Source organism: Bradyrhizobium sp. CCBAU 53338 (genome assembly GCF_015291665.1).
Classification (GTDB): domain Bacteria; phylum Pseudomonadota; class Alphaproteobacteria; order Rhizobiales; family Xanthobacteraceae; genus Bradyrhizobium.
Genome location: NZ_CP030048.1, coordinates 3,114,844 through 3,170,435 on the forward strand (window position 1 = coordinate 3,114,844; position 55,592 = coordinate 3,170,435).

Sequence of the window (55,592 nt, forward strand, 5' to 3'; positions counted from 1 at the left end):
GCATCGCGCTACTGATCGGCCGAGAGCGACCAGATCCAGCACAAAGATCTGACGAAAGGCCGGCTCCGCCGGCCTTTCGTTGGTCGGCTTCCTGCCTGCCGCCCCGATGTTTGTATTGCGTGAACCATCTGGCGCGTCATTTGCAAGCAAACAGTTCGGTGCGCGCTTTCTCACGCGCGTCACGGGGATCGCGTAAAGCAAAAATAATTTTTGCGACTTACGGAACTCGCGCTCCGGAATGCGTTATTAGAGAGTTGCCGGGTAGGTTGGGACAACGAACATGCGTATCTTGGCGTCGGCGGTGGTGATCTCGTGCTTCGTTGCCCTGCCGTGTTCTGCCCAAACAATCCTCAAATCCGAGCCTCTGATGTTGGCACCCTATGAGGTCGCCTTCGTGAAGGACGCCTCCTGTCCTTCCGGTAAAGTGTTGAAGGTGACAGGAGCAATCCGCGGGCTGCACCGTCGCAAGGCGTGCGTGTCGCTGGCCGGCGAGCAGGCTTCGCTGGCGACCGCCATGCCCTAAGCCTGCCGGCGTTCAGGCAGATCTCACGAGTTGAGCTGAAGCTCCATCCTGGATTCCCGCTCGGCGTCCGCCTTGTTCTTGGCGGGGTCCTCGCCTTGGGCGGCGCGGCAGGGTTTGATCTCGTAGTCATTGTCGAGCACCCGGCGCGGACCGTGCCGCTCGTCGTCGGTGCCGACATCCACGACCAGTCCGCTGCGTTGCGCGAGTTTCCAGACGTCGGCTTCGTCAGGATAGGCCTTGCTGATCTGGCCGTCGTTGCAGAACAGGGCGTAGGGCATGCTTCCCGCTCCCGGAAAGCGCGTTAACGACTTCGCGCTGCGAGGGGTTCCCAGCTGATCACGGGGGCGTGATCCAGGCTGGCGAATAGCCGGGGCTTGAGTCCTTAACGAGTCCTGAATCCCCCAAAAAAGAAACCTTGGGACTCGTTTGGCGGAATCAGCGGATGTTTCCGGCCATGACGACCGACCTGAAAACCTGCTGCGGGCACATGCTCCTGCCACTGACGCTGGCACTGTTCGGTGCCTGCGCAGCCAATCTCTGGCTGGTGTGGTCCTGGTTGTAGGCGGTCCGGTCTATTTTTGAACCGGCGGCGGGCGCACCTCGCGAATGGCGGCGCGCAGCTTTGTCAGCGTCGCCGCACAATACTCCTCGCGTTCGCGCTCGAACCGCTCCTGATGCATTCGAAAATTGGCGATACGGGCCTGCATTTCGCTGCGGAAGTCGCTCGCCCGTGGCGGGGCGACCGGCAAGGGCTGCTGGGGCGGCGGGGCGGGCTGAGGTGGATCGGCGTACTGTGGCTCGAACGCAACCGTCACCGTCTCGGCGGAGACGATCTCCGCAACCGGGACCGGCGCAGCCACAGCGGTATCCGGTTGACGAAAGTCGTCCTTCCGGCCGGAGACCGACTGCACGAAGGCCAGTGTCTGCGCGATCAGTGCGTCGCGCTCCCTGATCCACTTCATGATCCATCACCCCTGTTGCAAACATTCCACCAAAGTCGTGGCGCCGAATCAAGCAGGCGGTCTCCGCGGGATTGCATATTTTTCCCGGACGCCTGACATTAGGTATATGGACGCCAAGGCCAACCCGTCGGACGAAGCGCAGGGCCTGCGGCTCGTGCGCGCCTTTTTGACACTGCCGCCCGAGAAGCGGGCGGAGGTGATTGCGTTCGTCGAGGATTTGGTCCGCACCCATGTTCGACCGGATGACCGCCGGGAGGTTTCCCCGGATCGCTAACGCTGGCGCGGATTGACGTTTGGCACGAAGGGGGCGCCAACCACCCGGATCGATGCCGGGCTTGCGCTCTCGATCGGCCTGCCGTCGGCGACCTGCTTCTCGCGCGCCCGCCCAAGCACCGGCTCGAGTACCGCGAGCGCACCGGCCACGACGGCGCAGCACAGCGTGACTGTCGTCAACAGGACCATGTTTCGATTGTCTTCCCGGATCCGCACGGGACGAGAACAAGCCAGCCCCCGCCTTGGTTCCGGCATGGCATCGTCGCGCCGGCAGATCCACGAATGATCTGCCTCGTGCCGCAGGCGGCCTCGTGCCGCCGCAGATTTCTATTGCAGCAAGAGCGCCATCGCGATCGCGAAAAGGAAGAGCGTCGCGACGACGGCTGCGACGGCTCCGGCGATGATCTTGACGCTTTCTCGGCTGGTATCGAACTGCATGCGGCGTGCACTCTACCTCATGTTGCACTCTGACCCAATCTGGTCGGTAGCGGTCGCCGCACCGCCAGCGGCCAATCAATTCTCGAAGGTTGCGCCTTGAGCGATGACGTCAGTGCGGCCGGGCCGCGCACCGCGTGCGGCGATGGCGGCCAGAGCCGCGCGTCGGTTGATCTTTGTCGTGGCGATCGGAGCGTGATTTCGGACGCGATGCGCCGCGTGTATATTGCGCTTGCGACGGAATCTTGACGCGAGTCCCGCCCGATGATCTCCAATCGTCCCACCGTGCTCGCCCATGAGCGGTTCGTGGCCGACCGCCGGAATTTTACCGGCCTCGATCTCGCCACGCGCTTCGAGCGGATCGAGCGGACGAATCTGTGGGGAGCTGCGACGTCGGTCTCGGGCCTCGGGTCGGAAGATCTCGCCACCGCCGCGATCCGCGAAGCGCTGCCCGGCCTGTTGCGGCGCCTTGGGGCGCGCTCGCTGCTCGATGCACCCTGCGGCGATGCCGGTTGGATCGGCAGCATGAAGTTGGAGGTGGACTATACCGGCATCGACATCGTGCCGTCGCTGATCGCGGCCAACAGCGCGCGCGTAGCGCGCGGCGATCTGAGTGGCCGCTTTCTCGTCGCCGATATCACGCGCGACCCGCTGCCGTCTGCCGACGCGATCCTGTGCCGCGACTGTCTCGTGCATCTGAGCGTCCAGAACATCGCGCGCGCCACCGCCCGATTCCGTGCGAGCGGAGCGCAATTCCTGTTGGCCACGACGTTCCCGGAATGGGACGACAATCGCGATTGCGAGGACGGCGACTGGCGCGCGCTCAACATGACCAAGGCACCGTTCAACTGGCCGCGCCAGCGCGAGTTGATCAACGAGCGCTGCGACGAAGGCGATGGCGGCTGGCGCGACAAGAGCCTCGGGCTCTGGCGGCTGGATGAACTGCCTGATGGCAGCGCGGACGCGGCCTGACGGATCGCCGCGCCATCATCGCCCCGATGTGGGAGATGCCAGGATCAGTCCGCCCGCCGCGGCTTGTCGGACAATACGGTCACTTGCGGACTAGAACCTCCGGAGACCGGCGGAGTAGACTTGAGGAGCACGGCCAATGATCGATGCCAGATGCAGTTGTGGCGCCATTGTGCTGTCGCTTCCGGGGCCGACCAACCTGGTCGCGGCCTGTCATTGTCTCGAATGCCAGCGGCGGAGCGGCGCGCCATTTGGCGTTGGTGCTTTCTATCCGATGGAGGCCGTCAAGATCTCAGGGACGCCGAAGGAATATGTTCGCTCCGGCGAGAGCGGGGGCAAGGTTCGCTCATATTTCTGCCCGGATTGCGGCTCGACGGTTTTTTGGACGCCGGAAAAGTTCCCGGGGATGATCGGCGTTGCTCTCGGCGCGATGGCGGACCCGAATTTTCCGGCGCCGATCAAATCGGTGTTCGAGCAATCGAAACATGCGTGGGTCGAGATAACAGGCCTCGGCGTCGAGCATTTGCAACGAGGTACGGCGCAGAAGACTTCAAGCTGAGGAGGACGCATTGAGCGCTGGTGCCGGCTGAGGGGATTGAACCCCCGACCTTCGGTTTACAAAACCGCTGCTCTACCGCTGAGCTAAGCCGGCGACGCCCTTGAGGAAGCGGGCAGGGGCCGGCATGCGCCGAGCTGCCCGCCCGCGCGTCGCAATATCAGACTTGGTCGGAAAGTGCCAGAACCCGGGCCGGGCTTGCGGGCACGAAACAGGCGGCCGTGCGGACGCCTGTTTCGCGGTGTGCGGTCTAAATCGGCTTACTGGCAAATATGCCGGCGGCCGTCTTCGCCCTTGAACCAGGTGCCGGGCGTGCAGACGAAGCCGTTGCGCTGGGCATAGGTGCGAGTGTCCCAACCACGATTGTCCCAGCCTCGATTGTCCCAGGAATTGTCATAGGCGTAGCTGTCGCCCACCGCGCGGAACGGGGCGGTGGCAATCGCGCCCGCGGTGCCGATCGCGGCGCCGGCGACATCGCCCGCAACGTCGGTCGGCCAGAACCCGGTGTGGGTCCTGTTCCAATCGTTATTCCAGTCGCCATTGGTCTGGCGGTAGCTCACCCGGTGATGGCGATATCCGCTGTGTCCCGGACTCCTGCAGTAACCGTTGGGGGATTGCACCGCGCAGCGCTCGGGATTGGTGACGACCGATTGCGCCATCGCGGAGCCGGTCACCATGGTCGCCGCAATCGCCGCCGCGCCGAGGAGTTTCATTGTCGTCATGAGTCGTCTCCCTTCGAATTGACGGGGAGCTAAATGTCGTGAGCGGCGGCTCGTTCCGAAGGAACAGGCTGATTTCCCGCACGCTTCGGTCAAACGGATGTGAGCGGATGGGAACAAGGGCGCGGCCGTTAACACTTCGCTAGTCCGCGAAGCCGCATTTGAGCGGCGCGTGATCCCTACGCGTTAGGCTTACCGGAATTTGGTCAGCGCTCCTTAACCCTCTCTACGCGGCGATCCGATAGTTTGCGGTCGGACAACCGGGATCACTCCATGCGCGCTTTCGCGCTCGCAGCCTTTCTGATCGGACTGCCCGCGACGGCCTTTGCCGGCGGCGGTTTCGATATCGTCGTGCCCGTCCGTCCCGGCGCGCCCATCATCATCGACAACATCGATGCGTCCTACGCCGTCGTCGAAGGTGTCTGGGGCCTCGGCAAGAACATCCAGGTGCAGCCCACGATCTATGGCGGACGCTACGTGGCCGAGCGGCAGCCCTCCGATGTCGGGCATTATTATCCGAGCATGGGCTTGCAGCCCGGCTATGGCCGCCTCGAGGTCGAGCCGCCAGCGAACCGCAAATTGCCGAAGCCGGCCGAGAGCTACCATGAGAGCTGGGGCGCCTCGTCCGCGCCGTTGCCGCCGCAAATGGACGTGCCGGTCGACCCGCCGCCGGTGATCCTCGCGCCCGAGATCAACGACCATCCGCGCCGTCCTCGACCACGGCCGCATGCAGGAATGCCCGGCAAACCGCCGGGTTGAGAAACGTCGGAATCCAACAAGACGGAAATCAACAGGAGAGAGTAATGCGTCAGATGATTTCGGGACTGGTCGCGGCCGCTGCCGTGATGTTCGTGGGCAGCGCGCCGGCCATGGCCTGCGGCTTCAATCCGTGCCAACCGGTTGCGCCGGTGTTCTCCGGCTGCAACACCGGTTGCGGCGGTTACGGCTACGGAGCCGGCTATGGCTATGAGCGCTTGGCCGAGCCGACCTCGCAGTACTACTACGTCAACCAGGGCCCGACCTACACCGGCCCGGGTGCCTTCGCGCCGACCCCGACCTATCAGGAAGACGCGGTCGTCGCACCCGCCAATTATGGCTATGGCTATCGCGCTGCCGCCGTTGCGCCGTACGCCTATCATCACCGCCCGTACTACCGTCCGTATCGCTACGGCTACGGCCCGCGCTACGGCTACCTGCCGCGCACGCATTACGGCTACGGTCCGCGCTACGGTTACGCCCATCGCTACCAGCCGTATTACGGCGGCCACCGCGTGCTGCGCCGCTATTACTGATCTCTGATCGGTTGATCCAAACGAGCGCCCGTCCGCGTGATGCGGACGGGCGTTTTGTTTTGTCTCCAAAACAACCCCATGCACAGTAGCCGGGCTCAGCGAAATCAAGGACTTGAAGCGCAATGAGAGCGAGATGAGGGATCATCGCGCATTGGCTCGTTTTCGTGTCTGATTTTTCCGTAAAACCGAAACTCGCTTGACCCGTCGGGCAAAACAGGCGCAAGATGGCATCGTCGGAATGTGCGCGGCGACGCCTAACGTTTCATGAGTCCGAGCCGGCTCGCGCCGACATAGAGCGAGAGCACGGCGGCGTTCGAGACGTTGAGGCTCTTGATCTCGCCGGGCATGTCGAGCCGCGCCACGACGCTGCAGGTCTCGCGTGTCAACTGACGCAGGCCCTTGCCTTCCGCGCCCAGCACCAGCGCGAGCGGCTCACGCAGCGTGACATCCGCGATATCCTCGCTGCCTTCGCTGTCGAGGCCGACGGTCTGGAAGCCGCGATCGTTCAGTTCATTCAGCGAGCGGGCGAGGTTCTGCACGGTGATCATTGGCACCAGCTCCAGCGCGCCGGAGGCGGCCTTGGCGAGCACGCCGGTCGCCTCGGGGCTGTGACGCGCGGTGGTGACGATCGCCTTCACCGCGAACGCCGCGGCGGAGCGCAGGATGGCGCCGACATTGTGCGGATCGGTGATCTGGTCCAGCACCAGCACCATGCCTTCCTGCTTCAAGGTCTCGATGTCCGGCGAGGGCAGGGGATCGGCCTCGGCGAGCAGGCCCTGGTGCACGGCGTCGGGCGAGAGCAGGCGGTCGATCTCCTGGGGGCGGACGATCTCGGGCGCGATCCGGGTCTCGATGTTTTCGTCCGCAAGCCGCCTCGCGGCGTTCTCGGTCAGCGTCAGCTTGCGGATGCGCCGGGCAGGATTGGCCAGCGCCATGGTGACCGTGTGCCAGCCATAGAGGATGACCGGCCCGTCGGCATGCGAATCGCGTTCGCGCCAGGCCGGTCGGCCGGCCGATTTCCTTGTTTTGTTGAAGGGCTTAGCCCCGCCGCGGGGGCCCCTCGGGGCGAATTTTTTGTCCTTCATGGGCTCGCTTGTGTCACGGGTCCCGGAATATGGCAATTTGGGTGGCTTCCAGGTCGATTTTAGCTGTTCGCCTCGGTTGACTTTGCCCCACCGCTTCGCCCATAAACGCGCCCGGTCGCGCCCCCATCCGGGCTGTCGCGGCCTTCACGTTCCATGGCCGTCTTCGGTCCGCCGGCAAGGTCCGGCCCGATTGTGCTGCCGTCGAGCGGGGGAGTGTCCCGAGTGGCAAAGGGAGCTGACTGTAAATCAGCCGCCTCATGGCTTCGCAGGTTCGAGTCCTGCCTCCCCCACCAGCCTTCGCTCGCTTCGCGAGCTTCGGCTGGGCAAGCCAGCCCAATTCAAGCGCGCCCCGATCACCGTCGTGCGAGGCCAAGATAGGCGGACCGCTACTACAGCGTAGCGCCTGTTGGACGCGCCGTCTGTCAGCCGTTCCGGTCCTATCGCGCTTGCTCTTCGCGTTCGTGGATGACGTTGGCGCGCCCGACCAGGAGATCGTCGACCATGCCGATGCGCTTGGTGTCCTTGCCGGCGTAGGGCATCGCATGCAGCACGTAGCGCATCGCATTGAGCCGCGCGCGCTTCTTGTCGTCGGACTTGATGACGATCCAGGGACAGTCCGCCGTGTCGGTGTGGAAGAACATGCCCTCCTTGGCGCGGGTATAGTCGTCCCATTTGTCGAGCGAGGCGAGATCGATCGGTGACAGCTTCCACTGCTTCAGCGGATGTCCTTCACGCTCCTTGAAGCGGCGCCGCTGCTCCTCGCGGCTGACCGAGAACCAGAACTTGATGAGGTGGAGTCCGCTGCGGGCGAGGTTGCGCTCGAATTCAGGGACCTGGCGCAGGAACTCGTCGTACTCTGCCGGCGTGCAGAAGCTCATGACGCGTTCGACACCGGCGCGGTTGTACCAGCTCCGGTCGAACAGCACGATCTCGCCAGCAGTCGGCAGATGCTGCACATAACGCTGAAAATACCATTGCCCGCGCTCGACGTCGCTCGGCTTTTCCAGGGCGACGACCCGGGCGCCGCGCGGGTTCAGATGTTCCATGAAGCGCTTGATCGCGCCGCCCTTGCCGGCCGCGTCGCGTCCCTCGAACAGCAGTACGAGGCGCTGTCGGGTTTCTTTCATCCAGTTTTGAAGCTTCAACAATTCGGTTTGAAGAACGAATTTCTGCTCCTCGTAGTCGCGGCGATACATCCGGGACTTGTAGGGATAACCACCGAACCGCCAGTCGTCCGCCAGTTCGTCGCTGGTGGTCCGCTTGATGCGCTTGGGCTCCTTGCCAACCAGCAGCGCCTGCAATCGTTTGGCGTCGTCTGGAGCGGCCCCGGTGAGGATAGCCTGAATCGGCTCGCTGTCGGGTGCGAGTGCCGGCGGGCCCGTCAGGGCACTGTCAAGCGCCGCCATCTCGGCCTGCAAGGCGCCCGCGGTGGATTGTTCGGCGAACGAGCGTTCGACCGGAGTGAGCTTGATCGCGCGCGCTCGCGCCGCCGCCGATTTGGGCCGCCGGAGCGGCTTGGCCCCGTTCTTTCGTGGTCGAACCTGCCTGGACTTCCGGGGAAGAGGTGCCATTCGCCTGCTTGTCCTAGATGCGCGGGAATCCGCTTCTACCCGCGAATCCCATCCGCACGGCTTGACGTGGATCAAACGGCAGCGGTGAACGATCTAGGAGAGTAAATCTTTCACCACCGGCACTACCTTCCGCCCGTAGAGCTCGATGCTCTTCATCAGCTTTTCGTGGGGCAACGGTCCCGCCGAATATTTCAGCTGGAAGCGCGCAATGCCGAGCGCCTTCGCCGTCTTGGCGATCTTGCGCGCGACGGTCTCGGGCGAGCCGACATAGAGCGAGCCGTGCTCGGCCTCGCTGACGAACTCGTCGCGGCCCATCGGCGGCCAGCCGCGCTCACGGCCGATGCGGTCGCGCATCGCCTTGTAGTCGGGCCATAGCTCTTCGCGCGCCTGCTCGTCGGTCTCGGCGACATAGCCTGGCGAGTGCACCCCGATCGGCTGCGCGGGGCGGCCGAACTCCTTGAAGGCGCGGTGATAGAGATCGACGTAAGGGGCGAAGCGCGCGGGATCGCCGCCGATAATGGCGAGCATCAGGGGTAGATCGTAATGCGCGGCGCGCACCACGGATTGCGGGCTGCCGCCGACGCCGATCCAGGTTTTGAGCTGACCGTTCTCGACCGGCGGATAGACCAGTTGCTCCTTCAGCGGCGGACGCAACTTGCCCTGCCACGTCACCGGCTTCTGCGAGAGTAGTGCGGCAAACAGGTCGAGCTTCTCCTCGAACAGCTCTTCATATTTGCGCAGGTCGAAGCCGAACAGCGGAAAGGACTCCGTGAACGAGCCGCGCCCGAGGATCACCTCGGCGCGTCCATTGGAGAGCGCATCGAGCGTCGCAAAGCGCTGGAACACGCGGATGGGATCGTCGGAAGAGAGCACCGTCACGGCCGAGCCGAGATGGATGCGCTTGGTCCGCGAGGCGATCGCCGCGAGCACGGTCTCAGGCGAGGAGATCGCAAAATCAGAACGGTGGTGCTCGCCGAGGCCGATGAAGTCGAGGCCGAGCTCGTCGGCCAGCACCGCCTCGTCGACGACATTGCGGATCACCTGCGCATGCGGCAGCATGTCGCCCGCGGCGTCCTTGGTGACGTCGCCAAAGGTATCCAGTCCGAATTCGAGCGGTGCGGTCATCGATCAGGTCTCTGTGGGGAGGATCGACCAGACTTAGTGGATGCCCGCTACGTCACAAGGCACCTTCCGGAAATGCTCGGTTTCCGTTTGTGCGTTCTATCTCGCGATCCGCACCACCATCTTGCCGAGCGCGGCGCGCGTCTGCATCGTCTTGAAGGCCTCGCGGAAGTCCTCAAGCGCGAAGACGCGACCCACCGCGGGCTTCAGCTTGCCTTCCGCGAGCCAGCCAATCAGCTTCGACATCAGGCTCTTCTGCACGTCTGGCTCGCGCGTGGGGATCTGCGCGAGGTCGACGCCGAGCAAGGCGCCGCCTTTGAGCAACGGCAGATTGAACGGCAGGGCGGGGATCGCGCCTCCGGCAAAGCCAACCACCAGGTGGCGCCCGCGCCAGGCGATCGAGCGAAAGGCCTGCACCGAGACGTCGCCACCGACAGGATCGAAGATCACGTCTGGGCCTTGTCCTCCGGTCAATTCCTTCAACGTGTCGCGCCAGCCGGCCTGCGTATAGTCGATGACAGCGTCGGCGCCATGCTCTCGCGCGAACTCGCGCTTCTCCGGCGTTGACGCTGCCGCGATCACGCGCGCGCCGAGCAGCTTGCCGATTTGCACCGCTGCGGTCCCCGTGCCGCCGGCAGCGCCCAGCACGAGAAGCTGCTCGCCAGCGACGATCGTGGCACGGGCGCTCAGCGCATAGAGTGCAGTCAGATAATTGGCACGAAACGAGGCGGCGACTTCGGCCGCGACGCCATCCGGCAGGGGATAGACCGTTTCGGGCCTGACCACGATCTCCTCGGCCAGCGCGCCCGACCGCGTCATGCCCATCACGCGCATGCCGGACTGATAACCCCCCGGAGCGCCGGGAGCCTCCTCGACGACACCAGCAAATTCCGTCCCAGGAATGAAGGGCAGGGGATCCTTGGTCTGGTAGCGTCCCTCGATCTTCAGGCCGTCGACAAAGCCGATGCCCGCCGCCTCCACCCGGACGCGTAAATGTCCGGGCTCCATTTGTGGCGACGGAACGTCCTTCAGCTCGATCTGATCGAAGGGGGCGTATTGCTCGACGACGACGGCTTTCATCTCAGGCCTCTGCTGTTCCTGATATCCTGACAGGTTCGAAGATGAGGCTCTTGCGTCTACCGCCACATCCCCCGCATCCGCGCGCCGATGTCGATCTTCGGTCCCTGCGATGCAGCGCGCGCGCCAGCCGAGGCAGCCTTCGGCCACGCGGTGCGCTCGAACAGATAGACCAGCGGCTCAGGGATGAAGCGGGTGCGGGAGGCGTAGACGTGGCGGTCGCCCTTGGCGGCCTGGCCGTGGACGAAGAAACGCTGCGGCACGACGAGATGCAGAACGTCCTTGGCGCGTGTCATCGCGACATAGAGCAGGCGGCGCTCCTCCTCGAGCTCGGCGCTGGTGCCGGCGCCGAGATCGGACGGCATGCAGCCGTCGACGACGTTGAGCACGAACACCGATTTCCACTCCTGGCCCTTGGCGGAATGGATGGTGGAGAGGATCAGGTAATCCTCGTCGCGGAGCGGCGGGCCTGATTTGTCGCTGGTCGCGTCAGGTGGATCGAGCGTGAGCTCGGTCAGGAATTTTTCGCGCGAGGAATAGCCGCTCGCGATCTGCTCGAGCTGCATCAGGTCGGCGCGGCGCGTCTCGGAATCCTCGTGGAGGCGATCGAGGTGCGGTTCGTACCAGAGCCGCACGCGTTCGAGCTCCACAGGCCATTCCGAATGGCGCAAATTCTCGATAGTGCGGACGAAGTCGGTCCAGTCCGCGCCGGTGCGCGCTGGCACCGGGAGCTGAGCGAGTGCGTTCAGCGGATCGGCGCTCTCGGCCATCTGATCGAGCACGCGCTGCGCGGTCGCGGGACCGATGCCCGGCAACAGATGCAGGATACGAAAGCCGGCGACGCGGTCGCGCGGGTTCTCGGCAAAGCGCAGCAAGGCCAGCACGTCCTTGACGTGGGCGGCGTCGAGGAATTTCAGCCCGCCGAATTTGACGAAGGGGATGTTGCGGCGGGTCAGCTCGATCTCCAGCGGGCCGGAATGCGAGGAGGTCCGGAACAGCACCGCCTGGTGCTTGAGCAGCGCGCCTTGTTCGCGATTGGCCAGCACCTGTTCGACGATGTAGCGGGCCTGGTCGGCCTCGTCGTGAACGGTGACGAGCTGCGGCTTCTGCGTCGAGGCGCGGTCGGTCCAGAGATTCTTGGTGAAGCGCTCGCGCGCGAGGCCGATGACGCCGTTGGCGGCTGCCAGCACCGCTTGCGTCGAGCGATAGTTGCGATCGAGCGTGATCGTCTCCGCGCGCGGCGAAAAACTCTGCGGAAAGTCCAGGATGTTGCGCACGGTGGCGGCGCGGAACGAATAGATCGACTGCGCGTCGTCGCCCACGACGGTGAGCCCGCGTCCGTCGGGCTTGAGTGCCAGCAGGATCGAGGATTGCAGGCGATTGGTGTCCTGATATTCGTCGACCAGCACGTGATCGAAGCGGCCGCCGATCTCTTCCGCAATCAATGCATCGCTCATCATCTGCGACCAGTAGAGCAGGAGGTCGTCGTAATCGAGCACGTGCTGGGCCTGCTTGGCCTCGACATAGGCCGCGAACAGACCCTTCAATTCGGCCGCCCAACCGGCGCACCAAGGATAATGCTGGCCGAGCACCTTCTCGATCTCCATCTCGGCGTTGACGCAGCGCGAGTAGATCGACAGGCAGGTGCCCTTGGCCGGAAAGCGGCCGTCGGTCCTCGACAGGCCGCGTTCGTGCCGAACCAGGTTCATCAGGTCGGCGGAATCCTCGCGGTCGTGGATGGTGAAGGCGGGATCGATACCGATCCGCTCGGCATATTCGCGCAGCAGCCGCGCGCCGATGCCGTGGAAGGTTCCGGCCCAGGTCAGCGCATCGCGCATGATCGCGGCGTTGTTTTCGCCGAGCACCTTTCGGGCGATGCGTTCGACCCGGCCCGCCATCTCGGCCGCGGCGCGGCGGGAGAACGTCATCAAGAGGATGCGGCGGGGATCGGCGCCGGCGACGATCAGATGCGCGACGCGATGGGCGAGCGTATTGGTCTTGCCGGACCCGGCGCCGGCAATGACGAGCAGGGGGGCGCCCACGGTCGCGCCATCGGCCACGCCATGCTCCACGGCGCGGCGCTGCTCCGCATTGAGCGTGTCCAGATATGAAGTCACGAATCGCCCCGATGAAGCCGCCAGAATCGACGATCCTCCGGCGAATCGCAATGCGGCTGGGCGCGGGGCCCCGAGGATTCAGGGGAGAGGAACAGCCGAAGGTTCCAGCCCGAAAGGGTGATCCTCTTCCCAACCGCTGCCGCATGGACAAGGCGGCGGCCGGCAGGACCCGACGGCGCCTTGATCGGTCATCCCCTGGTCGCTGTCGCGCCGAACCCATCGGCCGGCACGTAAAGCTTGACCGGGCGGATCTCGTAGACCGCGCTCGGATTGACCTCGCGCAGCTTCCGCGCCGCCGCGATCGCCTCCTCGTCCGTGTCGTAGTTGACGAGGTGGAATCCCAGAAGCTGCTCCTTGGTCTCGGCAAACGGGCCGTCCAGCACGATGCCCGCGCCCGGGCCACGCAAGGTGTGGGCCTTTCTCGTATCATCCAGACGGGCGGCCGGTCCAAGGTGTCCGCTCGCCCGCAAGGGGGCCTGAACCTCGATGACCTTGGCCAGGACAGCGGCGTCCTCCTGCGGCGTCCATGCCAACAGCTCGTCTTCCACGTGGTAGGCCAGGATTGCGTAGAGCATTTTCACCTCGCTTGTTTTTGGGCGCGCAGCCCGAAGGACGTATCACCGCCATCGATACCGACAATGGCCCGATACGAAATATTGCGTCATGGCGATGCTGACGAAACCGTCATGAAACCCGATTGCGGGCCGGCGGTGTGAACGCCGGCCAAAGTCGAGGCGACTGATGGCCACCAAGAGCAATCAAGGGCTATCGGAGGCGGCAATGTCGGGTCGGATCATCAAGATCATCTGCGATGCGCGGCGGGCAGGGACGTCGGAGCCTGCCGATCTGCACGATCAGGCCGGTCATCACCGCTACTACGGCAGCTCCGTCGCGAATGGCGGCGAGCGAATCGTCGAGACCCGCCGCGGCAAGCGTCCGTCCATGTTCGCCATCTTCGGCTTCTGAGCCTCGCCGGGCGAAACGACGCGCGAATGAGCGCCCTGCAAATCACGATCGCTGCACTGCCTTTCCTGCTCTCGCTCGTGAGCCGGAACTGCAACGTGATTGCGCCCTGCCTGCTGGTGAGCATCCTCACCGTGCTTTTGAGTGCCGAGCCCCACCGTGCGGTCATGGCCTGGTGCGCAGGTACGCTGATCGCCGCCGTGGCGGTGCGCGAGCGGCTCCGCGTGCTCTGAGCCGGAATTGATCAGGGCGCGCTCAAGACCTGCTTGACGAGAGCCTCGCGCAGCGCCGCGAGCTCGCCGCTCGCCTGCATCTGCGCGATCACCTGTCCGACCTTCGGCACGAGGTCGCGATGCCGCTCATGCAGGTAATGATAGATGCTGATGCGCTCGAGCGGCGGGGAGAGCGGATATATCCTGGCCTGGAGATTGAGCTTGCGGACTGCGACCAGGCCGCTGAAGAGGTCGGTGACCATCACGTCGAAGCGATCGGCATCGAGCATCCTGATCATGTTCTCGATGCCGGTGGTCGCCGTGACGCGGTCCATGCCGCGCGTGCCGGCTTCCGACGAGCCGACGCCGCGGACGATGCCGATGCTGTAGTTCCTGATCGAATTCCAGCCGTCGACGTCGAAATGGAGCTTGGTCGTGAACGCCGCGGGCTCGATGTAGTTGATCGCGGGCGTCACCTGCAGCAGTGTCGGGTAGTCGCGGGACAGCGTTCCGATCCGCTGGATTTCACCGTCGAGCTCGCCGGAGCTCGACAGCGCCAGCGCCCGCTTGCCGGGGACGTCCTCGAATTCGAGCTTGATGTTCAGCTTGGCGTAGACGGCCCGCAGCATCTCGCCGCCGACATATTGATCCGGGATGTCTGCGATCCGTGCCAGGCGGATCACGGACTGCGCGGAGGACGTTCCGGCCGTGAGCAGGGACAGGCAGACGACGACTATCCGCCACATGGGGCGCCTCTCTGGTCAGCTCTTGCTACCATTGGGTTGGGGGCCCCGCGCGATCTACCGCAGATGGCCCATGCCGCAGAACCATGGCGCCCAACGTTCGCCCGCCACGCGCGCGTCTCCCGGATTTCACCGGTGTCATTCTAGCACGCGGAGTGATATTTTACGCGGGAATCCTGCTGCTGGGCGCAAGATATGACCCCACCGACCTCAGATCGCCCAAGGGCCGACAGGATTGCCGCACACGTCGTGTGCTGAGGAGAATCAAAACCGTCGAGTTGTGCGCGGCCGCGGCCGGCAGGCCGGACAGGAGTGTCGCCATTTTCTGGGACGGGGTGCATGGCCAACGCAGGTGACGAGAATCCCGACCGTGGCCGCGCTGTTGCGCCGGCGGCCGCGAAGCAGGATTTGAGCGGCATCGGAACGCCGTTCACGTCCCCGCTGCTCGCCGCGTTGCCGTCGCGGATCTTCAACTGGTCGCGGAGCGGCGTCGGGCCCCGCCTGCTTGCCGCCGTGCTGCTGTTTTCCTCCGTCGTGACGCTGACACTGACCGTGCTCCAGCTCTATCTCGACTATGACCGCGAAGTCGGCATGATCGAGACGCGGCTCGAGGAGGTCGGCCGCAGCACCACGGCCAGCCTCGGCGAAAGCCTGTGGAATCTCGACCAGAACCAGCTCAAGCTTCAGCTCGACGGTATCCTGCGGCTGCCGGGCATGCGCGCCGCCGAGGTCCGCGAGATCGCCGATCGCCCCGATCCCATCCGCGTCGCCGTCGGCGCGCGAAGCACCCGCTCGGTCGTGGCGCGCGACTATCCGCTGACCACCAATGTGCAGGGGACGGTGCACAACATCGGCGTGTTGCATGTCGAGGCGACGCTGAATGACGTCTATCGGCAATTGCTGAACCGGGCCCTCGTCATCCTGGCAAGCCAGGCGGCAAAGACGTTCCTGGTCTCATTGTTCATCATCTACATGTTCCACGTTCTGGTGACGCGGCATCTGGTTGCGATCGCAGACTTCGTCAGCAAATACAGCGTGGCGCGGCCGCCGCCGCCTTTGCAACTGGAGCGACGGCCGCCCTACGATCCCGATGAGCTGGACAAGGTGACCGACGCGTTCAACGTCATGTGCGCCAACCTCGGTCGTGCCTATGGCGAGCTGCGCGAGGCCAACGCGAATCTCGAACGCGATCTGAAGATCCGCCGTCGCGCCGAAGAGGACGCGCGCGCGAGCGAGCAGCGCTTTCGCGACTATGCCGAGACTGCATCGGACTGGTTCTGGGAAACCGGGCCCGATCACGTCTTCACCTACATATCGGACCGCGCCGGTGCTTTCGGCATGGATCCCGAAGCCCTGATCGGCAGGCGGCGCCCGGATGCCGCCCTCGACCAGAATGCCGAAGCGGAGAAATGGCGCGAGCACATGGCGACGCTCGACCGCCACGAGCCGTTCCGGAAATTCGAGTATCGCGGCCGCGATGCGGCCGGGCGGCTGCACTATTTCAGCGTCAACGGTCAGCCTGTTTTCGCCGACGACGGGCGTTTCATGGGCTATCGCGGCTCGTCCACCGACCTCACCGCGCAGCATGAGACCGAAGAGCGGCTTCGCCAGTCCCAGAAGATGGATGCGATGGGCCAGCTCACCGGCGGCGTCGCGCACGACTTCAACAACGTGCTGACCGTCATCATCGGGACCATCGAGATCATCCAGGAGGGGCTCGCGGACAAGCCGGAGCTTGCCGCAATCGCCCAGCTCATCGACGATGCGGCCTCGCGCGGCGCGGAGATCACCTCGCAGCTCCTGACCTTTGCGAGGCGCCAGCCGCTGGAGCCGCGCGAGATCGACGTCAACGCTCTCGTGGTCGAGACGGCGAAGCTGTTGCGGCCGATCCTCGGCGAGCATGTCGAGATCGTGATCCGGCTCGCCGACGATGCGTGGCCGGCCATGGCCGATCCGTCCCAGCTTTCGTCGGCGATCGTCAATCTTGCCGTCAATGCGCGCGATGCGATGCCCGACGGCGGCAGCCTCACGCTCGAGACCGCCAACCGGGAGCTCGACGGCAGCGACGATGGCGATGCCGGCTCCTACGTCATGATCGCGGTGGCCGATACCGGCCACGGCATTCCGGCCGAGATTCGCGACCGCGTGTTCGAGCCGTTCTTCACCACAAAGGGCGTCGGCCGCGGCACCGGGCTCGGCCTCAGCATGGTCTATGGTTTCGCCAAGCAGACCGGCGGCACCGTCGCGATCGAGAGTGAGGAGGGGCATGGCACGGTGATACGGCTGTTCCTGCCGCGATCGGCAGGCGGGGCGGCGGGAAGGACCGGGCCGGGGCCGACGCCCACGCCGGCGCGCGGGCACGAGACCATTCTCGTGGTCGAGGACGACCCGCTCGTGCAGGGCTATGTCATCGCCCAGCTCGGCAGCCTCGGCTATCGCACGCTGACGGCCAGCGATGGCGCAGCCGCGCTTGCGCTGGTCGACCAGGGCGCGGGCTTCGATCTGCTGTTTACCGACATCATCATGCCCGGCGGCATGAACGGGCGGGAATTGGCCGAAGCGGTCCGGCTCCGCCGGCCGGGCGTGCGGGTGCTCTACACGTCAGGCTATACCGACAACACCATCGTCCACGAGGGACATCTCGATCCCGGTGTGGCGCTGCTCCGCAAGCCCTACCGGAAGGCCGAGCTGTCGCAAAAGATCCGCGAGGTGCTCGCGGGCGAGGGACCGCTTTGAGCGGCGCGCGACGCCGGCGAGTTTCGCCTGGCCAAGCAAAAGGCGCGGCGGGGAGAACCCGTCGCGCCCGATTTCTTGCTCGCTGGTCCAGGGCTGAGAGCGCCCCGATGCCAAGCCTCTTTCAAAGCCTAGCGGGCGATCCCAGCGAGGTGACAGCGCTTGAGACAAGACACTGGATCACCTCCTTTCGTTGATTGCGGGAGATCACAATATAGGCCGGATGGCCGCCGCTGTTAAGGGGCGGCGGAGCGGGGCGGAACCTGGCCTGTGCGCAAGGGCCCGAAAGCCGGCGAAAGCAGCGCCACGGGCAGTTGAGACCGCCGCCCGGCCGTGTTAGGCAGCGACTTGCGCGGGTGTAGCTCAATGGTAGAGCAGCAGCCTTCCAAGCTGAATACGAGGGTTCGATTCCCTTCACCCGCTCCAATGATTTCAATAACTTAGCGCGTCAAGACCTTTCCATTCTGACAAGCCGCGCATTCTCATTCTGACAAACGTTCACTTTTCTTTCGCTTGCTTTGCACGGCGCTTGATGCGTTTCATTTGCGCATCTTGCTTGGCCTCGTCGTCGTCGTGCAGATAGTGCGCCATAGCTGCGGTCGACGACCACTGACCCTTCTTCATCAGCTGAGTTTCCGTTAGCCCCGATGTGCTTGCTTCGGTCGTGCCGCCGTGGCGACCGAATGAGGTAAAGGTCAGCTCAGGCCGTAAACCTGCAGCCAAGATAATCTTCTTCGTAATGCGCTGGACTTGAGTCAGCATCTCACCTTTGCCGAACCAGGGTAGACTGCTGCCATCACGCCGCAACATCAGGCCGCCCGTCGGGCGCAACTCCTTGATTGCGTCAAGCTCGGCCATGAGCAGCGGGTACAGTGCCTTGCCCTTGGCATTGAATAGTGGCTCCCAAGATCCCGTGCTGGTCTTGTAGTTGATGACGTACACATGGCTCGGCCGGCTCGGCGGCCGGTAGTGATCGGCCACAAAACGAATGAAAATGTGAGCCTCGCGTTGAAGCAGCTCCCAGCCGATCAGCGCACCGGTAGCAAGCGAAGGATAGCCCATCTCGATCGCCTTAGCGCGGAAAGCTGCAAGCTCCGCAAAGGTCGCATGCGGTGTCTCGCGCGAGCTGGATTGCAGACCCATCTTTTCGAAGGGATTGCGGGGCGGAAACAAGCCTGGATGTGCTCGGGAGATGGCGTTCCAGGCGCCACGTGCGGTCTTCATCGCGTGATTGACCGTCGTACGGCGTTCGATCTTCTCGCCCTTAACCTCTTTGAAGAGCAGTTTTTCGAAGAGCTGATCGACGAAAGCCGTATCGATGCTTGCGACCCGGCGCGTCCCCAGTCGTCGGCCATCTTGCAAGATGTACTCGCAGATCATCTTGATGCCAGTCTCATGAACGCGGCACTGGCCGGGGCTCAAAGGCTGAAGTCGCTTGGCTGTTTTCTGGGACCAGGTTTGACGGTAGACGTGAAACATCCAATCCAGCGTGCCGACGACCACGCCAATGCCGATTGGATTCGCATCCTCGCCGCCGGAGCGCCAACTATCAAAAGCGGGGAGCAAAATTTGCTCTGCGCGTGTGACTGCGCGCTTGTAGTCGGTGCCAAGGGCTTCGTTCGCGATCGAACATCCCCGCTTGCGCGCCCACGTCGGGATATTGAAAAAATACCCGAAGCTGCCGCCTCCGAGACGCTTGCGTAAAGTGTACCGAGGCAACGGTAACGCAGATCGCCCCAATCTTTTCACAGCAGTCTCCTGGACTCCTCCGGGTCGTCTTCAGGATTAATTGGAATCGATCCTTCTTCCAGAATCAACACAGAAATGCGTCCGTCAGGCCAAATCTCGACGCGCGCGACCCTGCCACCGGCGTCGAGTACGCCTCGAACCGCGCGCTTAATATCTGCCTCGGTAAATCTGGCGCGGGACATCCAAGTTTGGAAGCATGAGATCGGTGGCCCATTAAATCATGATGCTCGGTTAAGACTCTACTGAAGCGAGAGAAAGCGTGGAGCACTATGGCGAAATTAGATGTGCCAGAAGGTCGTCTTGCGGCAGGTACATCGAGTGAGAAGGTACGGATCATCTTCGCTTGATGTTATGCGGGGCCATCAAATCGGAGGGACGTAATTTGCTGATGTCTGACCTAGTCGCCGTCGGATCGATGGAGCTAGCTCAAGCTTGCCCATAATGGCTGGAACGAGAGTTCAAGTTTTTCAACCGCTTAAAAGGCGGCGTGTGCACGACGTGTGCACCGGTAGACCAAGAAAAATCTCATCACCGCCAGTGTGAGCAGGGATGTGGCGCCTGTGCTGGACCTGAATTTTCCGAGGGCAGGCGGCGGACTCGTGCTCACGCCGCGTCAATCGCTCGAAATCGAAAGATCGCGAGTTGTGGGTTTCGCTCCGCACTCCCTCCGCCAGGTTCCGGCACTCGTCAGGTCAGCGAGATACCGCGCACAGACCCAATGGTACAGCTCGACCACGCGAGCGTCCTAGATTTGGAGGTTGGGGTGAGCAAATCGGACCGCGGAACGACGAAAATGCCATCATGTTCCGTTCAGTTCGCGCAACGAGTCTCCAGCGCATCGACGAAGGCGCGATCCCATCGGCCCTCACGGATCGCGTGGATGGTGTCTTGTTCTTTTTGCTCCTGCGCCAATGCCTTTTTGATGATGGTTGCGGCCAGTGACGGCGGGAATGCCAGGAGTCCGTCCTGGTCCCCCACAATGATGTCGCCCGCGTTCACGGGCATGCCGCCGACGGTGATCGAGACATTGATCGCTCCGGGACCATCCTTGTAGGGACCACGATGGGTCACGCCGCGCGCGTAGACAGGAAAAGTGCGCTGACGGATTTCCGCAACGTCGCGAATGGCGCCGTCGAGCACCATGCCGGCAAGCCCAAGCGAGGCCGCGCCGAGTGTCATGATGCCGCCGACCAGTGCGTTGGAGATATCACCACCGGCATCGACAACCATCACGTCGCCGGGACGACAGAAGTCGTAGGCACGCAGGATGGCGAGGTTGTCGCCGCCGCGGGTCTTCACGGTCACCGCAGTGCCCACCATCGGCGCCGGTGAATGATAGGGGATTAGGCCAACGCTGCCGCAATTGCGGTGCAATTGGTCGCTGAGCAGGGCGACTGCGATGGTCCGTAGTTTTGCGATCACCGCGGGATCGACTTGCGGAGCCGAGGGATTCTTTTCGATGCCGGTGTTTGACATGAGGTGCTTCCGATCAGGAGACTAGCGAAGTTCGGAGACGGCGCGAGCGATGCGGTTGATGCCGTCGTCGAGCACATCGAGCGATGCGGCGATCGAGATGCGGAAGTACGGCGACAAGCCGTAGGCGCTACCTTGGACCACGGCGACGCCGACGCTTTCGAGCAGATACATCGCGACGTCGCCATCAGTCTCGAGGTGCGCACCCGCAGGAGTTTTTCGACCGATCAGCTCGGCGCAATTGACGTAGAGATAAAACGCGCCTTCGGGCGGCAGGCAGCTCAAGCCCTCGATCTGGTTGATGCGCGTCAGCGTGCGATCGCGGCGGCTACGGTAGATCGCGACGCTTTCGGTAACGAAGCTCTGGTCGCCGTTGAGCGCTTCGACGGCGGCGGCCTGACTGATCGAGCAGGCGTTGCCGGCGGCCTGCGACAGTAGCGTGTTCAACGCACCGATCAGATCGGAGGGACCGGCGATCCAGCCGATCCGCCAGCCGGTCATTGCGTAGGTCTTCGACACGCCATTCACCGCAAGCACGCGGTCCGCCAGTTCGGGGGCAGCGTTCAGCAGGTGCGGCGTTGCGCGGCCATCGAAGCGGATGTGTTCGTAGATGTCGTCCGTCATGACCAGCACGTGAGGATGCCGTGCGAGAATGTCGGCCAGCTCGCGGTATTCCGCCGCCGAGTAGCTTGCGCCCGTCGGATTCGACGGCGAGTTGATGATCAGCCATCGCGTCTTGTTCGTGATGGCAGCTTCGAGTTGCTCTGGCGAGATCTTGAAGCCTTGGCTTTCCGGGCAGGCGACGATTTTCGGAACGCCCTCGCAGGCGATCACCATGTCGGGGTACGACACCCAGTAGGGAGCCGGGATGATCACCTCGTCGCCGGCCTCGATCGTCGCCTCGAGCGCGCTATAGATGCCGCTCTTGCAACCGTTGGTGACGATGATGTCGGAGGGGGAGTAGACGAGATTGTTCTCGCGCTTCAGTTTGGCTGCAATCGCCTCGCGCAGATCGACGGATCCCGGCAGCATCGTGTAACGGGTAGCACCCTTGTCCATCGCCTTTGAGGCCGCGGCGCGAATGTTCGCAGGCGTATCGAAGTCCGGCTCGCCGACGACAAGGCTGACAATGTTCCGGCCCTCTCGCTTCAGCGCCGTTGCCCGATCGGCTGCCGCCGAGCTCGGCGAAGGCTTGATGCGCCTCACCCGTGCGGAAATACGAGGATGGTTCATAATGATTGACCCTGGCTAAGCGAGGTGCGACGCTAGTGATTGAGCCCGGCCCTGGCCAACACGAGTTCAATCTGGCCTGATAGGCATATCTTATGGATGCTCTGCTCCGGTCTGGAGCGGGAGGCAGTCTGAGGAGAGGACGTGAATCTCAGGCGACTGCAGTACTTCGTGAAGATCGTCGACGTCGGCAGCCTGACGCAAGCCGCCGATGTGCTTCACGTGGCGCAGCCAGCGCTCAGTCAACAGCTCGCAACCCTCGAAGGCGAGGTGCGTCAGCAGCTTCTCGTGCGCACCAAGAGCGGCGTGGTGCCGACCGAGGCCGGCAAGGTGCTGTATCGCCACGCCCAGCTCATCCTCCGGCAATGCGACCAGGCGCGCGCCGACATGAATGCGGCTGCGAAAAACATCTCCGGCGCCGTGGCCGTGGGGCTTGCGCCGGGGACTGCCGCGGCAGGACTGGCTCTGCCGCTCCTGCGCACCGTGCGGGCGCGGCACCCCGGTATTTTGCTGTATTTGAACGAGACCTATGGCACCACGCTTTCCGAGCTCGTGATGAATGGCCGCATGGATCTGGCGGTTCTCTACGGCGGTAAGACCGCCGTCCACGGCCTCGCATTCCAGCCGCTGTTGAGAGAGCCGCTTTACCTCGTCGGCCGCGGCAGCATGGTGGCGCCCCCGGCCGAGGTGCCGCTCGCGATGATCGTTGACACCGAGCTCTACCTTGCACGCCCCTACAATGTCGTCCGCAAGATGGTGAACGACGCTTTCGCGGCCATCGGCAAGGTGCCGAAGGTCGTCGCGGAAATCGAATCGGCCAGCACGCTGACCGCCGTGATCTCCGATGGCCTTGGCGCCACCATCCTACCGGAATCGATGGCGCGGCAGGTCGCGTCCTCCTGCGATGCCTGGCAATCCTGCATCATTGAACCGGTGATCGAGGCGCCGCTGGCGCTGTGCCAGTCCGATCATTTGCCGCTCTCCGAACCGGCGCAGGCGATCAAGGAAATCCTGCTGGAGCTTGTGGCCGGTCTGCCGGGCAATCTGATTGCGCATGATGAGCGGTCTCAGAAAGCGTCATAGCGCTCTCTTATAGGGGCAAAGCCAATCCGTCTTGGTCGGCAGAAATCGATGGCGCTAGCGTCGAGGCCGGCGTTGCGCATGCAGCGCCACGATCCCGTATGGGTGGCGGAACATGGATTTGGACCAGATCAAGATCCTGATCGATGCGATGGCTGCGTCTGATCTGAACGAAATGGAATTCAGCGAAGACGGCTGGTCGCTCAGGTTGGTTCGTCGGGCGCAGCTGGACGATATGGCTCGGGTACTGATCAAGACGGCCGCATCCACGCCGGCCAAGCAGTTGCCAAATCGCGCCAAACCCGAAGCGGCGCCGAACAGAGAGGCCAAGATCGCAGCGCCCTTGTTCGGAATTGTGCATCTGCAACCGGCGCCGGATGCGCCGGTCTTCATTTCGGTCGGTCAGGCCGTGACGGCAGGAACGCCACTCTGTGTCATCGAGGCGATGAAGATGTTTCACGAGGTTCGGGCCGAACGGGACGGTACTGTGTCGGCGATTTTGGTTGCTTCGGGTCAGGAAGTCGAGGCCGGCCAGGAACTGATAAGGTTCGCGTGACCTCATGTTTGGATCGGTTCTCATAGCCAACCGGGGAGAGATTGCCCTCCGCATCCAGCGGACCTGTCGGCGTCTCGGCCTGCGAACGATCGTGGTCCATTCCGAGCCCGATCGAGAGGCGCCGTATGTGCTTCAGGCTGACCTCGCTCTGTGCATCGGGCCCGCCGCGGCAGCGCAGAGCTACCTGTGCCAGAAGGCAATTCTGTTTGCCGCTGAAGTCAGCGGAGCCGAAGCGATCCACCCCGGCTACGGATTTTTGTCAGAAAATGCCGGCTTTGCGGAGCGAGTCGAGGCCGCCGGACTGACATTCATCGGTCCGAGTGCCGCGAGCATGCGCGTGATGGGTGACAAGATCGCAGCCAAGCGGTCCATGAGGGCGGCGGGCGTTCCGTGCGTCCCCGGTCCCGATGCGGCTCTGACTGACGATCTTGATGTCGTGCGCGCGGCGGCAGGCGAGATTGGCTATCCCGTGATTCTAAAGGCCGCGTGCGGCGGGGGCGGTCGCGGCATGCGGATGGTCGAGAGCGAGAGCGCCTTGGCCGACGCGCTGCTCGTGACCCGGGAAGAAGCGCGGCTCGCATTCGGGAACAGCGCCATCTATGTCGAGAAATTCCTCGGTCGGCCGCGTCACGTCGAAATCCAGGTGATCGCCGATACCTACGGTGATGCGGTCTGGCTTGGTAGCCGCGATTGCTCGCTGCAGCGGCGACATCAGAAGGTCATCGAGGAAGCGCCAGCCCCGCAGATCGAAGATGCGCTGGTCCGTGAAATCGGCGAGCGCTGTGCCGAGGCTTGCCGACAAATCGGCTATCGCAGCGTCGGGACTTTCGAATTCCTGGTCGAAGATAACGCGTTCTACTTTATCGAGATGAATACGCGCCTCCAGGTCGAACATCCCGTTACCGAGATGACCACCGGGATCGATCTCGTCGAGGCTCAGATTCGTGTGGCGCAGGGTGAAAGGCTGCCGTTCAGGCAGGACGGCATCGCCTGTCACGGTCATGCTTTCGAGTGCCGCATCAATGCCGAAGACCCGGACAGCTTCGCGCCCTCGCCTGGTATGATTGATACCTGGCAGATGCCGGGCGGACCTGGCGTACGGATCGACAGTCACGCGAGTTCCGGTTACCGCGTATCGTCGTATTACGACTCGCTGCTCGGCAAGCTTATCGTCCATGGCACGACACGCGATGAAGCGTTGGCCCGTTTGCGCGTGGCGCTCGACGAGGCGCGGATCGGGGGAATTGCAACAAACCTGCCGCTGCACCGGCGCCTCGTCACTGATCCAGATTTTATCCGCGGTGGCGTCAGTATCCACCATCTCGAGACGAGACTTCGCCGGAGTGGGCAGCCGTGACGACGGACGGGCCTCGCACAAGCCTGCTTGGGACGACAGCCCTGCTGTTTGAGGCGCCCGGCGAGACCACGCTTGAAACACAGCGGCGGATCTGGGCCATGGCGCACGAGGCTGCCGAATTTTCCGGTGTGCGCGAGGCCGTGCCAGGCATGAACAACCTCATGTTGGTCTTTGGCGAGCCGCCGCGACGACCGGAAGAGATGGAACAAAGGCTTGTCGAACTCTGGAGTTCCGTCGCGCCGCTTCCGATCGCCGGGCGCTGCATCGATCTGCCCGTCGCCTATGGCGGAGAAGCCGGGCCGCATATGGCCGATGTCGTCGAACACACCGGCATGAGCGTCGATGAGATCGTCGAGCGCCACACCTCGCCAACCTACACCGTGTTCGCGCTCGGAAGTCACCCCGGCTACTGCTATCTCGGCGGCATGGATACGCGTATCGCGACGCCGCGCCGCAAGGTGCCGGTGCTGAAGATTCCGGGCGGAGCCGTGTCGATCGGTGGCAGTCAGACCGGCGTGTCTGCCTCCGACGGGCCGAGCGGATGGAATACGATCGGCAGCACACAGGTCGCATTCTTCGATGTGAATCGCAGCCCGCCCGCACTGCTTCAGCCGGGCGACAGCATCCGCTTCAAAGTTATCCGAGTGCTGCGATGATCAAGGTTCTGTCGGCAGGCGCGCTTGCGACGGTCCAGGATCTCGGCCGTACAGGTAGGCTCAACCTTGGCGTCGGGATATCGGGCGCCATGGATCCTCTCGCGCTTGCCGGAGGCAATATCCTGCTGGGCAACGAGAAGAACGCCGCAGCCATTGAGGTCCCGGTTCTTCCTTTCAAGGTTCGTTTCGAGCGCTCGACTGTTTTTGCCGTCACCGGCGCCGATTGCGCGGCAAGGATTGATGAGACGCCGGTGTTGCCGTGGTGGGCGCATCGCGCCGAAGCGGGGCAGGTGCTGTCGCTGTCGCTTCCCAAGCAGACGACATGGCGCGCGACCCGCGCCTATCTGTGTGTCGCTGGTGGCATTGACGTGCCGGCCGTGCTCGGCTCGCGGAGCACGCAGTTGAGAGGCGCATTTGGTGGACACGAGGGGCGGCCGCTCCGCGATGGCGACGAGCTGCCGACCGCCGGTTCGAAGGGCCGCGCCGCTCCCGGATTCGGTCTGGTCCCGCCAGGGCTAACGCTCCCGCTTGAGGTCGACGGTGTGCCCGCCGTTCGCGTGCTACCGGCTGCCGAGTACGACTGCTTCACCAAGTCATCGCACGATGCATTGTGGTCGACCGCCTGGAAAATCACCCCGCAGAGCGACCGCTATGGCTACAGGCTTGCCGGCCCTGAGCTCAACCCGCTGCGTCCGCTGGAATTGCGCTCGCACGGCATCGTGCCCGGCGTCATTCAGGTGCCCCATGGCGGCCAGCCCATTATCCAGATGCGGGATGCGCAGCCCTCCGGCGGCTATCCCAAAATCGGCACGGTGATCGAGGCAGATCTCTGGCGTCTCGGCCAAGCCCCCATCGGGAGCAACATTCGCTTCATCCGCTGTAGCTGGGATGAAGCGCTGGACGCTTCAGTGGACATCCGCCGCTGGCTCGCAAACGCGCGTCGTCTCGTCGAGCTTCACTGCGGCAAGGGGGGAGGCCGATGAGCAATCCCGTCGATCACGTCGACCAGTTGAGCGCCTGGCTCAAGGACGCCAATCTCGCGCTGCTCGAGCTGCGCGGTCCGAGCGCGACGTTGCGCCTGGTGAACGATGGTGCATCGGTGCGCGTCATTCAGGGCGAGGAATCGCCGCCCGTCGCCGCGCCGTCGATGACCGTTCGCGCTCCATCGCCGGGCATCTTTCTCGATCGTCACCCGCTTCACGAGCGCGCAATCGCTTTGATCGCCGCCGATGTCCGGGCTGGCGACCCTCTCGGCTTCCTGCAAATCGGGTCTCTGCTCTTAGCCGTGCCCGCGCCCCGGGCAGGAATGCTGACCGATGTGCTGGTCGCGTACGGCACGATCGTTGGCTACGGCACGCCGCTGTTCGTACTACAGCCGTTCGAAGGTGAGGCATCATGAAGATCGATCTCAACGCCGATATGGGCGAAGGTTTTGGTCCGTGGCCGATGGGCAACGACGAGGCGCTGCTCGACCTCGTGTCTTCGGCCAACGTCGCGTGCGGCTTTCATGCCGGCGATCCGCTGATCATGCAGCGCACGGCGGAGCGCGCCAAGGCGCGCGGCGTCGACCTTGGGGCTCACGTCGGCTTTCCGGACCGTCAGGGATTTGGCCGGCGCGTGATGCAGATCGACACCACCGAGCTCGCCGCAATGGTCACCTACCAGCTCGGCGCGCTCGATGGCATCGCGCGGGCCGTCGGGCATCGCGTCACGCATATGAGCTTTCATGGGGCGCTGGGCAACATGGCAGCTGCCGACGCCGATCTTGCCCGCCCATTGGTTCGCGCGGTCGCCGCGTTCGATCCCAATCTGCTGATCGTTTCCTCGAGCAGCCGCGCCATCGAGGATGCGGCAGGGCAGTGCGGCATCAGGGTTGCCACGACGTTCCTGGCTGATCGGGCCTATGACGACGAGGGCCTGCTGGTGTCTCGGGCAAAGCCCGGTGCGGTCATTCATGACGCTGGGGTGGCTGCCGAGCGAGTCGAGCGACTGCTGCGTGAAGGCGTGGTCATTGCCGCCAGCGGAAAGGCGCTGGCCATGCCGGCCCAGTCGATCCTGCTGCATGGGGATACCCCGGGCGCCGTCGAACTCGCCCGGCGGATCCGGGCCTCGATCGAAGCGGCAGGTGGCGCAATCGTGCCGCTTTCCAAGCTTGTGCCGGGCTCCGGGGGAGCGCCGTTGGATCATAAGGGGACCTTATCCCGCCACATTTAATCCCTCTTGGCGGGAAAGTTGCGCGATCGTTTAGCGTGTTGAAAAGGTGAGGAGCCCGATGCCATTCTCCGATTACAGGACTGCTCTCGTCACTGGCGCCTCGTCAGGAATCGGCCTGGCGGTCGTCGAACGCCTGACGCGTGAGGGCCTGAAGGTTCATGCGGTCGCACGGAGCGCGGATGCGCTGAGAGCTTTGGCCGATCGCACCGGCTGCATCCCCCACGCCATCGACGTCAGAGATATTGCGGCAGTCACCAAGTTTGCTCAGGGTACCGAGGTCGACGTGCTCGTCAATTGCGCGGGCGTCGACCGGCCGAAGAAGTTTCTCCAGGCGGATCCGGACGAGATCGATCTTCTGGTCGATGTCAACCTGCGTGCGATCCTGCATCTCTGCCGTCTGCTCGTGCCGGGCATGGCGGAGCGCGATCGCGGCCATGTGGTGAACATCACGTCGATTGCCGGCGCCTACAACTTCGCAGGCAACTCGAGCTATCATGCGACCAAGGCGGCCGTCAGCATGCTGACCAGTCAGCTCAGGGTCGATTGCTTCGGCAAGCGCGTGCGTGTTACCGAAATCTGCCCCGGCCGGGTTGCAACCGACATCTTCGCTCATGTCCATGGCGACAGCGCCGAGACGCGTGCGAACTTCATCGAGGGCTTTGAACTGCCCGAGGCAAAGGACATTGCCGACGCCATCGCATTTGCGATTGCGGCGCCGGTGGCGGTGAATGTCGGCTACATCGAGATCACACCGACCTTGCAAGTGCCGGGTGGCTTGTCGACCACGCGCCCCGAAGGCGCTCCAAAACCCGTCCTTCCGACCTAGACGAGGGGCGCGCGGTGAAGGGTTTCGACCTCATGGCCGTCCTGCTCAATCCGGAGTTCAGCCGGATGCTGGTCCATGGGGTGAAGATGACCTTCATCATCTTCATCGGCTCGTGGCTCCTCGCGATGAGTCTTGGAATGGTACTTCTCGCGGTCCGGATGCTGCCGAGCCGAATCGCCAGCGGTTTTGTCGCGATCTACGTCTCCTACCACCGCAATGTACCGACCTTGGTGCAGCTCATGCTCTGGTATTTCGGCATTTCGAGCCTGCTGCCGGACTCGGTTCAGATGTGGCTAGGCGATCACAATGGCGAAGCGTTGTTCGCTGTCGTTGCCTTGGGGCTGTGTCAGGCTGCGTATTTCAGCGAGGATCAACGCTCCGGTCTGCGTGCCGTGCCGAGGGGGCAGTGGGAAGCCGCCCGTGCCCTGGGGCATAGCTATGTCGGGGCTATGGCCTACATCCTGCTGCCACAGGCCGTTCGCAACGCGATGCCGGCGCTGGTGAACCATACGGTCTCCTTGTTCAAGAACTCCAGCCTTGCGATGGCGATCGGCGTCGCCGAGCTGACCCACGCGGTCAAGGAGGTCGAGAACCAGAGCTTTCGTCCATTCGAGAGCTACCTGATTGCCACGATCGTCTATCTCGTCTGCTCGCTGTTGCTGATGTGGCTTGGTCACCATCTCGAGCAGCGCAGCCGCATGGCCGGAGCGGTCTGATCATGGCGCTGCTTCCGAGCATGATCGAGATCGTAAGGGACAACTGGCTGTTGCTGCTCGTCGGTCAGTATCCGAACGGTCCGCTTGGCGGCATTACGGCCACCCTCATTCTCTCCGTGCTCGGCATTGCCTTGGCCTTTCCGCTGAGCGTCGTGATGGCGCTGGCGAGCCTGTCGCCGTGGCGGGCGCTGCGCTGGCCGGTCATGGCCATGGTCTACGTCACCCGCGGTGTGCCGCTGCTGCTGATCATTCTGTGGGTCTATTTCGTGCTGCCGCTTTTGATCGGCCATAGCGTGCCGGCGTTCGCGACCATGCTGGTCACGCTGATCGGCTACGAAGCCGCATTCTTGAGTGAGATCGTGCGGGCCGGAATTCAGGCATTGCCACAAGGTCAGATGGATGCTGCCCGCGCGCTCGGGCACAGCCGTCTCGGCGCGATGCGCTACGTGATTCTGCCGCAGGCACTGTTTAACATGATCCCGAGCATCCTCAGTCAGTTCGTCTCGACCATCAAGGAGACGACACTCGGCTACATCATCAACGTGCCCGAGCTCACCTTTGCGGCCGGCCAGATCAACAACCGCCTGCTGACCAAGCCGTTCGAAGTCTACTTCATCCTCGCCATCAGCTATTTCATCGTTTGCTGGACCTTGACGCAGGCCATCAACATGGTCGAGCGGCGGATTACCGCGCGCCGAACCGCAGGCGTGGCCGCTGCGTCCGCACTGCCTGCCACAGCCGCAAGCGCATCAGGGGCATGACCATGACGCATGAAACTCCATCCCCAAATGCCGCCGCCATGATCCAGTTCGTCGCTGTCCATAAATTCTTTGGACCGCTGGCCGCGCTGACGGACGTCAATGCCGAGGTCAAGAAAGGCGAGGTTGTGGTGGTCTGCGGGCCGTCCGGTTCGGGCAAGTCGACGCTCATCCGTACCGTCAACAGGCTCGAGGAAATCCAGTCCGGCTCGGTGCTGTTCGAGGGCAAGGACGTTCATGCCAAGCTGCGTGGCTCGGCGCTGAACCACCTCCGGAGCCGCATCGGATTCGTTTTCCAGAGCTTCAACTTGTTTCCGCATCTGAGTGCGCTCGACAACGTCATGCTTTCGCCGATGAAGGTGAACGGCGTCAAGCGCAGCGACGCGCGCGAAACGGCCCTGCGGCTGCTGGATCGCGTCGGGCTCGCGGCTAAAGCACAGAACTATCCAGGCCAGCTCTCCGGCGGACAGCAGCAGCGCGTGGCGATCGCGCGCGCGCTCGCCATGGAGCCGCCAGCGATGCTGTTCGACGAACCGACCAGCGCGCTCGATCCGGAGATGGTGGGGGAAGTGCTGTCCGTCATGCGTGGGCTTGCGCGTGATGGAATGACCATGATGTGCGTGACCCATGAGATGAACTTCGCGCGTGATGTCGCCGATCGTGTCTGGTTCATGGACGCTGGGAGGGTGCTCGAGACGGGAGCTCCGGTGGACTTCTTCCGCTCACCACAACATCCCCGTGCGCAGCGTTTCCTGTCGGACCTGCACACACGGTGAGCGCGCTGACTTGATGTGACCTAATCTGGAGGAGAACGCGAATGTCTTTCAAGAAACGTTCGATCGGCCTAGTGGCCGCGGTTGCAGGCCTTGCCGGGATCGCGTCTGCGGCATGCGCCGACCAGCTCTCGGACATCATCCAGCGTAAGGAGCTGCGCTGCGGAACCTTCGCGGACGTCCCGCCGTTTGCGGCGCCGGATGCCAAGACACGTGAGATGGTCGGCTTTGACGTCGATCTCTGCAAGGCGATCGCCCAACATTGGGGCGTTGTCGCAAAGGTCACGCCGCTCTCGGTCGAGGCGCGCGTGCCGGAGGTCAAGCTCGGTCATGTCGATATCACGGTGGCGAACCTTGCCTACACGCTGGGACGCGCGGAGCAGATCCAGTTTTCCGATCCCTATTACATCGCCAAGGAAATGCTGGCAGTGAAGGCGAGCGACCCCGGGTCCGCCAAAGCCGATTTCAAGGGTAAGCGGCTGGCATCGACCAAAGGATCGACGTCGGAACTGGCCATCAAGATGAACGAATCCGACCCGCTGACTTTCGTCGATACCGGCTCGGCCTTCATGGCGGTTCAACAGAACAAGGCGGTCGGAATGGTGGCGAATACCATGACGATCACCAAGCTCGTGAACCAGTCCAAGGAGGGCGGGCAGCCACTGAAGATGATCGAGGAGCCCATGGTCCTGCAGCCGATCGGCGTTGGCATGAAGAAGGACGAGCCGGCGCTGCTCGCGAAGATCAACGAGACCCTGCTCGCGATGGACCAGGCCGGCGAAATCAACCAGCTCTGGGACAAGTGGCTCGGGCCCAGCACCGAGTTCAAGATGACGCGCACCGACAAGGTCGCGCCGCTCAGCCAGCTGAAGTTCACGCCGCTCCCATGATTTGTGAATTGGCGCCATTCTGATTGGAGCAAGCTCCATCCTGAGCGAGTCGCCCGCTGGCTGCTCTTTCGCCTAGCGTTGCGAAGAATTTCAGCGCGGGAGATGGCATTTTCGCCGACGAGCTACGCCACGAGCCAATCTGTAAAGGCTCGTACCGCGGATCGCTGTCGGCTGGCGAGCGGGTAAATAAGGCGGTGACCGCGTAGCGGTATGGTTGGCGCGTCCTGCCAACGGCGCAACCGATCGCCCGCTCACCAGTTCGCGTTCGGCCAGAAACGTTGATTCCAGCGCGAGTCCCAAACCCTCCCGGCTGTCGCGATCGCAAGAAAGCTGCGATCGAATTTCATGCCATGGAGTGCAGGGGGCCTCTAATTCGTTCGCCGTGAACCATTGGTGCCACTAAATCTGTTTCACATCAGAGCGGATCAGCGTCTGCTCGAGAAGATCGGCAGGCTTCCTAATCGATTTTGCTAGGACAGGCAAACAGAGCGGCGTGACCGTCTCCTCCGGGAGAGGGACGACTTCAAAACCCTCCTCGCGCGGCGGACCGTAAACGATGTGGATATCAAAATCATCGTTGCTGAAGCGAGCGTAGTCCGTGCTCGCAGCAAGCAGGTGAGATATTATTTGCGGGCACAGTAAACTGCGTCTCTTACTGCTAACGGGAAGTCGCCGTTCATTCCGGAAGGCGTAGTATTCGTGAGCACCACGACGGCCAGATCTTCGGCCGTGTCGACGAACCAGTGGTGCCCATAGACACCGCCCCAACGCCAGGTTCCTGCTCCGAACGGCACCCTGGCGCGTTCAGGGCTCTCAAGGATGGCAAAGCCATGGGAGAATCGCCATCCTGGATCGAGTCCAAGTGCTGGTAAGTCGCCAATCGCGTTCTGGCTCAATCGATCGCGAACGGCACCAGACAAAACATGGTTGCGCCCGGTACGAATCTCTTCGAGCAATCTCAAGAAATCTCTCGCATTTCCTAACAGGCCGGTGCCGCCAGAGGGGTATTCGCTTTTCAAGAAGCACCGCTCAGGCGAGAGAATGAGCTCGCCGCCATTATGCCGGACGTGCTGCGGTCCTTCGATCCTGCGTGGAGCGTCGGCCGTGTCATAATAAACCGACGCCAGATCGTTGCGGTCGATGGCAGTGAACGCGACCGAATTGAGGGAGAGGGGGTGGAGCAGCCTTGATCTGAGCACCTCTCCGAGCGAGCATCCTGTTGTAGCCTCGATCGCGGCACCGATCACATCAGTCGCCAGCGAATATTGCCAAGCCGCGCCCGGCATAAAGGAAAGCGGAATCGTCGCCAGGCGACGGAGGTTCTCTCGCAATGGCATATTCGTAAGGTCGAGGCCGTCCGAGATACCCGCCTGCCGATACGCGCCGTCCGGAGATTGGCAAAATCCATAATCGAGTCCGGCCGTATGCGTGAGCAAATGAGCAATAGTAATCGCTGCCGGGCAGCCATCCGGCCCGCGCGGTTCAAAGAAGGGCAGGTAACGCGAAACGGGGTCGGTCAGGTTGAAGGCGCCTTCCTCGACCAGCATGAGCGCAATTGCGGATATGAAGACTTTCGTCAAGGAGGCATAACGGAAGCGAGTGTCGACCTGCATCAGGGCCTGTCGCTCCAGGTCGCGAAAGCCCGCACAAATCGCCTCGACGATTTCCCCTTCGTGGGCGACCAGGACCACCGCACCCCTGATCCGATGCGGCGTCCACTCGTCGAGAACGCGCACAAGTTTGCCCGAAAAGGCAGCGCGCCGCTGACGACTGCGGATCGGGGCCCTCATTGCCTTTTCCCATTGAGGAGCGAGGATTCGAGATCCTTTGCGGTCCAATCCATCAATACGGTCATCCGGCTTCTCGCCTGCTCAGGATTGCGCAACCGTATGGCCTCGAGCACCTGAAAGTGCGCGTCCAGCGCCACCTCAGGAGTTCGGGACGTATTTGTGGTATGGCGGAAACCCGCGCGCAGCGCCGCCTCGATGATAGAGACCATTTGCATGAGCACAACATTCTTCGTGCTGTCCAGAATGGCGCGGTGAAAAGCGATGTCCGCTTCTACGAGGTTTTCGGCGTCGCCGCCTTTCCAGCTGCCCACCATCCCCATGTAGCCGGCCTCGATGCGGGCGAGGTCGGCAGCCGTTGCGCGGGTCGCGGCTAGTTCCGCCGCCGCCGGTTCGAAGATCCGCCGCGCCTCAAGAAGCGACCACATGAACTGCTGGTCGGGGGCGGCGTGCGCAGTCCACCGGATCAGATCCCCGTCGAGCCTATTCCACTGTGAGGAGGGCGTCACGCGTGTTCCGATGCGTCGTTGGACTACGAGCATTCCCTTGTCGGTCAGCACGCGCACCGCTTCTCGAAGGGAGGAGCGGCCCACTGAAAGCTGCTCGCAAAGCTCCGTCTCGTTTGGCAGAGTGGTCTCGGCTGGATAGACGCCGGAGATGATCCTCCGCGCCAGCATCTCCATCACCGAATCATGCAGCTTCACAGGCTTCTGCTTTTTCTTCCGCACTCTGCATCCTCGAGGATCTTTCGTTCTTCTACCGCACGGGTTAGCGTCTTGCACGCAGCCGTCAATTGTCTGATCTGATCTGTCGCCGCTCCTGGACGATCACCGCAAGCACGAGCAGCGCGCCCTTGGCTAGCAGCTGGTAGAAGGTTGGCACACTGGTCAGGATCATTCCGTTGTTCAGGGTGCCGATTATGAGAACGCCGAGCATCGTGCTGATGACGCTCCCCTTGCCGCCTTGGAGCGCGCATCCGCCGAGCACTGCAGCCGTGATCGCCTCCATCTCCAGCCCTTGGCTGCCCGAAGCGGGCTGGCCAGACATTGTCCGGCTAGCAAGGACGATTCCGGCGATCCCCGCCGCAAGCCCGCTGGCGGCGTAGATGCCGATTTGGTAGCCGTTGATGTGTATGCCAGCTAGGCGCGCTACCACGCGGTTTCCGCCGAGCGCATAAATGTTTCGGCCCCACGTCGTATTCTGCAGCATGACAATTGTAATCAGCATGAGTGCAAGCAGTAACCAGATCGCGAACGGTACGCTGAAAAGCGTGGCGGTGCCAAGCATCCGGAAGCCGTCGTCGACGATCGGGATCGAATTGCCGTTGTTGAGCAGGTAGGCCAAGCCGCGATAGGCCGACATGCTGCCGAGAGTAGCTATGACCGCATTTACGGGTCCGAACACAATGACGGCGCCGTTGCCCGCACCCGCGAGAAGGCCCGCCGCGAGCCCTGTCGTCACAGCAAGGAAGATGGAGCCGGATGTCTGCGCCACGACGGCAATGACCATGGTGGTCAAGCCGACGATTGATCCGACGGAGATGTCGAGACCACCCGAGATGATCACCACTGTCTGCGCCATTGCAAGGATGCCGATAACGGTCACCGCCAAGCCGATATTGATGATATTGCGCCCTGAGAAGAAGGCTTCCGGCCGTATCGCGCCGAATATGGCCAACAACAAGATGAGCGCAATTAAGAGGCTCACATTCTGGACGCCTATCCTCTCGAGCAGACCTGTCAGAAGGCTGCCGCCGGCGCTACGTTTCGCGGTCAAATCCACGTCCCTTACCTCTCAATCAATTCGCGCGAGCCAATTCGAGAATGTTTTCCTCGGTGGCCGTTTCTCCTGAAACTTGCCCGGCGATGCAGCCCGCGCGCATCACATAGATGCGGTCCGACAAGCCCAGAATTTCCGGCAATTCGGATGAAATGAGCAGGATGGCCATTCCCTCCGAGGCGAGCATCTCCACCAGACGGTAGATTTCCAACTTGGCGCCGACGTCGATCCCGCGGGTCGGCTCATCAAGGATCAGGATCTTAGGTCCGCGCGCTTGCCACCTCGCAAAGATGACTTTCTGCTGATTGCCTCCGGAGAGTTTGGCGACGAGCTGTTCGGCGGAGGGCGTCTTGATCCGTAAACGGTCTATCCAGACCCTGGCCAACTCCTTCTCCGACCGGGGCGCGATGAAGCCGAATTTCGATATTCGCTCAGGCACGAGAAGCGAGACGTTTTCCCGGACCGTCTGGCCAAGCAGCAAGCCATGTTGTCGCCGGTCCTCAGGCACAAGCCCGATGCAAGCGCGGATAGCATCGGCAGGCGAATCCGGTGCATAGGGTTCGTTGGCCGCAAGCGTCATGACGCCTTTGGTAATGGCATCCATCCCTATAATGGCCCGCGCCACCTCAGTGCGGCCTGCGCCGATCAGCCCTGCCAGGCCGACAATTTCCCCGGTCCGAATATCGAGCGTGACATCCTTGATCGAATTCGTCGTGACCCCTTCCAGTCGGAGGGCAACGTCGCCGAAGCAGCGCTCCCTGGAGCCAAACAGGTCGGAGATCGGCCGACCGACCATCATCCGGACCATCTGGGCTTCGTCCAGGTCGACCATCGGCATGCAAGCCACTGAGCGGCCGTCGCGCAGCACGAGGCACTCGTCGGCAAGATCCAGGATCTCGCGGAGACGATGCGAGATGTAGAGGATTGCCACGCCGTGCGCCTTCAGACGCCGGATCACCGCGAATAGGCGACTCGACTCCTCTTCCGTCAGGGATGCCGTCGGTTCGTCGAAGGCCACGACACGCGCACCTGGCTTGAGGGCGCGCATGATTTCGATGAGTTGGCGCTGGGCCGGGCCCAGATTGGCACACTTCCGTCCCGGATCGAGCGCGCCCGAGATGCCGAAATTGTCGAGAAGCTCGACGGTCCTGCATCTCAGATCGCTTCGGTCGAGCCAGATGCCCCCGGTCGTCTTGAAATCGCCGACGAAGATATTCTCGGCGACGGTCATTTCAGGAACGATTTCTGGCTCCTGATGAATGATGCGAATGCCCAGTGCGTGCGCCTCGCGCGGGGATCTGATGTGGACGGCCTCCCCGCCCATACTCAGCATTCCCGAGTCTGGCTGGTGCTCGCCCTCGATGATTCGCAGGAGCGTTGACTTTCCTGCACCGTTCTCGCCGACAATGGCGACAACCTTGCCAGCATGAAAGTTGGCGCTCACGCCGCCGAGTGCGTGAACGGGGCCGAACCGCTTGGCAAGGTTCTCGACCCTTAGAACTGGTTCGAGAACCATTTTTCTATCCTTGTTGACTGTGCGTGAGGCGAGCCTCGTTACTTGCAGCCGAGCACCGTCTTCATCGAAGCAAATTTCTGCATGTCCATCTTGATCGGCTCGACATAGTAAATGTCTTTCATCGGCGTATTGTTCTTGATCTTGTCAAAGAGCGCCTGCACGCCAGTGGCGCCGTCTACTGCGCTGTCAAGCCACATCGTGGCACGGAACGCGCTTGGCTTGCCCGAACCGAACGCTTCACATGCACGAGATCCATCAAACCCTACGCCGATGACCTTCTCCGCTGGGATGCCTGCATTCTGGGTCGCGCGGGCCGCGCCCAACACCCCGTCATCATTGCAAGCGAAGAAGATCCATCTCTTCGCATCCGGGTTCGCCGTCAGGGTGGTCGACACCACGTCGATGGCATTGACCATGCTGTTGTCATAGGGAATGGAGATCATGCTTTTTTCAAGCTGGGGATAGCCTTTGAACAAGGCGGTTTGCGCGCCCTTGTTGCGCTGCATGCAGGTGTCCGTTTTCTGATCCTCAATCGAGCCGACTCTGACTCCAGAGAAATCCTTGTCCCAGCCGGCGGCCTTGATCTGGCTGATGATCTCCTCCCCGACGCGCACGCCCATGTTGAAGCCATTGATGCCGACATACGGCACCACCGACCCGTCGCCTGATTTGATGTCGTCATCGACGGCAATCACGGGTATCCCGGCCTTCTTGGCTTTCTCGGCCGCGACGGGTCCGATAGCCCGATCCGGCACGACAATCGCAATGCCATTCACGCCGTCCCCAATATACGTGTCGATAGTCGTGACTGCGAGATTCGCGTCGGTCTGGACGTCCTGGGCGAGGAGTTCGACTCCCAGCTCTGCGGCGCGCTTCTTTGCGCCTTCGATCTCCCGAACGAACCAAGGTGCGTCACCCATCTTGTAGATATAGCCGATCTTGATCTTGTCCTGCGCCATGGCCGGCATCGCCATGCCGACACAAGCGGCGAGCGCAACAAAACGTGCGACAGATCTCATTGTTTCCTCCGATTGTGGCGCCCACCTCCGGGTCAAATTTTCAGGAAGGGCGACGTTATCATAGATACATCTGATGATTAAAAGATAGATCAGATGATTGTCAATAGGAGGTGTGACTCGATTTTACGGGGCAAGCTCGACCAGTCCCTCTTCGCGATGAGCGCATACAATGCCTGTACTGCCGTCGGCCAAAGCGCCCGAGACCAAGGCGCCCCGTTGCGGCCGCCAGCCCGTGGCAGTCCTACATGCGGGGCAATGGGAGTATCGGCGAACGCCAGGCGACGGTCGCGGCCCATCCAGTTCAGCGCGACCTCGGCGCCACGGATCATGAAGAACCGGCCGGTCCCGAACGGCAGCAGGCAAGTCGTGGCCCGCGGCAACAGGCGTCGCCGCTGTGGGCGGGCTGGACGGCCCAATCGCCATTCTACCCGATCGGATGCGGCCAATGGTGTCTTCGTTGAGGCCGCTTCATCTCGCCGCCGGCCCACTCTCAATCCGCATCAAATTTTTGAGGCCGATCCCCGACTTAGAGCGCCAATTTTGCATGCCGAATAGCATTTGGGGGCAATCTTCGTGCAGGCCGGGAGTGGGCTGAGCCGCTACTGGATTTCGGGCTTTGATCCTGTGCCGTGCTTAGACTTCAGAGCGTAAGCGCCTAAGCGACGGCCGACTGCTAGGTCTGTGCTTTGAGGCTCCGTCTCATACCATGCCTCGGGAAGGCCGAGGTTTTTGGCCGTGCCTTGGGCGCCGCACCTTGCCGCGCTGGTCCTTGATATCTGCTATTGCTCTAATTGGCTAACGCTCTAAGAAAGCCTACGACGTTCCGCGACTGCTTTTTCGGCCGTCAGGATCGGCTTCGGCGATATTTGATCGGACATATAGACCTCGCGAACACATCAACCAGACTTGGCTACGATGATCGTATCCTCCACGTGCAATCGCAGAGCCACGCGTTCGCCGACGACGGGCATGCACGATGCGGCGGCGTGGTGCTCGGCCTGACGAACCCCGATGATCGGGCCCCCCTCGAGCGCGACGCTGAGCTTGCTGCTTTCGCCTTGGAAGACAACGTCCGTCACCGTTCCGAACAGATAGTTGTAACCGCTCGCGGCGGGTACATTCCCGATGATCACGGCCTCGGACTGAACAGCGAGAAACAACTCTCCAGCGAGCGGTACGTCGACAGGACTTGCGATTTCGAACTCCCCGACCGACACTTTGCGCGCGCCTCGCCGACTGACGGGGACCAACGTGGATTCCCCCACGAAGCCCGCCACGAAGTGGTTGGCGGGGCGAGAATAGAGATTCTTGGGCGTGTCCACCTGCATAAGCCGCCCGCCGCGCATGACAGCAACGCGATCGCTCATGATCAGCGCCTCACGCTGATCATGTGTCACGTAGATGATGGTCGCGCCGAGGGTTCGATGAAGTCTGCGGAGCTCCATCTGCATTGACTCGCGTAGGCTCTTGTCCAGCGCCGAAAGTGGTTCGTCCATGAGGATCAGGCGCGGCGCGAAGACGATGGCGCGCGCCAATGCGACGCGCTGCTTCTGGCCACCAGACAACTGGTTGATCGAACGTTTGCCGTAACCGTCTAGCTCGACGGCTGCAAGCGCCTCCGCAACTAGCTTCGCGCATTTTGCCCGATCGACCTTGCGTGCGCGCAGCGGGAAGGCCACGATGGCCGAACTTCAGCTCAAGGCAGTGCGCCGGAGGTTCTCCAGCTCCCCGAAGATACGATCGGCCTCCGGATACAACTCTTCGGCCTCGGGTGTGGGAACGAGGCGGTCTTTCACGCGCTCGAACAGCTTGAAGCCGAGCACGTCCTCCGTGTTAAGCAATACCTGACTGAGCGCGGGCTGCGACGCATTCAGGATCCGGGCCGCTTCGGTGAGCGTCCCGCATTGCATGATCGTCCTGAAGACCTCAAGTTGACGTGCGCGCATGGCATTTCATAAGCACACGTTATACTGCCTAGCAATAGACACATTTACGGGGACCGTGACAGCACTGCTGGCGGCTTCAAGCGTTGTGCCGCGCCGATCCAAAGGGTCACGGGCGCGCTAAGAACGCTGGGCAGGCGGTTTCTGTCGTTGGCGAAGCTCTCTGTCGATCAGAATCTGGACGCGGTGGATCGCGAGTAACTCGAGGGTCGTATGGGTCCGGCCGGTGCGCGTTTGATCGTCAATCTTGTATGACCAGGCCCAAACGTTGCGACTGTTGGTCTTTTGGATCGTGAAAGAAACTCCTCGGTGGTTCATTTTCCGTCCCACTCGATTGTCAGCACCGGGCGGGAAAGAGTTGCTGCTGCCCGCAGGAGGTTTTGCTCTAAATGTTATGGTCGGCTACCAGCCGAGCTCGCGTTCGAGAGCTTTCGGATTTGTGGTCAATCGCCGCCGGAAATCTTCTGCGACGTCACCAACGAACACATCCTCACTTCCAGATTTCAATGCGCGTATGAGCGCCGCAGCGAGAGCCTCGGGCGATACTTTCGGAGGCGGCAGCCCTTGAAACCAATCGCTCTCAATGGGGCCCGTGAAGAGGTTCATGACCCTGACACCGCTCCCGCGCAGCTCCGCCCGGAGGCACTGCGACAACGACAATGCCGCTGCCTGAGATGCGGAGTAGGCGCCATAAGCAGGCCAATTCGAGAGAGAGTAGATCGAAAAGATGTTTGCCCAAGCGACGGCACTCCCTGCGCCGTCTGCGCCACGGCCTCGCATAATTGGTCCAAATGATTGGGCAAGATGCACAAAACCCAGATAGCTGCGTTCAATCTCTTCTCGATAGCGGCCTGCCCCGTTTCGCGTCAACAGCCCGCCGGGCCGAACATGATCATTCGTGTTCACGAGAATGTCGGTCTTGGGACCGATGTCCGCTGCGAGACCCGCCACAGATCGCTGATCCCCAATATCGAGGGAAACGAGATGGATATTAGTGACCGAAGCAAGGCGGTCCTCCCCCTTAAATGGACGCCACCGCTCCGGTATGCCAACGAAGACCGTCGTCGCGCCGGCCGCGACCAATGCAAGAGCAATCGCTTGTCCGGCCTCGTTTCGGCCGTCTGTGACGAGAGCTCGGCGGTAGCGAGGGTCGGCCGTAAATTCCCGCCACTGCTTGTCGTCGGCTTGATTTGGCGTCGTCGTCCCGGGCGACGCGAACGCGACAGCCTGGCCAGCCTTGTCCAATTGAAGGGACATTTTTACTGTCTCTCCTTCCTGGCAATCGCCGTGAATGTGGGCAATCATGATTGGTCCGCATTGAAGCTGCACCATGCCAACTCGCCACGGTGAACGCTCGCGAAAGTAGACGTCACCCGAAACTTGTATTTCGGTCGCGGAAACGAGTATGCCGCTTGTGGGGGCGTCGGACAGAGGAAGATTGATGGATAGACAAATGGGGCAGCAATCTCGCGGCGGATACGCGAAGTTGTTGCATTCGGCGCAACGTTGCAGCGCAAATCGTGATTCCGCCGCTGCCTGGGTCAACAGGTGAGCAGTACGGCTGCGTCGACCGGGCGGCGAGCTCGGAGTTCGAGTGCGCCAAAGGCCTCCCTTGGGTGCGGGTTTCTCCAACGGAATGGTCATGTCGGTACACCCGCCATAATTGCCGCGCCGGACGATAGGCCGCGATCGTAATTGATCATACCAAAGCCGGACACGAGCGCGGTCTTGGTATCCGGCACCTGCGTTGAGCCGGCGCACCCCAAGACTTGCCTAAGACCTTCGGTCAAACCGAGATATCCACCGGCTGCGCCGGCTTGGCCTACGGACAGCTGGCCGCCAGACGTGTTGTGAGGGAAGGATCCGCCGATTGTAAGATCATGCTTGCGCACGAATTCGACGCCCTCTCCCTTGCGGCAGAAGCCGAGATCTTCGAATTGCATCATGGTAACGAAGGGATAGTCGTCATAGGTCTGCACGACGTCAATCCCTTCGGGGCCGATCCCTGCCATGGTATAGAGTTCGTCGACGTCCATCGCCCAGCCGCCGCGCAATTGGGATGGGTCTTCACTGAAAGCATTGTGACGTTCGATGGTGGACAGCAGCCGTGCCCCGGAGATGCCGCGGGACGCTGCAAAATCGCTGTCGAGGACGAGGAACGCCTCCGCACCCGCGCATGGCATCACGCAGTCGAACAGATGAATGGGATCGACGATAGGACGTGCTGCCAGATATTCTTCTATGGTCAAGCTGCGTTTGAAGAGGGCGTGGGGGTTCTTGAGCGCATTTTCACGTTGCGACACCGCTATCTTTGCGAGGTCCTCACGTGACACGCCGTAGGTGCGCATGTAGTGACGCGCGATGAGCGCAAAGCTGGCATTTGCTCCGCCGGCGCCGTAGGGATAAATGGCATCTTGGTTGGCTTGGGAAAAGGCCTCTAACGTTTTCCGGAATGTATCGACGTGATTGGTATCACCGGCAATGCAAGCCACGGCGCGTGCGTCCCCGGCCTGAACCGCACGTGCTGCGCGTCGGAGAGCGGCAATACCGCTTACGCCTCCAAGTGGGATGGTCTCCAGCCAGCGCACACAAAGACCATAATGCTGCGTCAAGCCGATCGCCGTGTCGGGGTAGAGCGTGAAGCTGGAGACCGCGAGACCATCAATGTCGGCAGCTCGCAGCGGGCTCTCCTGCAAAAGCGCCTTGAGTGCGCGCCCGATCCACCATTGCGCGCTCTCGATCGAGTAACGAGCGTAGGGAATGGTTACGGGCGTCGCTATGACGACACCGTCGTAGGGAGTGCGGCCAGCGGCTGGCATCGCGCGGCCATCAAACCACGGTAAGTATCACGTCGATATTGCCTCTTGTCGCGTTCGAGTACGGGCATCGTTGGTGGGCCTGCGCGACGATATCGCGTGCGAACGCGCGATCGATATTGGGGAGGCTTACTTGTAATTCGACGCTGAGCGCGTATCCAACCGGGATAGGTCCGATGCCGACTTTGGCCGTGACGCTGACATCGTCTGAAATCGATAGCCTGCTCTGCCTTGCAACCAGTTTGACGGCACCAAGGAAGCAAGCCGCGTAGCCCGCGGCGAACAGTTGCTCGGGGTTGGTGCCTGAGCCGCCCGGGCCGCCCAGTTCCTTTGGAAGTGCGAGCGTTAGAGCGAAATTGTTCTGCGCATTCTCGACTTTGCCGTCGCGTCCGCCCGTTGCGGTGGCTTGGGTTTCGTAGAGGATCTTTTCTGGCTTCATAAAGCAGACTTCCTTGATTATGGGGGTACGCCGCAATTGCAATGGGTAGCGCTTACGCTAGAGCGTCAGTGTTCCCACACTGGCCCCGCCGCACACAAAGAGCGTTTGACCAGTGACGTACGTGGACCGGCCCGACACGAAAAACAGGACGGCGTTGGCGACATCTTCCGGCCGGCCCAACCGTCCGACCGGAATGGTCTTGGCGATTCGGTTTGCTTGCTCACTGCCGTCCGGCGCGAGGGCACGAAACATGTCAGTTGAGCCTATTGGGCCAGGTGCAACCATGTTCACGGTGATGCCGTATTGGGCAAGCTCCAGGGCCCAGGTACGCCCCATTCCGACCATTCCGGCTTTGGTCGCTGCGTAAGCTGTCCTGGTTGGCACGCCCAACAATGCGCGCGAGGAAATCAGGACGACTCGTCCGTTACGCTGCGCCTTCATTGCAGGAAGAAACGCTTGTAGGAGGATGAGTGGTGCCGACAAGTGCAGATCCGTTAGAAATGTAAGATCCTTCGGCTCCGCCGCCTCAACCAATGCAGGGCAAATTGCGCCCGCGTTGTGGACAAAGATCCCAACCTCGGAAGTCCGTGCGACCTTCGAGGCGGCGGCCCGCGTGGCTTCAGCATCGGAAAGGTCGACTTCCTCGTGCCGTACCCGTTCGTGGGTCCAGCTCAAGGGCTTAGCGTCGAGATTCACAACGTCATGACCTTCGGCAATCAAGGAGTGGCAGATTGCGGCGCCGATTCCGGTGCTGCCTCCCGTCACGACAGCTGTCGAGGAGTTGGCTTTTATGGACATGAGCTCACATGAACAATTGAATGCTGCCAAAAGCGGCGTCGGAATTAACCAGATCGACCCGCTTCATCTTGATTCTTAGCGTGCCGTCGACGACCACGAGAGTATGGGTCAACCATGCGGCGAACAGCGTCTGCTCGTCTTGCCGCGTCTCGATGTAGTGGAGGGGAGTCCAGGCTGTGTAAGTCGATTTCTCGTCATCACGATCGAGCACGAGCGGCGTCTGCAGCAAATGGTGGCATCGACTCTTCGGCTTTTGGCTGAATGTGCGGTTTCCGTTCAAGCGCTCAACTCGAATCCTGAGCAGAAGTTTGTCTTCATACATTAGCGAAGCGCTGAGCCGAGGATCCGCCTGCTGCCACTCGAGAGGCATCCAATAGCAGGCGTCGTCCGTAAAGAGGTCAAGCCATTCGTTGAAGCGCATCTGATCGATGAGCCGAGCCTCATTGAAGACGAAGTTGATGATATCTTGATCGGTGAAATGTGCCATCGCCGCGTCACTGCATCGACATCGTCATGAACTTGGACCAGGCTCGGAACTGATTTCGCATCTGCAATTCCGTCGTTCCGTTTGTCGTCACGCTGCGATCGGGATCTTCGTCGGCGGAGTAAAGCCGCTGGAGATTGACCCATTGATTGGCGTTGGAACGAAGACCAAGCTGGGCACGCTCGTACATCTCAAGGTCATCATGGCCGACGATGGAGGTTGGCGCGTTGATCAGTCGATTGTACGAAAGCGTTCGCTCGAGCAGCAAGTCGGGTGCGCCGACGAGACGAAAAGTCCACGACTCCACGAGTGTGCGGTTAGCCGCCAGGGGTTTGAATACGCGAAGCAACTGAATTGGACCCTTCACCATGAGATTGGGGAAGTAGATCGTGTTGTGCCGGTTCTCGATAAGAATTGCTTTAGCCCGCTCCTCGCCATATGCGGCCACCATCTGATCGAAATACTCGGGAATTGCCGAATAGTTCGAATGGATCGATTTTCCGACACCGGTGTGGCCGTGGCCGTTAGCCCAGACCCGAATTCCCATCTCTTCTGAGAATTCATAAGGACACATAAACGGAGCGAGCAGTTCGATCGCCATCGGCATGGGCGTGCCGGGAGGAGCTGTCTTCCACACCTCGACGGCCGTCCCCGCGGATGATTCGTGCGCCACCATCGGGTGGCACGTGTCGGTCTGGTTCTCGACGAGCATCTTCCAGTTGCACGGGTGGACATAGCGAAACACCCCGCCGGCGACTTCAAGGCGACCGAGTGGCGATCGATCGACCATATTGTCGATTGAAGAAAGGCTCTCTCCAAAAAACTCTTCGAAGTCCTGTCCGAACTGGCTCAACTTCGCGAAGATGAAGCCCCGATAGTTGCGGACATTGTCGACAGGACTCAATCCCTGAGCGGCGTGGCTCTCAGAAAGCCCGGTGTTCTCATAGCCCTTCTTGAGCGGAATGGCGAGAAGCGAGCCATCAGTCTTAAAGCTCCACGCATGATAGGGGCAGCGGAAAAATTTCCCCGCGTTTCCGCAGGTTTCGGAAGTGATGCGAACACCCTTGTGCGGACAGCGGTTGTAAAGCACCTTAACAGAGCCGTCGGTGTGACGAACCATGAGAATCGGCTGCATTCCGATCTCAGTTCCGAAATAGTCGCCGGGCGCGGGGATTTGGCTCTCGTGACCGACATACGCCCACGTGTTGCTGAACAAATGCAGCATTTCGAGGCGGAAAACCTCGTCATTTATGTAGACGTCGCGATGGACTTCCCGCTCCCGGATCAGGTTTCGAATAGTATGCGCATCAAAAGCCGCATTGTTCATTCGCCTGTCTCCTCTTGCGCCGACCTAAAGGTCCAAGACCAACCGTCGCGACTTTGCGCGCGACACACAAATCTGCATCAGTTTCCCCGAGGCGCGCTCCTGCTCAGAGAGCACGTAATCCCGATGGTCCGGGACACCTTCCAACACTGCCGCCTGGCAAATCCCACAGTCGCCGCGCTTGCAATCGTGCAACGCGTCGATTCCTTGCTCAATCATCACGTCGAGAATCGTTCTGTCTTTCGGAATCTGCAAGACGCGACCAGAGGTCATCAAAACGACCTCGAAGGGCTGGTCGCCAGCCGCGGGAGGCGCGGCGGAGAACGACTCGAATCGAAGCCGGCCTTCGGACCACTGAAGCTCCCGCGCGAGCGATATGGCCGAGTCGATCATGACCCGTGGACCGCAAAGATAAAGCGGCTCGTCCGCTGGCAAACTACGCATCACGTCACCCAGTGGAAAGACGCCGTCCCGATCATCGACATGCAAGCGGAGATTAGGTCCCGCCAGAGTTCTTAAATCGGCCAGAAAGGCCAGTTGGTCCTGCGATCGCACGGCATAGCGAAGCAGGAACGGCTTTCTTGTCGCGACAAGATGGGCTGCCATTGAGGCAAGCGGAGTAATACCGATGCCGCCAGCGATAAGATGTATGGGACTGTCGGTAGTCGAGAGCGGAAAGTGGTTTTGAGGTGCTGAGACCTCAAGCATGTCGCCGTCGTTGAGACTATGCATATATCGAGAGCCGCCCTGGCCGGCATCGTCAAGCCTGACGCCAAGCAAATACGAAAGCGGGGCGGTGTTTTCAGCCGGTGGCGCCGTTAGCTCGACGAGCGAATAGCAACGTTCTTGCCCGTCCGGCAGAAAGACCTTGATGTGCGCGCCCGGAGCCCAGATGGGAAGCGGGCAGCCAGTTGCAGATTCCAGCAAGAGAGAACGCACGAGGGGTGCCTCTTGCTTCGTGCGGACCACGACGAGCTTAAGCCGCTCAAGGTTCGACAGGTCACTCACCGATTAATCCAAGTTCGTCGAGGGATTGCCTATGGCTAGTGAGCGGAGCTGCATCAACAGAATGTTGCTACTTCGGATCGAGCGCGCCGCGCCTTCAAACCAGGTTCAGTTCCCCTCGCGGAGTTGACATATTCCATATAACGCTTCACAAGAAATATCAACAGACATGGATCAAGTCTGTTGCACGTTCTTTTGAGATCGCGCGGCGCCCCGGTGCGTTGGGTTGCGGCGGCCGTTGATCAGATGAAGGCGTCGATTTCGATCTGAAAAAAGCTCTCGGGGAGATTACGAATGCGGCGTCGAGCGGTGCTTACGGCCACTTTGTTGGCGCTTTCCTTTCTCACTCCGGCTCGCGCGGACGTAACGATCGGGTTCGTCACATCCTTAAGCGGACCGGGGTCTGCGATTGGAATTGGATACGCGAAGGGCATAGCTGCCGCCTACGAATACAAGTCGCAGATGGCTGGGCAGAAGGTGCGCCTCATTCAGCTCGACGATGGGTCGGATCCGTCGGCGGCCACGCGTAACGCGCGTAAGCTCATCGAAGAAGAGAAGGTCGACGTCCTGATCGGTACGGCGACGGTGCCTTCGACCGTGGCGATGATTTCTGTCGCGACTGAGCTGAAGGTGCCCATGATCTGCATCTCACCGATCCCGCCCAAGCCGACATCGGCGTCAGATCAATGGGCTATTACTGTGCCTCAATCGGCCGATCTGTTGGTGAAGATCGTTGCCGACCGAATGAAGCGCGATGGCGTGAAGAAAGTCGGATATATCGGGTTTTCGGACGGCTGGGGCGATCTGGTCTACGCGGGAGCGAAGGCGGCAGAACAGCGTGGCGATTTGCAGGTCGTAACCAACGAGCGGTACGCGCGCACTGATACGTCCGTAACAGGCCAGGTCCTGCGTATCGTTGCCGCGAGACCCGATGCGGTATTAGATGGCGGGTCCGCTACCCAAGGCGCGTTGCCCTTGCTTGCCTTGAGCGAAAGAGGATTTAAGGGTGCGATCTACGGTACTGGTGCCTTAGTTAATCCCGAGTTTGTACGAGTGGGAGGCAAGGCCGCGGAGGGCATCAAGCTTTCGGTCGGGCCTGTGGTCGTTTCCGAGCAGCTGCCGGACGATCATTTCGCCAAGAAGCTCAGCCTTGAGTTTCGCGCCGCCTATGAACGCGCCAACAAGGGTCCGGTCACGGATCAGTTCTCCGGTCTCTCTTTTGATGCCTGGCGGATACTCGACAACGCGGTCGAACGCGCGATCAAGATTAGCAGGCCTGGCGAAACCGGCTTTCGTACGGCACTTCGGGACGCGATCTTGAGCACGCATGAATTTCCGGGCGTGCATGCCGTCTACAACTTCAAACCCGGCGAGAATTACGGAGTCGACGAGCGGTCGCTCGTGATCGTTCAGCTGGTCAACGGCGCCTGGAAGTACGTCCCCTAGCGAACAGGCTTCCAACAAAAGAAGCGGAACGGAAATGACCAATGATATCGCCGCGATTCTCGCCGTGGACGGGATCGCTACGGGCGCAATATATGTGCTTGTGGCTATCGGGACTGTGCTTATTTTCAGCGTAACCCGTGTAATCTATATCCCGTTTGGAGACATTGCAGCGTTTACGGTCCTCACGCTTGCCGCTATCCAGACAGGGCACGTGCCGGGCACCTTCGGACTCGTGCTGGTCTTAGCATGCCTTGCGAGCCTGATTGAGGTCGCGAGTCTGTGGCGTGCGAGGCGGGCCCGCGAGATTCCCCGGGCACTTGGCTTTTATCTCGTCCTCCCCGCAATCATCGTCGGTTGCGCTTGGATAGCACTCAGTTTCAAGCTTTCGATGCCGCTTCAAGCCCTGATCGCGCTCATTCTGATGGCGCCGATCACGCCGTTACTCGATCGCATCGTGTTTAGACCGATAGCCGATGCAAGTGTCTTGCTTCTTCTGATCGTGTCGATGGCTCTTCATTTCGCTCTCATCGGACTTGGGCTGCTCTTCTTCGGCCCGGAGGGCGTTCGGACCGAGCCGATCACCTCCGCATCATTCGAGGTGGGCCCTATGCAATTCTCGGTGCAGTCGCTGATTATTGTGGCTGCGGCCTTGATACTCAGCGTCGCGCTTTTTCTCTTCTTCGATTTGACCCTGCCAGGAAAATCGTTGCGAGCCACCGCCATGAACAGGACCGGAGCGCGCTTGATGGGAATTCGGCCTGCGCGCGCTGGGACGATCGCCTATATTGTTGGGTCGCTCATGGCAGGCGTGTCCGGGATTCTGATCGCGCCGGTTAATACGATCTTTTACGACTCGGGGTTTCTTCTCGGGCTGAAGGCGTTCATCGGAGCGATCATAGGTGGGATGGCGAGCTATCCGGCCACTGCACTTGGCGCGGTCTTGGTGGGCCTGCTTGAGAGCTTCGCTTCGTTTCAAAGCAGCGCATTGAAGGACGTCATCGTCTTCTCGCTTCTAATTCCGATCCTCCTCTGGCGGTCGCTGAGTCAGGTGCACTCGGAAGAAGAGGTAGAAGAATGAGACGCGCACGGTTCCGCATGCTGATGATCGCGACATTAGTCGTCTTCCTGGCCGCCCCGGCCTTTCTGCCTTCATTCAGCATTACTCTTCTTAATTACGTCGGGATTTATTCTCTGGTCGCGATTGGCCTTGCGTTGCTGACGGGTATATGCGGGATAGTGTCGTTTGGGCAGGCGGCTTTTGTCGGCGTGGCCGCATACTCGACTGCGTGGGTTTCAGTCATCCAAGGACAGTCTGTCTGGCTCGGTCTTTTACTGGCAATCGCGATGACCTGCGCCGTCGCGGCTATCATTGGTTTCATTACGCTTCGGCTCCAGGGTCACTTCCTGTCGCTCAGCACAGTGGCATGGGGGCTCGCGATCGGCTTTCTCTTTGGGAATCTCGCCGGGCTCGGCAACTTCAACGGCCTCGCCAATATCCCGCCTATCTCTATCGGGCGGCAGCCGCTCATCCAGGGATGGCAAATGTTTTACCTCATTTGGACGATCGTGCTCGTTAGCCTCTTATTGCTAGGCAATCTTCTTGATTCACGAATCGGACGTTCGTTTCGTACTTTGCGCGGCGGGACAACGCTAGTCGAAAGCCTTGGCATCAGCGCATTCCATGCGCGGCTGACCGCTTTCGTCCTCGCGGCGCTACTCTGTGCTCTCTCTGGCTGGCTTTACGCACATCTTAGCCGGTTCATTAGTCCCGCCCCGTTCGAAGCCGGGGCAGGTATCGAATATCTCATGATGGCGATGGTCGGCGGCACGGGTACGATTGTCGGGGGCGTCGCCGGAAGCGCTCTTGTCACCTATCTCAAGAACGCGATTCAGGATTACTTGCCACTCCTGATCAAACATGGTTCAGGACAACTGGAACTGGTTGTGTTCTCTGCCTTGTTCATCCTGTTCTTGCAGCGAGCTCGGCAAGGCATCGTACCATTTTTTACCCGTTTCGTGCCGGCGGTAAAAGTCGAGAAGCCTGTAGCGAACGGCTCGTTGGCTCGCCGGGAGCAGTATCGATCCGGAACACAGCTTCTTCAGATCAACAAGCTTGTGCGCAAATTTGGGGGCCTTGTCGCGGTAAACGACGTCACGTTCGAAATCCGGGCAGGTGAAATTCTCGCGTTGATTGGACCAAATGGCGCCGGCAAAAGCACGCTGTTCAATCTGGTGACAGGCGCTCTCAGGACTGATGCCGGCGAGGTCTTCTTTTGCGGTCGTTCGCTGGCGCGCCAATCCCAGGCTCAAATCGCCCGAGCCGGCATTGCGCGCACTTTCCAGCACGTAAAACTGCGCCCCGGCATGACGCTCTTGGACAATGTTCTGCTCGGAGCCTATCCTCGCACGCGAGCAGGCGTTCTAGGCTGCGCTCTCCGGCTCGACAGGGAAGAAGAAGCGAAAGCCACAGCTGACGCTCTCAATCAACTTGATCGTGTTGGTTTAGGGCGAGACCCGTTCCAACTCGCCGGGAGCCTGGCTTTAGGGAACCAGCGGATTCTCGAGATTGCACGAGCTCTCGCGGCAGATCCCGTTTTGCTGGTGCTCGACGAACCCGCCGCCGGGCTGCGACGCCATGAGAAACAGCGGTTGGCGGAGCTTCTCAAGTCTTTGCGAGGCGAGGGTGTCACGATCTTCCTGGTCGAACACGACATGGAATTCGTGATGAACCTCGCGGACCGCGTCGTCGTCATGGAATTCGGCTCGAAGCTTTGCGAGGGCACGCCGACGGAGATCGTCCGGAATCCTCGGGTGCAAGAGGCCTATCTCGGAGTTGGCCTTTGATGAGTGTTTTCTCGATCGACAATGTAAGCGTTAGCTACGGGAAAGTAGAAGCCGTCCGGGACGTTTCACTCAATGTGGAGCCCGGGCAGATCGTCACCCTGCTTGGCCCAAATGGAGCGGGCAAGAGCACACTTCTTCTGGCTGCGATCGGTCTCCTCGGATTGCGGGGCCGCGTAAGGTTGCAGGGCAGGGACATTTCCGCTCTCGCGGTGGAAGATCGCGTTGAACGCGGACTCTGCCTCGTTCCTGAAAGGCGCGAGCTGTTCTCGGAAATGTCGGTTCAGGACAACTTGCTGCTCGGTGCTTATTCGAGGCCCGATCGTAGGACGGTTAAAGCCGATCTATATCAGGTCTTTCGTCATTTTCCTCGGCTCGAGGAAAGGTGCAAACAGGCGGCCGGTACCTTGTCGGGAGGCGAGCGTCAGATGCTCGCCATCGGCCGCGCACTTATGGCGAAGCCCAAGGTCTTGCTGCTGGACGAACCCAGCCTGGGGCTTGCTCCCCTTATCGTGCGAGAGATATTCCGAACGATAGCGTCCCTGCGGGAGCTCGGCGTGTCCATTCTGATCGTCGAGCAGAACGCGCGAGCGGCACTTGAGACGGCAGATTTCGGCTACGTCCTCGAGACCGGCGAGATTGTCCAATCGGGCCCGTCGGCAGCGCTTGTTCACGATCCGAAACTTATCGCGGCTTATCTCGGCGGTAACTCGTCGATAACTGCCGCGGCTTCGGGCTGAGTGCTTACTACAGGTCTACGCGACTGCTCGCGCAACGATTCTAGAGGAGGACGATAATGAAAATTGCTGTGCTCGGTGGAGGCAACGGCTCTTTTGCGGCAGCCGGTGATTTCTGTCTCTCAGGTCACGCGGTCCGGTTGTGGCGTCAGAAGTCGGAAGACGCGGAGGCTCATATGACGGCCGGTGGTCGCATCGGCGTGATCGACCAGATGGGGTCGCGCGAAGCGAAACCCGAGATGATCACCTCCGACATCGCTGCCGCGGTCGAAGGGGCTGATCTCATTGTGGCGCCGGTTCCGGCGTTCGCCCAGCAGGATATCGCGACCAAACTGGCGCCCCACCTTCGTGACGGGCAGGTGGTGTACCTGCCTCCCGGGACGTTTGGTTCGTACATCTTCGCGCGTGCAGCCAAGGACGTGGGAAATCGCTCGCGGGTGTCGTTCGCGGAGACAGGCACGCTTCCATGGCTCGCACGAAAGCAAGACCGTTACGTCGTGAGGATCTCGACGCGGGCCGTGAGATTGCCGACTGGAGTGTTTCCGGCAAAACGCTCTTTTGCAGCTCTAGCCCTGATCGACCAAGCCTTCCCGAATGCGATCGAGCCATCGGAGGATGCGCTATCGGCGGCTTTGATGAACGCCGGGCCGATTATTCATCCTCCGCTAATCATCATGAATGCAGGCCCAATCGAACATTTCGATCGCTGGGACATCCATAAGGAAGGCACTCAGCCCGCAATACGTCGCGTCACGGATCAGCTCGACAACGAACGAATTGCTGTGCGCGAAGCTTTGGGTTATGGCGCCCCGCATTTTCCGCTCGCAAATCACTATAAAGCGGACGGCGAGATCGGCATGTATCCACGCGATGCACATGACCAACTCACGGGTTCAAATGACTGGCGCGAGCATCTCGATCTTATGCGGCATCGGTACATGCTTGAAGACACCAGGCTGGGCCTTTCCTTCCTAAGCTCGGTGGCAAAATTGGCGGGGGTTCCGGTGCCCCTGGCAAACGCATTCCTGAACATTGGATCGGTCGTCGCCGGCCAGTCATTTGAGTCGACGGGGCGAACTCTGAATTCCCTTGGCTTGAACGAAATAGGCGTGCGCGATCTAAAGCGTGTGCTCGCGGAGGGCTTCGAGGTATGAGTGGGACGGTCTCGTGCGTGGGCGCAGGGCGAATGGGACGCGGTATCGCGACCGTGTTCGCCTATGCTGGCTATTCGGTTCGTGTCGTTGATTTTAAGGAACGGTCAAAAGTAGAGTTTGATCGGGTCGCGGCCGAGGTCAAGAACGAGATCAAAGCGATCCTCGAAATTCTCGTTCGCATCGGACTGATGCCCGGTGATACCGTTCCGATCGTCGAGCAGCGCGTCACGGTTCTTCCGGCCACTGAGGCCGCGATGGGAACCTCCGGAGTCGACCTCATCTTCGAATGTCTGCCAGAAATACTTGAGCTGAAGCGCCAGCAACTCGCTTTGATTTCGCGCTCCGCGGCCCCCCAGACGATCATTGCGTCAACAACCTCGACGATTATGGTTGATGACATTGCCGGCGCTATCGATCATCCGGATCGATTCTTGAACGTTCACTGGCTCAATCCGGCCTACCTTGTCCCGCTCGTCGAAATGTCGGCCGGAAGGAGAACGTCTGGGGCAACCGTTAGTTCGGTCCGGAAACTCCTCGAGGATATGGGTAAAGTGCCCGTCCTTTGTGCTTCGCGCCCCGGCTTTATTGTGCCGCGGATCCAGGGCCTCGCGATGAACGAGGCAGCCCGTATCGTAGAGGAAGGAGTCGCGAGCGCTGAGGATGTCGAAAAGGCCGTCAAATACGGTTTCGGCTTTCGTTTCGGTGTTCTCGGTTTGCTCGAGTTCATTGATTGGGGTGGCGGCGATATCCTGCACTTTGCGTCGAAATACCTTACCGAAGCGCTCGAGCATCCGCGCTATGCGTCTCCCGAAATCGTTTCGAGAAACGTTGCCGAGGGACGGATTGGCATGAAGACCAGGAAAGGATTTCTCGACTACGAGGGGGTCGACCTTGAAAGCTACCGCGAGCAGCGCTTGGGCGAGTTCGCTGGCGTGCTCAGGCGCATGAAGCTCGATCGTGGACCGGTCGTTTGATAATGCGAAGTGTTAGATGACGCGCGTCACCGAGTGCGGCTCGTGGCGAGCCACACCTTCAAATGGCGGCAGGGTATCGAAGTCAGCGCGCAACTCTTTGCGAACGTCCGACAGCATCGCTTCGCGCATGAGCTCGGCTGATGCGAAGACCGTCTTGTTGCGCTGCAGGGATCGAACGAGCGGGATCCGCAGTTCCGATGCCGCAATCGCGGGTGTGAATATTTCCAACTCTCGGAGACCGACTAATTTGCCCAGCAGCACCGGGTGACGACTGAGATATGCAGTGTGCCAAGCGACTTCGTCGCACGCAGGTCCCTCGTAGGTTACAAGATAGGCGACCTCTTGGTCAGGAACCGAGTCGGTTCGCGTGAGCACTGGGTAGCGTCTCTGAACCATGATTTCTTGGGACGGATGAAGGTCTTGCAAGTTGGGGAATAGGTCTGGCTCGAATAGAGCGGCCAAGCGCCCCGAGCGGCTGAGCGCGGCCTCAAGTGACCGCGTATCGGCGAAATTTATCTGGACCGCGAGTGATGATGCTTGGCTCTGGTCCAGATAGTGAGGGTCGACGGCCGTTATCGGACGCAGAATCACGGCACTTGCCACCGACCGGCAATCGCGGATAAGCGCGCCGAGCCCGCGGACATCGGCATCGGGCACGTCGATCCTGTTCGAGCCGGATGACCGCCACTCGCAAAACCATGTGATCACGTAAATGCGCTCCAGTCAGGTCTCTTGCGAGGGCGCCGACGTTCGGCCGGCGCAAATGACGGTCGTGGATCGGCGTTCCGCGCTTCCAATTGCGTATCACCTGATATATCAACTGCCTCAGAATGACAAGCATTGTTGAATAGGGCCCGTGCCTATGGTCGAACCAAAGCCGATCCGGATTTATTGGCAGAGCTTCATCGATCGGTCCGTAAATGAGGCCTATTTCAAGGGGCTTTCGGCTTATCTTGCGGGCATCGCCGCGCCGGGCGTCGAGGTCGAGGTTTTCGGCATGTCGCCGCCCGATTCCGATATCTCGCGTCTGAGCGAATTCCGCTGTTCCATCCTCGCCGTCGACAACGGAATCTGCGCCGAGGAGGAGGGATTTGATGCCGTCGTCATCGGCCATTTCCAGGATCCCGGGCTTTACGAGCTCCGCTCGGCGGTCCGAATCCCCGTGATCGGCGCGGGCGAGGCAACGCTATACGGTGCGCTTCAACTTGGTCGGCGGCTGGGTCTCATTACGTTAGATCCGGATTTCGAGGTGTGGCATCTCGAGCAGGCGGAGCGATACGGAATCAGCGACCGCATCGCGAAGGTCGTTGGACTTGGGTGTCGTCCAGAAGATTTTGGCGCGGCATTCGCGGGCGATGCAGAGGCGCGGGCTCGGATGATCGCCCAGTTTCGTCGTTGTGCGGATCCGCTTCTTGAAGCTGGCGCCGACGTCATTCTCCCCGCAGGCGTTTTGCCGGGGCTGCTGATCGCCGGAGAGCACAAATGCCGGATCGAACGCGCGCCAGTTCTGAATTGTGCCTCGGTCGCGCTGAAAACAGCTGAGATGTGGGCGCAGCTGCACCGGATCGACGGCGTGGAGGCTGGCCGAGGTCCGAGTTTTCGTCTGCCTAGTCAGCAGGCTCGTGATCAGTTTCGAGGATTATTGGAGGACGGGCGGGCTCGAAGACGATAGGGCGCCATGTATTTCCGTAGCCGGAGCTGTCTATCCGTTGGGCTTCAAGGCGCCGGCCTTGGGCTCGAAAACAATCTGAGGAATTTTCGATGAAGACACGAGCCGCCGTCGCTTTCGAAGCCAAAAAACCGCTTGAAATCGTCGAAGTCGATCTGGAAGGACCCAAGGCCGGCGAGGTCCTGGTCGAGATCAAGGCGACGGGCATCTGCCATACCGACGCCTACACGC

At 61.4% G+C, this 55,592-nt stretch carries 59 protein-coding genes, 3 tRNA genes and 1 pseudogene (2 of these 63 only partly in view); 32 read left to right on the forward strand and 31 right to left on the reverse strand.

Annotation, left to right across the window (positions count from 1 at the left end; genetic code table 11):
* On the forward strand, positions 1-15 hold the 3' portion of the coding sequence (locus XH90_RS14460) for an outer membrane protein (RefSeq protein ID WP_194482104.1). Its footprint begins 699 nt before the window's first position; the window shows 15 of its 714 coding nt (coding positions 700-714); its start codon lies off the left edge, out of view; its stop codon occupies positions 13-15.
* A 265-nt stretch (positions 16-280) separates the two neighbouring features.
* Entirely contained in the window at positions 281-523 is a 243-nt protein-coding gene (locus XH90_RS39800; RefSeq protein ID WP_194482105.1) for a DUF6719 family protein, read from the forward strand.
* Positions 524-546: 23 nt separating this feature from the next.
* On the opposite strand, the gene XH90_RS14470 is transcribed toward XH90_RS39800, so the two are convergent.
* The gene (locus tag XH90_RS14470) at positions 547-801 is read right to left on the reverse strand and encodes a hypothetical protein (RefSeq protein ID WP_194482106.1); all 255 of its coding nucleotides are present in this window, start codon (positions 799-801) and stop codon (positions 547-549) included.
* Positions 802-1,095: 294 nt separating this feature from the next.
* Positions 1,096-1,485 (reverse strand): hypothetical protein, encoded by a 390-nt coding sequence (locus XH90_RS14475; RefSeq protein WP_194482107.1) that lies wholly within the window; start codon positions 1,483-1,485, stop codon positions 1,096-1,098.
* Positions 1,486-1,591: 106 nt separating this feature from the next.
* On the opposite strand from XH90_RS14475, the gene XH90_RS14480 reads away from it, so the two are divergent.
* The gene (locus tag XH90_RS14480; protein ID WP_194482108.1) at positions 1,592-1,759 is read left to right on the forward strand and encodes a hypothetical protein; all 168 of its coding nucleotides are present in this window, start codon (positions 1,592-1,594) and stop codon (positions 1,757-1,759) included.
* On the opposite strand, the gene XH90_RS14485 is transcribed toward XH90_RS14480, so the two are convergent.
* Entirely contained in the window at positions 1,756-1,947 is a 192-nt protein-coding gene (locus XH90_RS14485; protein WP_194482109.1) for a hypothetical protein, read from the reverse strand. The genes XH90_RS14480 and XH90_RS14485 overlap by 4 nt on opposite strands.
* A gap of 510 nt (positions 1,948-2,457) precedes the next feature.
* Between XH90_RS14485 and XH90_RS14490 the strand changes: the two genes are divergently transcribed.
* Complete coding sequence (locus XH90_RS14490) at positions 2,458-3,165, forward strand: class I SAM-dependent methyltransferase (protein ID WP_194482110.1); 708 nt, start codon at positions 2,458-2,460, stop codon at positions 3,163-3,165.
* Positions 3,166-3,301: 136 nt separating this feature from the next.
* Complete coding sequence (locus XH90_RS14495) at positions 3,302-3,721, forward strand: GFA family protein (protein ID WP_194482111.1); 420 nt, start codon at positions 3,302-3,304, stop codon at positions 3,719-3,721.
* An 18-nt stretch (positions 3,722-3,739) separates the two neighbouring features.
* Here XH90_RS14495 and XH90_RS14500 read toward each other — a convergent pair.
* Positions 3,740-3,814 (reverse strand) — tRNA-Thr (locus XH90_RS14500).
* Between the two features lie 164 nt (positions 3,815-3,978).
* On the reverse strand, positions 3,979-4,440 hold the full coding sequence (locus tag XH90_RS14505) for a hypothetical protein (RefSeq protein WP_194482112.1): 462 nt from the start codon (positions 4,438-4,440) through the stop codon (positions 3,979-3,981).
* Between the two features lie 270 nt (positions 4,441-4,710).
* Here XH90_RS14505 and XH90_RS14510 point away from each other — a divergent pair, with 270 nt between their 5' ends.
* On the forward strand, positions 4,711-5,196 hold the full coding sequence (locus XH90_RS14510; RefSeq protein ID WP_194482113.1) for a hypothetical protein: 486 nt from the start codon (positions 4,711-4,713) through the stop codon (positions 5,194-5,196).
* A 44-nt stretch (positions 5,197-5,240) separates the two neighbouring features.
* A complete protein-coding gene (locus tag XH90_RS14515; RefSeq protein ID WP_194482114.1) occupies positions 5,241-5,729 on the forward strand; it encodes a hypothetical protein in 489 nt (162 codons plus the stop codon).
* Between the two features lie 254 nt (positions 5,730-5,983).
* On the opposite strand, the gene rlmB is transcribed toward XH90_RS14515, so the two are convergent.
* Positions 5,984-6,814 (reverse strand): 23S rRNA (guanosine(2251)-2'-O)-methyltransferase RlmB, encoded by an 831-nt coding sequence (gene rlmB / locus XH90_RS14520; protein WP_194482115.1) that lies wholly within the window; start codon positions 6,812-6,814, stop codon positions 5,984-5,986.
* 207 nt (positions 6,815-7,021) lie between these two features.
* On the opposite strand from rlmB, the gene XH90_RS14525 reads away from it, so the two are divergent.
* Positions 7,022-7,107 (forward strand) — tRNA-Tyr (locus XH90_RS14525).
* Positions 7,108-7,251: 144 nt separating this feature from the next.
* Here XH90_RS14525 and ppk2 read toward each other — a convergent pair.
* The 5 genes from ppk2 to XH90_RS14550 all read right to left on the reverse strand — a co-directional run bounded on the left by ppk2 (position 7,252) and on the right by XH90_RS14550 (position 13,276).
* The gene (ppk2, locus tag XH90_RS14530; RefSeq protein ID WP_194482116.1) at positions 7,252-8,385 is read right to left on the reverse strand and encodes a polyphosphate kinase 2; all 1,134 of its coding nucleotides are present in this window, start codon (positions 8,383-8,385) and stop codon (positions 7,252-7,254) included.
* 93 nt (positions 8,386-8,478) lie between these two features.
* On the reverse strand, positions 8,479-9,510 hold the full coding sequence (locus XH90_RS14535) for an LLM class flavin-dependent oxidoreductase (protein WP_194482117.1): 1,032 nt from the start codon (positions 9,508-9,510) through the stop codon (positions 8,479-8,481).
* Positions 9,511-9,606: 96 nt separating this feature from the next.
* Entirely contained in the window at positions 9,607-10,587 is a 981-nt protein-coding gene (locus XH90_RS14540) for an NADPH:quinone oxidoreductase family protein (protein WP_194482118.1), read from the reverse strand.
* A gap of 56 nt (positions 10,588-10,643) precedes the next feature.
* Entirely contained in the window at positions 10,644-12,701 is a 2,058-nt protein-coding gene (locus tag XH90_RS14545; protein ID WP_194482119.1) for an ATP-dependent helicase, read from the reverse strand.
* Between the two features lie 188 nt (positions 12,702-12,889).
* Positions 12,890-13,276 carry a YciI family protein gene (locus XH90_RS14550; protein WP_194482120.1) on the reverse strand — a complete coding sequence of 129 codons (387 nt, stop codon included), beginning with the start codon at positions 13,274-13,276 and terminating at the stop codon, positions 12,890-12,892.
* Between the two features lie 205 nt (positions 13,277-13,481).
* Between XH90_RS14550 and XH90_RS14555 the strand changes: the two genes are divergently transcribed.
* Positions 13,482-13,667 (forward strand): hypothetical protein, encoded by a 186-nt coding sequence (locus tag XH90_RS14555; protein ID WP_246755810.1) that lies wholly within the window; start codon positions 13,482-13,484, stop codon positions 13,665-13,667.
* A 26-nt stretch (positions 13,668-13,693) separates the two neighbouring features.
* Positions 13,694-13,897 carry a hypothetical protein gene (locus XH90_RS14560; RefSeq protein ID WP_194482122.1) on the forward strand — a complete coding sequence of 68 codons (204 nt, stop codon included), beginning with the start codon at positions 13,694-13,696 and terminating at the stop codon, positions 13,895-13,897.
* Between the two features lie 11 nt (positions 13,898-13,908).
* Here XH90_RS14560 and XH90_RS14565 read toward each other — a convergent pair whose 3' ends face one another.
* Positions 13,909-14,622, reverse strand: a complete 714-nt coding sequence (locus XH90_RS14565) for an ABC transporter substrate-binding protein (RefSeq protein WP_194482123.1) — start codon at positions 14,620-14,622, stop codon at positions 13,909-13,911.
* 336 nt (positions 14,623-14,958) lie between these two features.
* Here XH90_RS14565 and XH90_RS14570 point away from each other — a divergent pair, with 336 nt between their 5' ends.
* Together XH90_RS14570 and XH90_RS14575 are read left to right on the forward strand one after the other, a co-directional pair.
* On the forward strand, positions 14,959-17,355 hold the full coding sequence (locus tag XH90_RS14570) for an ATP-binding protein (protein ID WP_194482124.1): 2,397 nt from the start codon (positions 14,959-14,961) through the stop codon (positions 17,353-17,355).
* A gap of 349 nt (positions 17,356-17,704) precedes the next feature.
* Positions 17,705-17,778 (forward strand) — tRNA-Gly (locus XH90_RS14575).
* A gap of 72 nt (positions 17,779-17,850) precedes the next feature.
* Here the strand turns inward: XH90_RS14575 and XH90_RS14580 are convergent.
* The 3 genes from XH90_RS14580 to XH90_RS14590 form a co-directional block, all read right to left on the reverse strand.
* On the reverse strand, positions 17,851-19,101 hold the full coding sequence (locus XH90_RS14580) for a hypothetical protein (protein ID WP_194482125.1): 1,251 nt from the start codon (positions 19,099-19,101) through the stop codon (positions 17,851-17,853).
* A gap of 810 nt (positions 19,102-19,911) precedes the next feature.
* Positions 19,912-20,577, reverse strand: a complete 666-nt coding sequence (locus XH90_RS14585) for an RraA family protein (protein WP_194482126.1) — start codon at positions 20,575-20,577, stop codon at positions 19,912-19,914.
* Positions 20,578-20,598: 21 nt separating this feature from the next.
* A complete protein-coding gene (locus tag XH90_RS14590; protein WP_194482127.1) occupies positions 20,599-21,807 on the reverse strand; it encodes an aspartate transaminase in 1,209 nt (402 codons plus the stop codon).
* A 141-nt stretch (positions 21,808-21,948) separates the two neighbouring features.
* On the opposite strand from XH90_RS14590, the gene nac reads away from it, so the two are divergent.
* The 12 genes from nac to XH90_RS14650 all read left to right on the forward strand — a co-directional run bounded on the left by nac (position 21,949) and on the right by XH90_RS14650 (position 31,630).
* Complete coding sequence (gene nac / locus XH90_RS14595) at positions 21,949-22,887, forward strand: nitrogen assimilation transcriptional regulator NAC (RefSeq protein ID WP_194482128.1); 939 nt, start codon at positions 21,949-21,951, stop codon at positions 22,885-22,887.
* A gap of 112 nt (positions 22,888-22,999) precedes the next feature.
* Complete coding sequence (locus XH90_RS14600) at positions 23,000-23,440, forward strand: acetyl-CoA carboxylase biotin carboxyl carrier protein subunit (RefSeq protein WP_194482129.1); 441 nt, start codon at positions 23,000-23,002, stop codon at positions 23,438-23,440.
* Positions 23,441-23,444: 4 nt separating this feature from the next.
* Positions 23,445-24,797: an acetyl-CoA carboxylase biotin carboxylase subunit gene (gene accC / locus XH90_RS14605; RefSeq protein ID WP_194482130.1), complete on the forward strand. Its 1,353-nt coding sequence runs from the start codon at positions 23,445-23,447 to the stop codon at positions 24,795-24,797.
* Positions 24,794-25,453, forward strand: a complete 660-nt coding sequence (gene pxpB / locus XH90_RS14610; protein WP_194482131.1) for a 5-oxoprolinase subunit PxpB — start codon at positions 24,794-24,796, stop codon at positions 25,451-25,453. Before accC ends, pxpB begins: the two co-directional genes overlap by 4 nt.
* Positions 25,450-26,436, forward strand: a complete 987-nt coding sequence (locus XH90_RS14615) for a biotin-dependent carboxyltransferase family protein (RefSeq protein ID WP_194482688.1) — start codon at positions 25,450-25,452, stop codon at positions 26,434-26,436. The genes pxpB and XH90_RS14615 overlap by 4 nt, the downstream gene beginning before the upstream one ends.
* On the forward strand, positions 26,433-26,852 hold the full coding sequence (locus XH90_RS14620) for an acetyl-CoA carboxylase (protein ID WP_194482132.1): 420 nt from the start codon (positions 26,433-26,435) through the stop codon (positions 26,850-26,852). Before XH90_RS14615 ends, XH90_RS14620 begins: the two co-directional genes overlap by 4 nt.
* The gene (locus tag XH90_RS14625) at positions 26,849-27,667 is read left to right on the forward strand and encodes a LamB/YcsF family protein (protein WP_194482133.1); all 819 of its coding nucleotides are present in this window, start codon (positions 26,849-26,851) and stop codon (positions 27,665-27,667) included. Before XH90_RS14620 ends, XH90_RS14625 begins: the two co-directional genes overlap by 4 nt.
* Positions 27,668-27,725: 58 nt before the next feature.
* On the forward strand, positions 27,726-28,493 hold the full coding sequence (locus XH90_RS14630) for an SDR family oxidoreductase (RefSeq protein ID WP_194482134.1): 768 nt from the start codon (positions 27,726-27,728) through the stop codon (positions 28,491-28,493).
* Between the two features lie 14 nt (positions 28,494-28,507).
* Positions 28,508-29,209: an amino acid ABC transporter permease gene (locus XH90_RS14635; protein WP_194482135.1), complete on the forward strand. Its 702-nt coding sequence runs from the start codon at positions 28,508-28,510 to the stop codon at positions 29,207-29,209.
* 2 nt (positions 29,210-29,211) lie between these two features.
* Positions 29,212-29,970: an amino acid ABC transporter permease gene (locus XH90_RS14640; protein ID WP_371748349.1), complete on the forward strand. Its 759-nt coding sequence runs from the start codon at positions 29,212-29,214 to the stop codon at positions 29,968-29,970.
* The gene (locus tag XH90_RS14645; RefSeq protein ID WP_371748350.1) at positions 29,967-30,743 is read left to right on the forward strand and encodes an amino acid ABC transporter ATP-binding protein; all 777 of its coding nucleotides are present in this window, start codon (positions 29,967-29,969) and stop codon (positions 30,741-30,743) included. Before XH90_RS14640 ends, XH90_RS14645 begins: the two co-directional genes overlap by 4 nt.
* 41 nt (positions 30,744-30,784) lie before the next feature.
* Positions 30,785-31,630, forward strand: coding sequence for an ABC transporter substrate-binding protein (locus tag XH90_RS14650; protein WP_194482137.1), 846 nt, complete (start codon positions 30,785-30,787; stop codon positions 31,628-31,630).
* A 122-nt stretch (positions 31,631-31,752) separates the two neighbouring features.
* On the opposite strand, the pseudogene XH90_RS39000 reads toward XH90_RS14650, so the two are convergent.
* From XH90_RS39000 to XH90_RS14720, 15 genes and pseudogenes are all read right to left on the reverse strand, one after another.
* Positions 31,753-32,242, reverse strand: a pseudogene (locus XH90_RS39000) (LysR substrate-binding domain-containing protein); the annotation flags it as partial.
* Positions 32,243-32,253: 11 nt separating this feature from the next.
* Positions 32,254-33,420: a serine hydrolase gene (locus XH90_RS14655; RefSeq protein WP_194482138.1), complete on the reverse strand. Its 1,167-nt coding sequence runs from the start codon at positions 33,418-33,420 to the stop codon at positions 32,254-32,256.
* Entirely contained in the window at positions 33,417-34,145 is a 729-nt protein-coding gene (locus XH90_RS14660) for a FadR/GntR family transcriptional regulator (protein ID WP_194482139.1), read from the reverse strand. Before XH90_RS14660 ends, XH90_RS14655 begins: the two co-directional genes overlap by 4 nt.
* A gap of 61 nt (positions 34,146-34,206) precedes the next feature.
* Entirely contained in the window at positions 34,207-35,199 is a 993-nt protein-coding gene (locus XH90_RS14665; RefSeq protein ID WP_194482140.1) for an ABC transporter permease, read from the reverse strand.
* 16 nt (positions 35,200-35,215) lie between these two features.
* Positions 35,216-36,712, reverse strand: a complete 1,497-nt coding sequence (locus XH90_RS14670; RefSeq protein WP_194482141.1) for a sugar ABC transporter ATP-binding protein — start codon at positions 36,710-36,712, stop codon at positions 35,216-35,218.
* Between the two features lie 38 nt (positions 36,713-36,750).
* A complete protein-coding gene (locus tag XH90_RS14675) occupies positions 36,751-37,731 on the reverse strand; it encodes a substrate-binding domain-containing protein (protein ID WP_246755814.1) in 981 nt (326 codons plus the stop codon).
* Between the two features lie 896 nt (positions 37,732-38,627).
* Positions 38,628-39,410 (reverse strand): ABC transporter ATP-binding protein, encoded by a 783-nt coding sequence (locus XH90_RS39620; protein ID WP_256442516.1) that lies wholly within the window; start codon positions 39,408-39,410, stop codon positions 38,628-38,630.
* 12 nt (positions 39,411-39,422) lie between these two features.
* A complete protein-coding gene (locus tag XH90_RS14685) occupies positions 39,423-39,677 on the reverse strand; it encodes a LysR family transcriptional regulator (RefSeq protein WP_194482142.1) in 255 nt (84 codons plus the stop codon).
* A 399-nt stretch (positions 39,678-40,076) separates the two neighbouring features.
* Positions 40,077-41,318 (reverse strand): SDR family NAD(P)-dependent oxidoreductase, encoded by a 1,242-nt coding sequence (locus XH90_RS14690; RefSeq protein WP_194482143.1) that lies wholly within the window; start codon positions 41,316-41,318, stop codon positions 40,077-40,079.
* The gene (locus XH90_RS14695) at positions 41,315-42,493 is read right to left on the reverse strand and encodes a thiolase family protein (RefSeq protein ID WP_194482144.1); all 1,179 of its coding nucleotides are present in this window, start codon (positions 42,491-42,493) and stop codon (positions 41,315-41,317) included. The genes XH90_RS14690 and XH90_RS14695 overlap by 4 nt, the downstream gene beginning before the upstream one ends.
* A gap of 10 nt (positions 42,494-42,503) precedes the next feature.
* The gene (locus XH90_RS14700) at positions 42,504-42,929 is read right to left on the reverse strand and encodes an organic hydroperoxide resistance protein (protein ID WP_194482145.1); all 426 of its coding nucleotides are present in this window, start codon (positions 42,927-42,929) and stop codon (positions 42,504-42,506) included.
* A gap of 57 nt (positions 42,930-42,986) precedes the next feature.
* On the reverse strand, positions 42,987-43,727 hold the full coding sequence (locus XH90_RS14705; RefSeq protein WP_194482146.1) for an SDR family NAD(P)-dependent oxidoreductase: 741 nt from the start codon (positions 43,725-43,727) through the stop codon (positions 42,987-42,989).
* A 4-nt stretch (positions 43,728-43,731) separates the two neighbouring features.
* The gene (locus XH90_RS14710; protein WP_194482147.1) at positions 43,732-44,214 is read right to left on the reverse strand and encodes an aromatic-ring-hydroxylating dioxygenase subunit beta; all 483 of its coding nucleotides are present in this window, start codon (positions 44,212-44,214) and stop codon (positions 43,732-43,734) included.
* A gap of 7 nt (positions 44,215-44,221) precedes the next feature.
* Entirely contained in the window at positions 44,222-45,538 is a 1,317-nt protein-coding gene (locus tag XH90_RS14715; protein ID WP_194482148.1) for an aromatic ring-hydroxylating dioxygenase subunit alpha, read from the reverse strand.
* 24 nt (positions 45,539-45,562) lie between these two features.
* Complete coding sequence (locus XH90_RS14720) at positions 45,563-46,543, reverse strand: PDR/VanB family oxidoreductase (protein ID WP_210348728.1); 981 nt, start codon at positions 46,541-46,543, stop codon at positions 45,563-45,565.
* 291 nt (positions 46,544-46,834) lie between these two features.
* On the opposite strand from XH90_RS14720, the gene XH90_RS14725 reads away from it, so the two are divergent.
* The 6 genes from XH90_RS14725 to XH90_RS14750 are packed head-to-tail and all read left to right on the forward strand — an operon-like array spanning position 46,835 to position 53,692.
* Positions 46,835-47,986 (forward strand): ABC transporter substrate-binding protein, encoded by a 1,152-nt coding sequence (locus XH90_RS14725; RefSeq protein WP_194482149.1) that lies wholly within the window; start codon positions 46,835-46,837, stop codon positions 47,984-47,986.
* A 34-nt stretch (positions 47,987-48,020) separates the two neighbouring features.
* The gene (locus XH90_RS14730; RefSeq protein ID WP_194482150.1) at positions 48,021-49,064 is read left to right on the forward strand and encodes a branched-chain amino acid ABC transporter permease; all 1,044 of its coding nucleotides are present in this window, start codon (positions 48,021-48,023) and stop codon (positions 49,062-49,064) included.
* Entirely contained in the window at positions 49,061-50,830 is a 1,770-nt protein-coding gene (locus tag XH90_RS14735; protein ID WP_194482151.1) for an ATP-binding cassette domain-containing protein, read from the forward strand. The genes XH90_RS14730 and XH90_RS14735 overlap by 4 nt, the downstream gene beginning before the upstream one ends.
* The gene (locus XH90_RS14740; protein ID WP_194482152.1) at positions 50,830-51,567 is read left to right on the forward strand and encodes an ABC transporter ATP-binding protein; all 738 of its coding nucleotides are present in this window, start codon (positions 50,830-50,832) and stop codon (positions 51,565-51,567) included. The genes XH90_RS14735 and XH90_RS14740 overlap by 1 nt, the downstream gene beginning before the upstream one ends.
* Before the next feature lie 56 nt (positions 51,568-51,623).
* A complete protein-coding gene (locus XH90_RS14745; protein WP_194482153.1) occupies positions 51,624-52,718 on the forward strand; it encodes an NAD/NADP-dependent octopine/nopaline dehydrogenase family protein in 1,095 nt (364 codons plus the stop codon).
* Positions 52,715-53,692 carry a 3-hydroxybutyryl-CoA dehydrogenase gene (locus XH90_RS14750; RefSeq protein WP_194482154.1) on the forward strand — a complete coding sequence of 326 codons (978 nt, stop codon included), beginning with the start codon at positions 52,715-52,717 and terminating at the stop codon, positions 53,690-53,692. The genes XH90_RS14745 and XH90_RS14750 overlap by 4 nt, the downstream gene beginning before the upstream one ends.
* Positions 53,693-53,704: 12 nt before the next feature.
* Here XH90_RS14750 and XH90_RS14755 read toward each other — a convergent pair whose 3' ends face one another.
* A complete protein-coding gene (locus XH90_RS14755) occupies positions 53,705-54,400 on the reverse strand; it encodes a hypothetical protein (protein ID WP_194482155.1) in 696 nt (231 codons plus the stop codon).
* Positions 54,401-54,554: 154 nt separating this feature from the next.
* Here XH90_RS14755 and XH90_RS14760 point away from each other — a divergent pair, with 154 nt between their 5' ends.
* Together XH90_RS14760 and XH90_RS14765 are read left to right on the forward strand one after the other, a co-directional pair.
* Positions 54,555-55,364: an aspartate/glutamate racemase family protein gene (locus XH90_RS14760; RefSeq protein ID WP_246755819.1), complete on the forward strand. Its 810-nt coding sequence runs from the start codon at positions 54,555-54,557 to the stop codon at positions 55,362-55,364.
* An 89-nt stretch (positions 55,365-55,453) separates the two neighbouring features.
* Positions 55,454-55,592, forward strand: the 5' portion of a protein-coding gene (locus tag XH90_RS14765) for an S-(hydroxymethyl)glutathione dehydrogenase/class III alcohol dehydrogenase (protein ID WP_194482156.1). The gene runs 971 nt beyond the window's last position; the window shows 139 of its 1,110 coding nt (coding positions 1-139); the start codon lies at positions 55,454-55,456; the stop codon falls past the right edge of the window.

Coding starts and splice junctions, on each gene's coding strand:
- XH90_RS14585 (WP_194482126.1), bottom strand. CDS start 20,577: ATGTCAAACACCGGCATCGAAAAGAATCCCTCGGCTCCGCAAGTCGAT.
- XH90_RS14725 (WP_194482149.1), top strand. CDS start 46,835: ATGCGGCGTCGAGCGGTGCTTACGGCCACTTTGTTGGCGCTTTCCTTT.
- XH90_RS14705 (WP_194482146.1), bottom strand. CDS start 43,727: ATGTCCATAAAAGCCAACTCCTCGACAGCTGTCGTGACGGGAGGCAGC.
- XH90_RS14550 (WP_194482120.1), bottom strand. CDS start 13,276: ATGCTCTACGCAATCCTGGCCTACCACGTGGAAGACGAGCTGTTGGCA.
- XH90_RS14740 (WP_194482152.1), top strand. CDS start 50,830: ATGAGTGTTTTCTCGATCGACAATGTAAGCGTTAGCTACGGGAAAGTA.
- XH90_RS14505 (WP_194482112.1), bottom strand. CDS start 4,440: ATGACGACAATGAAACTCCTCGGCGCGGCGGCGATTGCGGCGACCATG.
- XH90_RS14695 (WP_194482144.1), bottom strand. CDS start 42,493: ATGCCAGCCGCTGGCCGCACTCCCTACGACGGTGTCGTCATAGCGACG.
- XH90_RS14760 (WP_246755819.1), top strand. CDS start 54,555: ATGGTCGAACCAAAGCCGATCCGGATTTATTGGCAGAGCTTCATCGAT.
- XH90_RS14540 (WP_194482118.1), bottom strand. CDS start 10,587: ATGAAAGCCGTCGTCGTCGAGCAATACGCCCCCTTCGATCAGATCGAG.
- XH90_RS14535 (WP_194482117.1), bottom strand. CDS start 9,510: ATGACCGCACCGCTCGAATTCGGACTGGATACCTTTGGCGACGTCACC.
- XH90_RS14655 (WP_194482138.1), bottom strand. CDS start 33,420: ATGAGGGCCCCGATCCGCAGTCGTCAGCGGCGCGCTGCCTTTTCGGGC.
- XH90_RS14710 (WP_194482147.1), bottom strand. CDS start 44,214: ATGGCACATTTCACCGATCAAGATATCATCAACTTCGTCTTCAATGAG.
- accC (WP_194482130.1), top strand. CDS start 23,445: ATGTTTGGATCGGTTCTCATAGCCAACCGGGGAGAGATTGCCCTCCGC.
- XH90_RS14560 (WP_194482122.1), top strand. CDS start 13,694: ATGAGCGCCCTGCAAATCACGATCGCTGCACTGCCTTTCCTGCTCTCG.
- XH90_RS14495 (WP_194482111.1), top strand. CDS start 3,302: ATGATCGATGCCAGATGCAGTTGTGGCGCCATTGTGCTGTCGCTTCCG.
- XH90_RS14600 (WP_194482129.1), top strand. CDS start 23,000: ATGGATTTGGACCAGATCAAGATCCTGATCGATGCGATGGCTGCGTCT.
- XH90_RS14745 (WP_194482153.1), top strand. CDS start 51,624: ATGAAAATTGCTGTGCTCGGTGGAGGCAACGGCTCTTTTGCGGCAGCC.
- XH90_RS14700 (WP_194482145.1), bottom strand. CDS start 42,929: ATGAAGCCAGAAAAGATCCTCTACGAAACCCAAGCCACCGCAACGGGC.
- rlmB (WP_194482115.1), bottom strand. CDS start 6,814: ATGAAGGACAAAAAATTCGCCCCGAGGGGCCCCCGCGGCGGGGCTAAG.
- XH90_RS14675 (WP_246755814.1), bottom strand. CDS start 37,731: ATGAGATCTGTCGCACGTTTTGTTGCGCTCGCCGCTTGTGTCGGCATG.
- XH90_RS14615 (WP_194482688.1), top strand. CDS start 25,450: ATGATCAAGGTTCTGTCGGCAGGCGCGCTTGCGACGGTCCAGGATCTC.
- XH90_RS14670 (WP_194482141.1), bottom strand. CDS start 36,712: ATGGTTCTCGAACCAGTTCTAAGGGTCGAGAACCTTGCCAAGCGGTTC.
- XH90_RS14735 (WP_194482151.1), top strand. CDS start 49,061: ATGAGACGCGCACGGTTCCGCATGCTGATGATCGCGACATTAGTCGTC.
- XH90_RS14485 (WP_194482109.1), bottom strand. CDS start 1,947: ATGGTCCTGTTGACGACAGTCACGCTGTGCTGCGCCGTCGTGGCCGGT.
- XH90_RS14730 (WP_194482150.1), top strand. CDS start 48,021: ATGACCAATGATATCGCCGCGATTCTCGCCGTGGACGGGATCGCTACG.
- XH90_RS14590 (WP_194482127.1), bottom strand. CDS start 21,807: ATGAACCATCCTCGTATTTCCGCACGGGTGAGGCGCATCAAGCCTTCG.
- XH90_RS14685 (WP_194482142.1), bottom strand. CDS start 39,677: ATGCGCGCACGTCAACTTGAGGTCTTCAGGACGATCATGCAATGCGGG.
- XH90_RS14470 (WP_194482106.1), bottom strand. CDS start 801: ATGCCCTACGCCCTGTTCTGCAACGACGGCCAGATCAGCAAGGCCTAT.
- XH90_RS14690 (WP_194482143.1), bottom strand. CDS start 41,318: ATGACCATTCCGTTGGAGAAACCCGCACCCAAGGGAGGCCTTTGGCGC.
- XH90_RS14640 (WP_371748349.1), top strand. CDS start 29,212: ATGGCGCTGCTTCCGAGCATGATCGAGATCGTAAGGGACAACTGGCTG.
- XH90_RS14555 (WP_246755810.1), top strand. CDS start 13,482: ATGTCGGGTCGGATCATCAAGATCATCTGCGATGCGCGGCGGGCAGGG.
- XH90_RS14475 (WP_194482107.1), bottom strand. CDS start 1,485: ATGAAGTGGATCAGGGAGCGCGACGCACTGATCGCGCAGACACTGGCC.
- XH90_RS14630 (WP_194482134.1), top strand. CDS start 27,726: ATGCCATTCTCCGATTACAGGACTGCTCTCGTCACTGGCGCCTCGTCA.
- XH90_RS14515 (WP_194482114.1), top strand. CDS start 5,241: ATGCGTCAGATGATTTCGGGACTGGTCGCGGCCGCTGCCGTGATGTTC.
- XH90_RS39800 (WP_194482105.1), top strand. CDS start 281: ATGCGTATCTTGGCGTCGGCGGTGGTGATCTCGTGCTTCGTTGCCCTG.
- XH90_RS14510 (WP_194482113.1), top strand. CDS start 4,711: ATGCGCGCTTTCGCGCTCGCAGCCTTTCTGATCGGACTGCCCGCGACG.
- XH90_RS14650 (WP_194482137.1), top strand. CDS start 30,785: ATGTCTTTCAAGAAACGTTCGATCGGCCTAGTGGCCGCGGTTGCAGGC.
- XH90_RS14480 (WP_194482108.1), top strand. CDS start 1,592: ATGGACGCCAAGGCCAACCCGTCGGACGAAGCGCAGGGCCTGCGGCTC.
- XH90_RS14750 (WP_194482154.1), top strand. CDS start 52,715: ATGAGTGGGACGGTCTCGTGCGTGGGCGCAGGGCGAATGGGACGCGGT.
- ppk2 (WP_194482116.1), bottom strand. CDS start 8,385: ATGGCACCTCTTCCCCGGAAGTCCAGGCAGGTTCGACCACGAAAGAAC.
- XH90_RS14625 (WP_194482133.1), top strand. CDS start 26,849: ATGAAGATCGATCTCAACGCCGATATGGGCGAAGGTTTTGGTCCGTGG.
- XH90_RS14490 (WP_194482110.1), top strand. CDS start 2,458: ATGATCTCCAATCGTCCCACCGTGCTCGCCCATGAGCGGTTCGTGGCC.
- XH90_RS14645 (WP_371748350.1), top strand. CDS start 29,967: ATGACCATGACGCATGAAACTCCATCCCCAAATGCCGCCGCCATGATC.
- XH90_RS14565 (WP_194482123.1), bottom strand. CDS start 14,622: ATGTGGCGGATAGTCGTCGTCTGCCTGTCCCTGCTCACGGCCGGAACG.
- XH90_RS14620 (WP_194482132.1), top strand. CDS start 26,433: ATGAGCAATCCCGTCGATCACGTCGACCAGTTGAGCGCCTGGCTCAAG.
- XH90_RS14715 (WP_194482148.1), bottom strand. CDS start 45,538: ATGAACAATGCGGCTTTTGATGCGCATACTATTCGAAACCTGATCCGG.
- XH90_RS14570 (WP_194482124.1), top strand. CDS start 14,959: ATGGCCAACGCAGGTGACGAGAATCCCGACCGTGGCCGCGCTGTTGCG.